The sequence below is a fragment of the Methylomonas sp. BW4-1 genome, assembly GCF_052474385.1.
Map to the genome: position 1 here is coordinate 2,465,902 of NZ_CP184125.1, position 57,671 is coordinate 2,523,572.

Below are 57,671 nucleotides of genomic sequence, written 5' to 3' on the forward strand. Positions count from 1 at the left end.
GCTATCAATGCCGCCTTACTGGCCGCCGCGATTATCAGCAACAAACATCCGCAATACCGCCCCGCCTTGGATGCTTATCGGCAGCAACAAACCGACAGCGTGATCGCCACCCCCGATCCAAGACAGGTGGCGGGATGAAGATAGGCATTTTAGGTGGCGGCCAGCTCGCCAGAATGATTGCCTTGGCCGGTTATCCGCTGGGATTGAAATTTATCGTCCTAGATCCCGATCTCAATGCCGGTGCTGCCGGTTTAAGCGAGCATCTGTTAGGCGCTTACGACGATCCGGATTTGTTGGCTCAATTAGCGGAAAAAGCCGACATCGTGACTTACGAATTCGAAAACGTGCCGGCGCATGTCGCCGAATTCCTGTCCAGTCACACCATAGTCTACCCGCCCGCCGGTGCATTGGCTGTCGCTCAGGACCGTCTGCTGGAAAAGAATTTCTTCAAGGATTTAGGTATTCGCACCGCACCGTTCGCTCCTATCGATAGCTTGGCAGACTTGCAACAAGCCATGCCTGAAATCGGCTACCCGGCTATTTTGAAAAGCCGGCGCATGGGTTATGACGGCAAAGGCCAAGTAGTCATAAAATCGACCGACGAACTGGAGTCCGCCTGGCAAAGCATGCAAGGCGCTGCCTCTATCGTCGAAGGTTTCGTGCCGTTTCAGCGCGAAGTATCCATCATCGCCGCTCGCAGTCCATCCGGCGAAATCGCTTACTATCCATTGTCTGAAAATCAGCATCGCGGAGGCATTCTGCGTATTGCCGAATGCTGTACTAACGACCCCGAACAAGCGATTGCCGAAAATTACGTCAGTCTGTTGCTGGAAAAACTGGATTACGTCGGCGTCATTGCCCTGGAGTTGTTCGACTTGAACGGCGAATTGCTGGCCAACGAATTCGCACCGCGCGTGCATAACTCCGGACATTGGACCATAGAAGGCGCGGAAACCAGCCAATTCGAAAACCACTTGCGGGCCATTCTGGATTTACCGCTGGGTTCAACCCAGCCACGCGGGTATGCGGGCATGGTGAACTTCATCGGTGGTCTGGCCGACGACGCGACACTGTTAAACATTCCCAACGCGCATTTGCATCTGTACGATAAAACGCCGCGCAAGGGTCGAAAAGTCGCGCATGCAACGGTCAGAGCCGACGCGGAATCCGCCTATCGCGAGGCCTTACAACATTTGGCTAATTTAGCGCTGGCTGTAGACGAATCATGATCTCTTAGCTTGAATCCGGGCGGTTTTGGCACCCAAGCCAAAATCGCTTCGCAGAACATAGAGAACACAACCATGAAAAAAATTTTATTCTTATTGTTGATAATGGTCGGCATCGCCGTCGCGGCATTTGTCATTTTTAATCCTGCCCCTGCCACCTACAAATCGCAAGGCGATATTCCTTATTCCAACTTCATCCAGGATGTGCGCGGCAAAATGGTAGCCGAAGTGGTGATCGACGGTAGAGCCATCAACGGTCTGAGGCATGACGGCACACGTTTTAATGCATATAGCCCTGGTGACATCACGGTGATAGACGATCTATTGCAGAACGGTGTGAAGATCATCGTGCAAAGACCGTTAACCCAATCGACATTCATGCAGGTGTTTTACTCCTGGGCACCGACCTTTTTGCTGATTGGCGTATTGATTTATTTCATGCGCAAACAACTGCTAGGCGCCGGCGCGCAAAACAATTTCGGTAAAAGCCGCGCCAAGTTGATGACAGAGAATCAGGTAAAAATCCGTTTCAGCGATGTTGCCGGCGTTGAGGAGGCCAAGCAGGACGTCGCGGAAATGGTCGATTTCCTGAAAGCACCCGGTAAATACGAGGCCCTGGGCGGTAAAATCCCCAGAGGCGTGCTAATGGTCGGCCCTCCCGGCACGGGTAAAACCTTGCTGGCCCGCGCGATTGCCGGCGAAACCGGTGTACCTTTCTTCTCGATTTCCGGCTCCGACTTCGTGGAAATGTTTGTCGGCGTTGGCGCATCCAGAGTACGCGATCTATTCGTGCAAGCCAAAAAGCAGGCCCCGTGCATCATTTTTATCGACGAAATCGACGCGGTCGGCCGGCAGCGCAGCCCTGGCAATATGGGCGGCACGGAAGAACGCGAACAAACGCTGAATCAATTATTAGTGGAAATGGACGGCTTTAGCGGCAACGAAGGCATTATCGTCATCGCCGCCACCAACCGCATTGATGTGCTGGATAAAGCCTTATTAAGGCCCGGACGATTCGACAGGCAAGTGCAGGTGAGCCTGCCGGACATCAAAGGCCGCGAACAAATCCTCAGAGTACATTCCAGCCGAGTACCCTTGGCCGATGACGTCAATTTGAATGATTTGGCGCGCGGCACACCGGGCTTTTCCGGCGCCGAATTGGCTAATCTGATCAACGAAGGCGCATTGTTCGCCGCCCGCAACAATCAGCGGGAAATTACGATGAACGACCTGGATAAGGCTCGCGACAAAACCATCATGGGCGCGGAAAAGCGGACGATGATCATGAGCCGCGAAGACCTGCTAATGACCGCCTACCACGAAGCCGGCCACGCCATCGTCGGCCGCTTGGTACCCGAGCACGATCCGGTTTACAAAGTCAGTATCATGCCGCGCGGCGGCGCGCTCGGCATTACCATGTTTTTGCCGGAGCGCGATGCATACAGTGCCAGCAAGGACAAATTGGAAGGCCAAATCTCCAGCCTGTTCGGCGGCCGAGCCGCGGAAGCGCTAGTTTACGGTAAGAATAAAGTCACCACCGGCGCGAGCAACGACATCCAACGCGCCACCCAATTGGCCCGTAATATGGTCACCAAATGGGGGCTATCCGACAACCTGGGGCCGCTGGACTACGGCGATAACGAAGGCAGCTACTTGGGACCGCAAGCCAAACCCATGTCGGAACACATGGCGCGCTTGATTGATCGGGAGATCAGGTTAATTGTGGACAACAATTATCAACGGGCCGAAAACCTGCTGAAGGAAAATATCGATATTCTGCATAATATGGCGCAAGCCTTATTAGACTGGGAAACATTGGACAAACATCAGATAGATGAATTGATGCAAGGTCGAACCATCGCTCCGCCGACACCTGATGTAAAACAATCATTGGACACAGACACTCCAGAGCAGTAGCGCGCTTTTCTCATCAAGCAGAATAGAGTCTGTCAGATATACAGCGGGGCCATTCTGCGCCAGTAGTGGCCTTGATGCGCACGCCCTTCCCATTCGTATAAGGCATGGGGAATACCCTTGGCCGCTAATATGTGACTTAACTCGTGATTGTTCTGCAAAAACGGATCTTCCTTACCGATCACCAAAGTAATTTCCATTTGCTGCAAATGCTTTAATTGCGCTTGGCAATTCAGGTTGGGTAAAAAATGCGTTGGCGTATGAAAATAAACATGATCGTCATAGTAGCCGTCGAACAAATTTTTGAAACACTCTACTTCCAGCGTCAAATCGAAACGACCGGAGAAGGCTACTAATTTTCTGAACAAATGCGGGTGGCGGAAAGCAATATTGGCCGCATGATAACCGCCTAAACTACAGCCGTGCGCGATGACGCAGGGGTGTGGATTTTTCAAGGCCATGAACGGCATGATTTCGTTCAGTATGTAGTCTTCGAAAAACATGTGCCGCTGAATACGGTCTTTCGGCTTGCGCCAAAAGCAGTAAAAAGTTTCATGATCAATGCTGTCAACACAGTACAGTTGTATGTGTCCCGCTTCAATTTTATTGCGTAACCGTTCGACAATGCCGAGGTTCTCGTACTCGTAAAACCGGCCGTCGCGAGTAGGAAAAATCAGTACTTTGGCTCCGGCATGCCCGAAAACCAGGAATTCCATGTCGCGACCCAAGCGCGGGCTGTACCAGTGATGATATTCGCGATTCATAATCTAAAGCGACGATTCCCCGAAAAAACTTTGCAGCTCCGCAATCAGCTGCCGCTCCTGATCATGTTGGCGCGGATAATCAAAATGCCCCGCATCCAATATAAATAACTGTTTATCGCCGGCCCAAGCGTTGTAGATTGCAAATTGTCCGGGTGGCGCTACGACCGGATCGAATAACGCGACGGCACCATGCAAGGGTTGCAATGCATAACGCGCAGAGACAGCGGCATCATAATAGGCTAATGTGTCAAACACATTATGGTGAGATTGACTGTAGGCTTTCAAAGCCGCGGCACTGCCACTGGTAGGCAAGCTTAAACGCAAGGGTTGGTTGCCGAAGGTGGGCACATTTAAGTGCACTCTCTTGATTCTGGCGTCCCAGGGCGCGGCCAATGCTCCGATTCCGCCACCAAAGCTAATACCCATGTAGCCGATCTTGTCCGCGATTGCTGGATAACGTTCGGCCAGAACGGTCACGGCCAGCCATAGATCTTCTACACATCCGCCGATTACATAATGATCAGGATCATCGATGCCTTGCACGACATGTTGATTGGGTTGTTCCGGCAAGCGCTCGCAGCGACTGCGAGATATGCCGCGAAAACAAGGAAAAAGCAAGGCGGCACCCGGTATGTTTAGATGAAAGTCGGGTTGCTCTCTGCCGCCGTATCCATGGCCGACCACTATGCTCCGAGTAATGGGTTGCGCATCCGGCTCAAGCAACCAACCGGCTATCTGAAAATCATCGGTAGACCGATAGCTAATGTCATAAACCCGATAGCCTGCTCGCTGGCATTGGTAATTCAGAGAAAATTGCGGGGAGACCGTTAAGGCTTTTTGATATTTATCCTGCCAAAACCGACAGAAATCGGCAGGCTCTTGCGGTGCGGGAACACTTAACAGATCGTCGAGACTGTAGCCATAGCCAGGATCATAGCTGTAATAATGATCAAATAAGCTCACGGGCTACCGGCCTGATTAAATTCTAGCTAGATCCTGTATTAAGGGTCTATTTAGCAATGGGGCAAAATTTTAAGCGGCGGACACTGCCGCCACTAGAAAATCATCTAAAGTACAACACCATCCCTAACATGGGAGGGCGTCGCTATTGTTGGTTTACAAGCTATCGTCAATCGACGATTTTGTATTTTTCCCTGGAAGCATCAACCATATCCCGTAACTCCTTTCCCGGTTTAAAATGCGGCACATGCTTTTCTGTTAAGGACACTGAATCACCGGTCTTGGGGTTACGTCCCAGTCGTGCAGAACGATGGTGTAATGAAAAACTGCCAAAACCTCTAATCTCTATCCTATCGCCACTTGCCAACGTATCGCTCAAGTGATCAACAACGCATCTAACTGCCAATTCAACATCTTTAAGCGCGAGATGAGGCTGTTTTCGTGCCAGCATCTCTATCAATTCTGATTTCGTCACATCCAGCCCTGAATAATCAAAAAAGGGTGACATGAGCTAGTCATGCCACCCTCGGAGATGGTTTTACTACTTGTCCATTTGTTTAAAGATATCGCCTAATGTGGCTGTGCCAGCATTTTGTGACGAGTAATCTTTAATAGCATTAGACTCTTCTTCGACATCTTTCGCTTTGATAGACAAAGAAATAGATTTAGTCTTTTTGTCAACACCTACAAATTTAGCTTCGATTTCTTCGCCTTCTTTCAACAAAGTACGCGCATCTTCGACGCGGTCACGTTGGATTTCGGAAGCGCGCAAGTAACCTTCGACGTTATCAGCCAAGGTCACCACTGCACCTTTAGCATCGATTTCCTTGATGACGCCTTTAACTAAGCTGCCTTTTTCATGCACAGCAATGTAGTTTTGGAAAGGATCTTGTTCGAGTTGTTTGATACCCAAGGAGATACGTTCGCGCTCGGAATCAACAGCCAAGATAACGGTTTCAACTTCGTCACCTTTTTTGTAATTGCGAATCGCTTCTTCGTCGTTCTCGTTCCAGGAAATATCGGACATGTGAACCAAACCGTCGATACCACCGTCCAGACCGATGAAGATACCGAAATCAGTGATGGATTTGATTTTGCCAGAGATTTTGTCGCCTTTGTTGTGCGTGGCGGCAAATTCATCCCATGGGTTGGAACGGCATTGTTTCATGCCCAGTGAAATACGACGGCGTTCCTCGTCGATTTCCAGAACCATAACTTCGACTTCGTCGCCCAGTTGTACGACTTTAGATGGGTTAACGTTTTTGTTGGTCCAGTCCATTTCGGAAACGTGTACCAAGCCTTCGACGCCTTCTTCGATTTCTACGAAGCAGCCGTAGTCGGTCAGGTTGTTGACCTTACCGAACACGCGAGTGCCGGTTGGGTAACGACGAGCGATGTTTTGCCATGGATCTTCATCCATTTGCTTCATGCCCAACGAGACGCGAGTTTTGTCTTTATCGAATTTCAGGACTTTAACTTTAACTTCCTGACCAATTTCTACACACTCGGATGGGTGACGTACACGGCGCCATGCCATATCGGTAATGTGCAGCAAGCCATCGACGCCGCCCAGATCGATAAACGCACCGTAGTCGGTGAGATTTTTAACGATACCGGTAACGATCGCGCCGTCTTGCAGCGTTTTAACCAATTCTTCGCGCTCTGCGCTGTATTCGCTTTCGACGACCGCACGACGCGACAACACGACGTTGTTACGTTTTTGGTCGATTTTGATGACTTTAAATTCCAGATCGCGATTTTCCAGGAAAGCAGTATCGCGAATAGGCCGAACGTCTACCAGAGAGCCTGGCAAGAAGGCGCGCAATGCACCGACTGCAACAGTGAAACCGCCACGTACTTTGCCATTGATACGACCGACGATGGTTTCTTGTGTTTCAAAGGCTTTTTCCAGTTCCGCCCAAGCTTTACTTTTCTTGGCTTTATCACGGGAAAGAAGAGTAGCGCCCAGGCCATCTTCAAATAAATCGAGAGCTACCTCAATTTCGTCGCCTACGTTGACCTCAAGGTCGCCGTCGGCATTCAGAAATTGCCATTTAGGAATGACCCCTTCTGATTTGGCTTGTGTGCTGACGATAACAAATTCGTTTTCGATATCAACAACGGTACCAATTAGCATTGCGCCAGGACGCATTTCGGTCTTGGCATAACTCTCTTCAAACAACTCTGCAAAGCTTTCGCCCATCTCTACTTTCCCAAACTTGCTAAGACTCAAGCAAGCTTTCTCTTCTCTGAAATTAAAATAAAGTCATCGACAACAATTCGATAACCACCAATAGCCTTAATCGACTAAATTTACTACCCGATCAATCACTTGTTGAATAGTCAAACTAGATGAATCGATAAAATGTGCACCTTCCGGTACGGTGAGCGGAGCCGCAGCTCGCTGCTGATCGCGATGATCGCGTTCTTCTATTTCCCGAGTGATTTGAAGAAGGTTAGCATCAATTCCCTTTTCAATCAACTGTTTATATCTTCTCAGCGCTCTTTCCTCCGCGCTGGCGGTTAAATAAACCTTGATTTTGGCGTCCTGAAATACAACGCTACCCATGTCTCGACCATCGGCGACCAAGCCCGGAAGTCTTTGAAAATCCTTTTGTTTTTGCAATAACACTGCCCTTACTTCCGGATAAGCTGCAATGACGGACGCAGTATTGCCGGTGGTTTCGGTGCCCAATTGACTGGTAATGTCGATGCCATCAAGCTTAACGATCAACTCGTCGCCGCAATCGAATTCTAACGACATGGCTTCAGCGACTCGGCAAATAGCGGTTACGTCCGATAACTCGAGACCCGATTTTAAAACCGCAACAGCTACCGAGCGATAAATCGAGCCGCTGTCCAGATAATTCCAGCCCAAAAGTTTCGCGACGGCGCGGCTGACCGTGCCTTTACCTGCGCCACTGGGACCATCTATCGTCAATACGGGTACTTGCATCTTAAAAACTCGTTAATGCCAAACCCAGTTTGGTGGCCAAATCGCGGAATTCCGGAAATGATGTATTCACGTTCGCACAATCCCTGATCGTGATCGGGCCGTTGGCGCGCAAACCGGCAATCGAAAACGACATCGCGATACGGTGATCGCCATGCGATTCCACTTCCCCAGTGCCAATGTGACCGCCGCCGTTAATCACCATACCGTCTTTGGTTGGCTGCGCATCGACACCGAGAATTTGCAAACCGTCAGCCATCACTTGAATCCGGTCGGATTCCTTGACTCGTAATTCTTCGGCGCCAGTCAATACGGTTTGGCCTTCCGCACAAGCAGCGGCCACGAACAAGACTGGAAACTCGTCAATGGCCAGCGGCACCAAATGCTCGGGGATGTTGATGCCTTTCAACTGTGCCGAACGCACACGCAAATCGGCTACGGGTTCACCGCCGACTTCTCTCTCGTTCAATACTTCGATATTCGCCCCCATCAGGCGCAAAATATCGATCACGCCGGTACGTGTCGGATTGATGCCGACGTGACGCAAGGTCACATCCGAATCAGGCGCAATACTGGCACCGACCAGAAAGAACGCCGCCGAGGAAATATCGCTGGGTACATCAATGCGCGCGGCAGTCAATTTGCCTTGGTTGGTAATACGAGCTGTGCTGCCTTCGCGTTGCACCGGATAACCAAAACCATTCAACATCCGCTCGGTATGATCGCGGGTCGGGGCCGGTTCGGTGACGCTGGTTTCACCTTCGGCATACATGCCCGCCAACAGCAAACAGGATTTAACCTGAGCACTGGCAATGGGCATGTCGTAATGAATGCCTTGCAATTTGCCGGCCTTGCCTTTGATATGCAGCGGTGCCGTGCCGTTTTCCTGGGTAATAATCTCGGCGCCCATCTGCGCCAGCGGCACAGTGACGCGCTTCATCGGCCGCGATTCCAGTGATTTATCGCCAGTCAACACACAATCAAACGGTTGGCCGGCCAGCAAACCCGACAGCAAACGCATCGAAGTACCGGAGTTACCCAGATATAAAGGTTTCTCAGGTGCTTTCAGGCCATGCTTGCCCACACCGTGTATCGTCACTTCACCATTGACCGGCCCCTCAATTTCGACGCCCATGGCTTGGAAAGCCTCCAGGGTCGAGATTGCATCTTCCGCATTCAAAAAACCGGTGACGTGCGTGACGCCTTCTGCCAACGAGCCCAGCATGATGGAGCGGTGCGACATGGACTTATCGCCCGGCACACGGATTTCGCCGCGCAAACTGCCGCCCGGCTGTACTTGAAAAGTAATAGTTTGTGACATGTTAATCTTCTTAGTCTTCTTGTTGATCGAGAAAACGCTGCCGGGCATTTCTGGCATACGTAAAGGTTTCAAACAATTGCGCGGATTGATCTTCAACCAGCAATTGTTCTATTTTGCTTAATTCCATTTGAAACTGGCGAATCAAGGGCACGATTTCCTGCTTGTTCGCTAGGCAGATGTCCTGCCACATGGTCGGGTCGCTGGAGGCAATGCGACTGAAATCCCGGAAACCGCCGGCGGCATATTTGAATATCTCGCGCTGTTCGTCCTTGCGCCCCAATAAACCGACCAAGGCGAAAGCCAAAATATGCGGCAAATGGCTGGTGGCGGCTAATACGGTGTCGTGATGCTCTACCGACATCACCGAAACGCTGGAGCCGATCTTTTCCCAAAATGCATGGATTTTCGCCAGCGCCAGCTTATCGGTGCTTTCTAGCGGCGTCAGGATCAGGCGGCGATTGACAAACAAATCGACGGTCGAAGCATCCACACCGCTGCGCTCGGCGCCGGCAATCGGGTGCGCAGGCACAAAATTGCTGGGTACGGTACCGAAAACTTCCGCCAATGCGGAAACCACGCTGCCCTTGGTGCTGCCGGCATCGCTGTAAATAGCATTCGAGTTCCAGTGCGGTTTAATTTGTTCGAAAATAGCCTTCATGCTACCGACCGGCGTGGCGACGATTACGCAATCGGTATTTTGCAATGCCGCAGCTATGTCGGTGTAAAACTGGTCGATGACACCGAGTTGCTTCGCCAATTGCATATTCGGCAGATTTTTCTCCCGGCCGTAGGCAACGACTTCACGACATAAGCCTTTGGCGCGCGCGGCCCTGGCAATAGAACCGCCGATCAAACCGATGCCGATGATGCACAGGCGGTTAAACACCGCTCAGCACCTCGCGCAACGCTTTTATGAATATGGCGTTTTCACGTTCCGTGCCGATACTGACACGCAGGTGGTTAGGCATTTCGTAATTGGCAACCAGCCTTACGATCACACCCTTGCGCAGCAAGGCCTCGTAAATCGGCAACGCCGGTTGTTTCACATCCACGGAAACGAAATTGCCGGACGAGGGAATCCAGGGTAAATCCAATTCCTTAAAAACATCAGTCAGTTGCGTCATACCGGCGTTGTTAAGAGCCACGGTCTGATTCAGGTAATCTGTGTCCCCCAGCGCGGCTTCCGCAGCGGCCAAAGCCAGCATGCTGCAATTGAAAGGCTGACGCACCCGGTTCAACAAATCGGCGATATCCGGCGAGGAAATTCCGTAACCGATGCGCAAGCCCGCCAAGCCGTAGGCCTTGGAGAACGTGCGGGCAATAATCAGATTCGGATAACGATTCGGCCAAGCCAACGATTCGGTTCGCACGGCAGGATCGACAAACTCGTAATAAGCCTCGTCTAAGACGCACAGCACATGGGCTGGCAAATCAGCGATAAAGCTCTCCAGTTCGTTTTTATTCAGCAAAGTACCGGTCGGATTGTTGGGATTGGCGATAAACACGACTCGGGTTTTTGGACCAACTTGCGCCCGCATTGCCGCCAAATCATGCCCGTAATTTTTAGCCGGCACCACTTTGGCTTTGGCGCCGACGGCTTGCGTCAGAATCGGATATAACGCGAATGCGTGCTGGGAAAACACTACTTCCAGTTCCGGCGTAACGAAAGTCCGCATCACCAATTCCAGAATCTCGCTGGAACCGTTACCCAGGGTAATTTGTGCGGGTGCCAAGTTTAATTTGGCCGACAATTCGGCTTTCAATGTAAAACCGCTGCCGTCGGGATAACGGGTTAATTCGGGCAAGGTTGCTTGAATAGCCGCCGCGACTTTGGCGCCGGTGCCCAATGGATTTTCGTTAGAAGCCAGCTTGATGACTTCTGCGATACCCAGCTCGCGCTGCAATTCATCCACCGGTTTACCGGGCACATAAGGCACCAGCTGTTGAACGCCGGCAGTAGCAAGTTCTAAAAATTTGTTCATCGAATTAAAGATTAAATGACGGCTTTTGGATAAGAGCCGAGGATTTTCAACATTTTGACGTTGTTTTGCAGGGTTTCCAGCGCCTTAGCGACATCGGGATCGTCGCGATGACCATCGATATCGATAAAAAACACGTATTCCCACAAGCCCTGCCGCGATGGTCTGGACTCGATATGCGCCATGCTGATGCCATACTCGGCAAACGGCCCCAAAATCTTATGCAAGGCGCCGGCTTGATTGCCGGTGGACACCAAAATGGAGGTTTTATCGAACCCGGTGGATGCCGGTTGCTGTTTGCCGATGACGATAAAGCGCGTGGTATTGTTGGATTCATCCTCAATGTGTTGCTCGATGATGTTCAACTCATACAATTCGGCGGCCATCAGACCGGCTATCGCGGCTTTATTGTGGTCCAAAGACGCTAGTCTGGCCGCTTCGGCATTACTGCTCACCGCCGTGCATGGCACGCCCGGCAAATAAGTATTCAACCATTGCCGACACTGCGCCAAGGATTGCTGATGCGAATAGACTTCGTTAATCGCCGCCAACGTATCCATTTTGCCGAGCAGATTTTGATGCACCCGGATTTCGACTTCGCCGCAAATTTGCAATGAGGTGGTCATAAAACGGTCCAGCGTATGCGCTATTACGCCTTCTGTGGAATTTTCCACAGGCACCACGCCGAATTGACAATGACCGGTTTCCACCGCCAAAAAAATCTCCGGTATTGTCGCCACCGGAATACCCTTCACGGCGTGACCGAAATGTTTGAAGGTTGCTTGCTGGGTAAAGGTGCCAACCGGCCCCAAAAACGCCACTTCCAAGGGTTTTTCCAAAGCCAAACAAGCCGACATCAATTCCCGGAACAAATGCACCGAAGCATCGTCACTCAATGGACCAGGGTTCAACTCCTTGATTTTGCGCAACACCTGAGCTTCGCGATCGGCACGGTAAAAACTACCGGTTTCGCCTTCGGCCATTTTGGTTCTGGCTACTTCAATAGCGCACTCCGCCCGCCGATTGATCAACTGCAATATTTGCTGATCAATCGCGTCGATACGTTCGCGCAGCTCCGATAAAGGAATAATCGCCGTCATTTTGGATTGCTTAGTGAGTACGTTCGAACTCGGCCATGAAATCGATCAAGGCATCGACCCCAGCTTCCGGCATAGCATTGTAAATACTGGCGCGCATGCCACCGACGGAACGGTGACCAGCCAGCGTACTGAGGCCGTTTTTCTCGGCCAACACCAAAAACTCTTTATCCAGAGCCGCATCAGCCAACACGAAAGGCACGTTCATTCGGGAGCGGTAGTCTTTCACCACCGGATTGCTGTAAAGGCTGGATTCATCGATAGCTTGGTAAAGCTTGCCGGCTTTACGAATATTATGCTGCTCAATGGCCGCGATACCGCCTTGCTGTTTCAGCCATTGCAACACTAGACCAAGCAAATACCAGTTATAGGTAGCCGGTGTGTTTAACATCGAATCAGCTTTTGCTTGCTGCTGATAATCAAAAACCGCCGGCACGGTTTTTGGTGCCAAGCCGACCAAATCGTCACGAACGATGACTACGGTCACGCCGGATGGCCCCATGTTTTTTTGTGTACCGGCGTAAATAATGCCGTAGCGGCTGACATCGACCGGACGCGACAAAATGTTCGAAGACATATCGCACACCAAGGGCAAATCCCCCGCGTCGGGAACTTCGGAAAATTCCACGCCGTGAATGGTTTCGTTGGAGGTGTAGTGCAGATAAGCGGCGTCTTTATCGATATTCCAGGTATCGAACGCTGGAATAGTAATAAATTTTTCGGCTTCCGAGGTGGCAGCGAGCTGTACTTCGCAATATTTACCGGCTTCTTTGATGGCACTGGTAGACCAGGCGCCGGTGTTCACGTAACTGGCCTTGGTTTTGCCGTTGAGAATATTCTGCGGAATCAGCGCGAACTGCGCGCTGGCACCGCTTTGCAGGAACAGCACTTTGTAATTAGCAGGAATACCGAGCAGTTCGATCAAATCATTTTTCATCGCTTCGGCGATGGCCATGAAATGTTTGCCGCGGTGGCTCATTTCCATCACCGACATGCCGCTATCTTGCCAATTCAACATCTCTTGTTGAGCTTGCAGCAGTACCGATTCCGGCAACATGGACGGACCGGCGCTAAAGTTATAAATCCTTGCCATCGTTACTCCTCTTCTCCGCCTTGTTCGGCGCTGTCGGTTTCCACCACATCAACATCGTTTTCGTCAATATCGCCGTCCACATCGTCTTCATCGCCCAGACCATCGATACGATCAACACCAACGACTCTTTCGCCCTTATCCAGACGAATGACGGTAACACCTTGAGTATTTCTGCCGACGATGGAAATTTCCTTAACCCGTGTCCGCACCAGCGTACCGCCGTCAGTGATCAACATGATCTCGTCAGTATCGTTAACCAATACCGCGCCGACTACCGCACCATTCCTCTCGGAGGTTTGAATCGCGATTAAGCCCTGGCCGCCGCGTCTATGCTGGGTAAACTCTTCCAGCTTAGTGCGTTTGCCGTAACCGTTTTCGGTGATATTCAACACCGTGCCTTCGCTGGCGATGATTAAGGATATGACTTTTTGGCCTTCCTGCAGACGGATACCGCGTACGCCGGTAGCGGTCCTGCCCATGGAGCGCACATCGGTTTCGTTGAAGCACACGGCCTTGCCATCACTGCTGAACAACAACACGTTTTGCTGCCCGTCGGTAATCGCCACGCCCACTAAAGTGTCGTTTTCGTTTAGATCGATAGCGATTTTGCCGTTACTGCGCTGGCGTTCGAACTCGGGCAACGGGGTTTTTTTCACGGTACCCGATGATGTGGCCATGAAAATGTATTTATCCGCACTGTACTCACGGACCGGCAACATCGCATTGATCTTCTCGCCTTCTTCCAGCGGCAACAGATTTACAAACGGCTTGCCGCGCGATGCCCGGCTGGCGACCGGCAGATTAAACACCCGCAACCAATAGACTTTACCCGCGGACGAGAAGCACAGAATCGTGTCGTGGGTATTGGCGATGATCAGTTTTTCGACGAAATCGTTTTCCTTCGTTGCAGTCGCCGACTTACCACGGCCACCGCGGCGCTGGGCTTTATAATCGCTGAGCGGCTGGGTTTTCACGTAACCCTCGTGCGACATCGTCACCACCATATCTTCTTCGGTGATCAGATCCTCGGCGGACAGATTGGAATAATCCTGGACGATTTCGGTGCGGCGGGCATCGCCGTATTGAGTTTTGATCTCTTCCAGCTCTTCGCGGATCACTTCCATCAAGCGCACATCGCTACCCAAAATATGCAAATATTCGTCGATCAGTTCCAGCAGCTGCTTGTATTCGTTGACGATTTTTTCTTGTTCCAAGCCTGTCAAACGATGCAGACGCAAATCCAAAATAGCCTGCGCCTGATTTTCGGATAAGCGGTAAGAGCCGTCTACCAAGCCAAATTCGATAGACAAATCGTCCGGCCGCGAACGATCCGCCTCGGCTCTATCCAGCAAGGCCGCAACCAAACCGGCATTCCAGGTCTGCGCTAGCAGGCCGACTTTGGCTTCTTGCGGGCTGGGCGAGGATTTGATCAGCTCAATCATCTCGTCGATATTAGCCAATGCAACCGCCAAACCTTCGAGGATATGCGCCCTTTCTCGCGCCTTGCGCAGGTTATAAATGGTTCTGCGGGTAACGATCTCGCGACGGTGATCGACAAATGCCGCCAGAATGTCTTTCAACCCCATCAAATGCGGCCGACCATCGTACAGCGCCACCATATTGATACCAAATACGGTCTGCATCTGGGTTTGTTTGTACAGATTATTTAGCACCACGTCCGGCACCTCGCCGCGGCGCAATTCGATGACCATGCGCATGCCATCCTTATCAGACTCATCGCGCAGACCCGAAATACCATCCAGTTTGCCCTCTTTAACTAATTCGGCGATTTTTTCCAGCAAACGGGCTTTGTTGACCTGATACGGTAATTCAGTGGTGATGATGGCTTGGCGACCACTATCGCCAATGTCTTCAAAATGGCTGCGGCCACGCAGGTAAATCCGGCCACGACCGGTGGCATACGCTTCAAAAATACCGGAAGCACCATTGATGATCCCTGCGGTCGGAAAATCCGGTCCCGGCACGATTTGCATTAATTCGGGAATCGTCAGATCGGGGTTTTCGATCAAGGCCAGGCAGGCGCTGATAATCTCACCCAGATTATGTGGAGGAATATTAGTGGCCATACCGACCGCGATGCCGGCAGAGCCATTGACTAACAGAGTAGGCACCCGAGTCGGCATCACCGTGGGTTCAGATTCCGATTCGTCGTAGTTGGCAACGAAGTCCACGGTTTCCTTATCCAGGTCCGCGAGTAATTCATGGGCGATTTTCGCCATTCGCACTTCGGTATACCGCATCGCCGCCGGCGAATCACCGTCCACCGAACCGAAGTTGCCTTGACCATCGATTAACATGTAGCGCAAGGAAAACGGCTGCGCCATCCGCACCATGGTGTCGTAAACCGCTGTATCACCATGCGGATGGTATTTACCGATCACGTCACCGACGATACGCGCCGACTTTTTATAAGGTTTGTTCCAGTCGTTTCCGAGCTCGTTCATCGCGTAAAGGACGCGACGGTGCACCGGCTTGAGGCCGTCTCTGACATCGGGAAGTGCCCTGCCGACGATGACGCTCATGGCGTAATCGAGGTAGGATTGTTTCATCTCGTCTTCGAGATTGACGGGGATAATTTCTTTAGCGAAGTCTGACATGGGTCCGTGGTTCCAGTGCAGTCGAAAGCTTATCGATCGACGGGTTAGCCTGAAGCATCAATTCCATTTAAGCATGGCTAACAGGTTTATAAAGCAGTCGATTATAGCAAACGCCACCCTCTGCCGTCAGGCAAAAATCTCGCTCAAAAAGTTTTGCATCGCCTGCCAAGACCGGCGATCAGCAAGCGGTCTGATAAACGGTACCAAAATCAGGATTATTAGCCACCGGGTTGGTAAAGGCGTGCATCGTATGCCCGTAACTATGCAACTGCCAGTCCGCACCAGCCTTGGTTAATTCGTCTTGCAAGGCAAGTACTTGCTCAACGGAGGCCATAGGGTCGTCATAGCCATGCAACACCAGTACCTTAGCCTTAATTTGGGGGTTCGGGATATTTTCAGGCGCACCGAGCAAGCCATGAAATGACACTACTCCACGCATATCCACACCGGTCCGGGCCAAATCCAGCGCGCATAAACCACCAAAACAAAAGCCTATCGCCGCAATCCTGGCGTTGTCGGCCCAAGGCATCAGCTTGACTGTGGATAGCGCTGCCTGTAAGCGCTGTTGCAATTTCGCCCTATCTTGTATGAAGGGTTGCATCAATTTGGCGTTTTGTTCCGGCGTCTTGCCTAGGACGCCTTTACCATACATATCGGTAGCGAACGCCAAGTAACCCAATTCCGCCAACTTTAAGGCCTTGTCAGCCACAAACTGGTCTCGCCCACCCCAAGCATGATGGATCAACACCACCGGTCTCTGACCGATAATCGCATCGTCGTAAGCAAAAAAACCTTCCAGCACCGTGTCGCGATCCAGGTAACTGACCGTATTCGAAATTATCGCCATTAGCTTTTTCCTACCCCGTTAATTACAGCTCGCCCGTTTGTTGCAATGCCTGCAAAAATCCCGCCGATGCCTCTTCGACCATATCCAGCACCCGCTCAAAACCATAACTACCACCGTAGTAAGGGTCTGGCACTTCGCGTTGATTCAAGTGCGGTGCATAATCGAGAAAATGGCGAATTTTATGACTCAAATCAATCGGACAGGCTTCTTTTAGTACGGCGTGATTTTCGTCGTCCATCACCAGAATGTGATCGAACGCTTCGAAATCTGCGGACACAACTTTGCGCGCCCGCAGATGTTTCAATTCAATCCCTCTGTCGCGAGCGGCTTTTTGCGCGCGCAGATCGGGCGCATCGCCAACATGGTAGGCATGGGTACCGGCTGAATCTATTTGAAAGCGCTCCGCCAGGTTTCTTGTAGACACTAAATGAGAGAAAACGCCTTCTGCGGTGGGCGATCGACAGATGTTACCCATACACACAAACAAAACCTTGATTTTCCGCATAGTTGTTAAGTTTTTAGAATAGTTGACGCTAAATTGTAAGCTATACTCGGTTGGCATGTCTTCAGGGCGGTACTGGAAAGACAGTTAATACAAGAAATTTAAAGCGTATTTTAGGGGAGTTTCGGATGTTGATGATGAACTGGCATTCTGTAGGGGTAAAGGTGGTTTCTATCACCATGTCGGTGCTAACACTTTTAGGCATAGCCATCTTGGTTGTTTACTCAAGCTTTGAGAAACAAAAGCTGATTGACCGGGAAATCAAAGCCTCGCGGCAACTACTCACTTTGTCCGAATCAATCCGCGACAATGTCGTAAAAAAATGGGAAGCCGGCATCTACACGCCTGAGCAACTCATGCAATTGGTCGAACAAAAAGGTAGCTCTAAAGCCAGAGAACTGGTGATCGCCACCGTACCGACGGCCAATGCCTGGGATGTCATCGAAGCAGAAGCCAAAGAGCACGGCTTTCGTTTTAAAGCACCGTCTCTTAACCCCCGAAACCCCCGGAACGCAGCGGATGACATCGAGCGTCAAGCGCTGGAGTTTTTCAGAAGCAACCCGTCCGCCCAAGACTTCAGCTACGTAGACGAAGAAAAACAGGAAGTCCGCTATTTACGCCCGGTCAAATTAGTCAAACAATGCGAATTGTGCCATGGCGACCCCAAGACATCGCAAAGTCTCTGGAATAACGAAAAGGGCCAAGATTTACTGGGGTATCCGATGGAAAATCGCCACGCCGGCGACTTGCATGGTGCATTTGAGATCGTCACCCCATTTAGCGTGGCGCTAGCCGAGCTGAAGAATAATACCTTCTACGCTATCGGCTTCTTATGCATAACACTGATCATCATTGGTTTTACCGGCTACTTCACGATGAGCAAAATCATCATCGGTCCGCTGACAGCATTGGCTTTGAAACTGCAGGACATCGGTAGTGGCGAAGGCGACCTGCGGGCTCGCCTGGATGCGAGCGGCAAGTCGGAATTTGCCTGGATCGCATCGAGTTTTAATACCTTCGTGCGTAAAATAGCCAAAACCATCGACCAGATCAGCTCTACCAGCGAAAAACTAGCCAGCTCTTCCCACAAGCTTGCGAATATCACCCAATCGACTCAAGCCGGTGTTGAGCGGCAATTGCACGAAACCACGTTGGTGGCTAATGCCATGAAGCAAATGACATCGACGGTGCAAGAAGTCGCCAAAAATGCCGTTAGAGCATCGGAAGCCGCCGAAATCGCCGACCGTGAAGCGTCGTCAGGCAAAAACATCGTGAAAGATGCGGTGCATGGCATCAACAGCTTAGCGTCTGAAGTGGAAAACGCCGCCAATGTGATACACGAACTGGAAAACGACAGTAACAGTATTGGCGAGGTATTAGGCGTGATTCAAGGTATTGCCGAGCAAACCAATTTGCTGGCACTGAACGCCGCCATAGAAGCCGCCAGGGCTGGTGAGCAAGGTCGAGGCTTTGCGGTAGTAGCGGATGAAGTCAGAACCTTGGCCAGCCGTACCCAAAATTCCACTTTGGAAATTCAAAAAACCATCGAACGCTTGCAGGACCGCGCGAAACAGGCCGTGGCCGTTATGGAAAACGGTAGAAGCCGCGCCAACTCCAGCGTAGAGCAAGCCGCATCCGCCGGAGGTTCGATAACCACCATTAGTGAACGTATCGATACCATTAACGATATGAATAATCAGATAGCCAGCGCGGCCGAGGAGCAAACCGCTGTAGCCGAGGAAATCAATCGCAACATCAGCAATATCAGCCGGGTATCCGAAGAGACTTCGATTGGCGCGAAAAATACGGCGGATGCCTGCCACGAATTACTTGACCTGGCGAATCAGTTACGCTCCATGGTTGGAAACTTTAAGACCTAGCTAAACCGCTATCCGCTTGGCTCGGCGTAACCCTTATCCAGGCTGCGCCGGGCCCAGATCCGATGTTAAATTTGTACGGTTTGTTCGCCGAGGCTGGCTATAATTCACTAAGAATAGGGGCTGTTGCCATTTTGAAACGATAGCCTTGAAATCGAACGGCTCTGCCTCATTGATTGATTTTTCAATCAGAAGACAAGTGAGCTATGCCGCGACAAATGTTTACGGATGCATACTGGAATAAATTCAAAGCCATCCTGTTAAGCCTGGGGATTTATGACAAGCCTTCGCTCAGGCAAACGGTAGAAGGGATTTTTTATCGCATGCGAGTCGGCTGCCCCTGGCGAGACCTGCCTGCCACGTTTGGTAAGTGGAATGCAGTCTACAAACGGTTTAATGCGTGGTCACTGCAAGAAAAACTGATGGGCATCTTTCGAGGCCTGGTTGTGGCACCGGATTTGGAATGGACCTTTATTGACGGCAGTATCGTGAAAGCGCATCAGCATAGTAGTGGTGCGGCTCATGAACAGGATGCCGCGATTGGGAAATCCGTTGCGGGTCACACCACGAAAATCCATATGGCCGTTGATGCCTGTGGGCTGCCTATTCATTTCTCGATCACCGGTGGTGAAGTCCATGACTGCAAAGAAGCGCCGGAATTAGTGGCTAAACTGCCTTTGGCTGACTACACGGTCGCTGACAAAGGCTATGACAGTGAACCTCTACGGATTCAAATTCGAGAGAAAGGGAGTGTCCCTATCATTCCTAGAAAACAAAATTCAATCGTCGGGAATGACGGAATGGATTGGTGCCTCTACCAATATCGCCACCTCGTTGAAAATGTCTTTGCGCGATTGAAACATTTCAGAGCCATCGCGACGCGATATGACAAATTGAAACGCAATTTTGAAGGCGTTGTCGCTTTGGCCTGCGCTTTTATTTGGTTACCCATGTAAAACGGCAACAGCCCCTAATTACAGTTTCGTAGCTTAAGGATGAAGACATGCCCACAAAAATGAACCAACTGTTCGATGAAATCCACAAAATTCCGCAAGTACCCGAAGTCGTAAGATCCCTCATCAATCAGCTAAACAATCCCAACGCGGATATGCTCGACATAGCCAAAAACGTGGAAAAAGAGCAGGTGATTGTTTTAAAAATCCTGCGTTTAGTCAACTCCGCGCATTTTGGTTTATCCCGTAAAATTGGCTCTATAGATGAAGCCATCACCTTGCTGGGCATGAACCAGCTGAAAACCTTGGTGATCGCATCCGGGATTGTCGGTGTGGTACCGCAATTGGATAATTTCGATGTCAAACAAAGCTGGCGGAATAGTTTCCGCACAGCAGGTTATGCAAGATGGTTCGCGGCCCAAGCGGGCCTGGCAGCAGACATCGCCTATACTGCCGGGCTAATTAGCAATCTGGGCAACCTGCTCATTCACATTGGCAGTCCCCGTGAAGCCAACGAAATTGATCAGCATGTGAAAAACGGCAACGTCAGATTGGAAATTGAAAAAAGGCGCTTGGGCTATACCAGCCCGGCGGTCTGCGCGGAGCTTTGCCGTCGCTGGAAATTTGCTGACGAATTGGTCGAAACCATCGAACAATCGGCGGAACCTTTAGCCGCGGACACGCCCAACAAATTAGCTTGCGCAGTTTTCCTCGCCCATACAATCAGCGACTGCCAGGATCAGGGTTTGGATGAAAATCAAATTTTGGCTTCGCTACCCAATCAAGTCACCGCACTTTTAGGCCTATCGGACCAACTTCTTAAGGAAAAATTGCCGGATGTTCTAGCGGCTAAATCTGAGCTCGACGGCCTTCTGGATTAAGAAACATAATTTTCAATAATCGTTCAGACGAAATTATTTTGCCTGAACGACGGCTAATTTATTCCTTCTCAGCCCTCGCCCTAAAACCAACTATCAGCGCGCCGTCATACCCAAATTGACCGCAATATGAGCAAGCTCTGTGGTAGTGTCAACCTGGAGCTTTTTCTTGATTTGCGTGGCGTAGTTCGCCACAGTTTTATGGCCTAGACACAGCTGATCGGCGATCTTATGCACCGTCAACCCTTGGGCAAGCAAACTAAATACATCGAACTCGCGTGCAGAAAAACCGCCGATTATCGCTTGATAACCGGTGTACTGCTGCTCTTCCCCGCCGCCCTTGACCAAACCGCGCTCGACATACTGTTGACCAGCCATAATTGCCGCTATCGCTTCGGCAAGAATACCGGGAGCGCTATTTTTGGTGATATAGCCCTGCGCGCCGGCTGCCAATGCCCGGCTGACATAAACTTGTTCATGATGCACACTAAAAACTAAAATTCTTGCCTCACTATCGCGCTGAATGATCCGCCGAATAGTTTCCAAACCGCCAATCCCCGGCATGGACAAATCCATCACCAACATATCGGGCTGTAATTCTTGATAAAGCTGAATAGCCTGTTCACCACGCTCGGCTTCGCCGATGACTTCGACACTATCCCCGGCAGCCAACAGCATTTTAAAACCAGCCCGCACTACCAGGTGGTCGTCCACCAACACGATTTTTATCTTGTTATTCATACGAGTGGGATTCGCGCATTAACCAACATACCTGAACCAGGGCGAGACAACACCTGCAATTCGCCGTCCAGCGACTTGATGCGTTCTTTTATGCCCAGCAAACCAAAGCCTTGACTGGTAGTCTGCAAATCGCAACCGCGTCCGTCATCCTGCACTTTAAGTTGCAAACATGCCTGGGGGATATCCAGCTTATCCAAGTCGATAGTCACGCTATGGGCTTGTGCATGGCGCACCACGTTGGTCAAACACTCCTGAATCACCCGAAACACCTGAATAGTTAGATTTTTATCCAAACCATCCACTGCGTCGCTACAACGAATCGTCAGCCGTAGATCAGTATTGCGTTCCGACCAATGATTAACCATCTCTTCCAAAGTGGCCTTCAATCCTAATTCGGTCAAGACCAGAGGATGCAATTGCTGCATCATCGAACGCACCACAGTCATTAAGTGATCGCAAATTTCCGCGATTGTTGCGGTTATTTTAGCCGCGTCGGCTTTACGATGCGCTGCCGTAACCGCCATCACTTTGATAGCTGTCAGGGATTGGCCAAATTCGTCATGCAACTCCTGCGACAGACGTTGGCGCTCTTCTTCCTGAATGGCTAGCGAATGCTGTGTCAATGCGCGATTTTCCTGGCGGGTTTTTTCCAATTCAACCGTCATATGATTGATTGCCTTAGCAATATCATCGAATTCCTGCGTGGAAAATGGCGGCAATTGTTGCCGATATTGGCCGGTTTCGATCAGGCGCAAGGCGTCCACGATGACCGCAATCGATTGCAAAGACTTATTAAATACCAGATTGACCGCCAGAAAAGTCAACATAGTCAACAAGGAAATCGACGCAAAAAACGCCACGCTTTCCTGCCAGACTTCGGTGATTTCATCGAGCGGCTGAGCCTGAATAATCAGCGTCAATAACTTGCCGTCCTGCATGTTCAGCTGATGCTCGACTTTGGGATAGTCGCCCTTCACCAAGCGGATAAACCAACTAGGCGGCATTTCTTCGGGATTGGTCGGTTGATTTTCGCCGGCGAAATGGATTAACTGTCCGTCCGGCTTTTGCAATTGAATGCTCAAATGCCGCGTTTGCCGCAAGGCGCTGAAGCGGGATAAATCGTCGCTTTGTTGAAATACCGGCGTATCGGTGATGCCCATGGTGATCAGCTGCAAGGCCAGATGAATCGAGGCATCCACCTCCTTCTCGACCGCTTGGCGGGCTTGCCAGACCGCAATCGCCCCGCCCAATACCAAAATACAAACCGAAGACAGCAGGATGCGACAGATAATCTGGTAGCGAAGGCTCATGACATGGAGTGCGTTGAAAACCCTCTATTATCCCGTCTAGCTTCCCACACAGCTATAGGAAAAATTCTTATTTATTTCCTGGCAATGAGAACTGCAAATTGGAGCCCCTGAATCATTGTGAGGCTCGGGATATGTGTTACTCAAACTCGATCCTATTTAACCAAACGAAAGCCTCGGCGCTGACTCAGCCTACCCAAACCCGGGCATTTCTGAACATTCGCAACCACGCCCCATCTTCCAACCAATCGGCCGGATGCCAGGAGTTCTGTATCGCCCTGAAACAACGTTCCGGATGCGGCATCATGATGGTAAAACGGCCGTCGACGGTGGTTAACCCGGTAATGCCCAGCGGTGATCCGTTCGGGTTGGCCGGAAAGGCTTCGGTTTCATTGCCGTAATTATCAACATAACTGATCGCAACCTCGGCTTCGGCAGGGTTTTCGGAATCGAACTCGGCGCGCCCTTCCCCATGAGCGACCACAACCGGCAATATAGAACCCGCCATGCCTTGGAAGAAAATCGACGGCGAAGCCTGCACCTTGACCATTGCTACCCGCGCCTCGAATTGTTCCGACAGATTGCGTTTGAACTGCGGCCAGTGTTCCGCACCTGGAATAATATCCTTCAGGCCGGACATCATCTGACATCCGTTGCAAACACCCAAACCAAACGTATCGGGGCGGGCAAAAAACGCAGCAAATTCGTCGCGTGCTTTCGGGTTGAATAAAATTGATTTGGCCCAGCCGCCGCCCGCACCAAGCACGTCACCGTAAGAAAAACCGCCGCAAGCCACCAGACCGGTAAAATCGGCCAGCGACACCCGGCCGCTGATGATGTCGGTCATGTGTACATCGATGGCCGCGAAACCGGCTCTATCGAAGGCTGCCGCCATTTCCACGTGGCCGTTGACACCTTGCTCCCGCAAAATCGCGACTTTGGGTCGGGCCGCATCCGCAAATTTCGCCGCGATGTTGTCGTTGATGTCGTAAGTCAACTGAGCGGACAAACCTGGATCGTTGTCGTCGGCGATTCGCTCGAATTGTTGCTGTGCGCAATCGGGATTGTCGCGCAAGGCTTGCATCCTGAAGCTGACTTCCGACCAGGTTTGTTGCAGTTCAGCGCGTTTCGCACTGTAAATTTCCTTGCCGTTACGGACGATTCGTAACTTTTGATCTGAACTTAATTTACCGACGATATGGGTAAATTCGTCCAGCCCGGCCTGATCCAACAGTCGCGCGACATGATCCAATTCAGCCGTTTTTACTTGCAGTACCGCGCCCAATTCCTCGTTGAACAAGGTCGCCAGCACGTCGTCGCCCAGTTCGGAAATATCTAGTTCAACGCCTTTACGGCTGGCAAACAGCATTTCGGTTACCGTAGCCAGCAAACCACCGTCGGCCCGATCATGGTAAGCCAGAATCAGCGCTTGGTCGTTCAAGGCTTGAATCGTGTCGAAGAAACGCTTGAACAAACTCGCGTCGTCCAGGTCCGGTGCCTGGTTGCCGAGCTGATTGTAAACTTGGGCTAGCACCGAACCGCCGAGACGGTTCTTGCCCCGGCCAAGATCAATCAACAGCAACACGCTATCGGCATTTTTCAACTCTGGAGTCAGTGTACACCGAACATCCTGCACCGGCGCGAAGGCGGTGATAATCAGAGACAGCGGCGAGGTCATGGTCTTTTCGACGCACATGGATGTGCTAGTGTCGCGGGAAGCAGGATGCTGGGAGCGACCGGCGCTATCATCTTTCCAGACGCTTTTCATAGACAGCGAATCCTTGCCTACCGGAATCGCAATACCCAATTCCGGGCACAATTCCATACCCACCGCCTTGACAGTATCGAACAGCGCGGCGTCTTCACCGGGACTGCCGCAGGCGGCCATCCAGTTGGCGGACAGTTTGACATCATTGAGCTTGCCGATACGAGCCGCTGCCAAGTTAGTCAAAGCTTCGCCTATCGCCATACGACCGGAAGCCGGGCCGTCAATCAAAGCCAACGGCGTGCGCTCACCCATAGCCATTGCTTCGCCAGTGTGAGCATAAAAGCCGGACGCGGTGACCGCGACATCGGCAACAGGCACTTGCCAGGGGCCGACCATCTGGTCGCGAGCGACCAAACCCGTCACCGAGCGGTCGCCGATGTGAATCAAGAAGCTCTTGTCCGCCACGACCCGGAAACGCTAAGACCCGTTTCACGGCTTCGGCCAATTCGACTTGGTCCAGTTGCAATTCGGGCAAATTCTTGGTCAAACGCTGGACGTTTCTATGCATTTTCGGTGGCTTGCCGAACAATACCGACATCGGCAGGTCAACGGGTTTACCACCCAGCCATTCGTCGCTCAGCGTCAGATGTTCCTCGTCGGTGGCATGACCGATCACCGCGTACAAACAATGCTCGCGTTTGCAGAAGGATTCGAATAATGCCAGCGACTCAGGTTTGATCGCCACCACATAGCGTTCCTGGGCCTCGTTGCACCAGATTTGCATCGGCGACATGCCTTTGTCGGCGTTCTGCACCTTGCGCAATTCGAAACTGCCACCACGATCACAGTCGTGAATGATTTCCGGCACCGCGTTGGACAAACCGCCGGCACCGATGTCGTGAATAGAGATGATGGGTGTGTTTTCGCCCAGCGAATTACAGTGATTGATGACTTCCTGGCAACGCCGTTCCATTTCCGGATTCTCGCGTTGCACCGAGGCAAAATCCAGTTCCGCAGCGCTTTCGCCGGAAGTTTGCGATGATGCCGCGCCGCCGCCCAAACCGATCAGCATCGCCGGACCGCCAAGGATGACGATCAACGAGCCAGCCGGAATAGGATGTTTATCCACCAGCATCGGCCGGATGTTGCCCATGCCACCGGCGATCATGATGGGTTTGTGATAGCCACGATATTGATTGGCTTCGCCGGTTTCCGATGGTTGTTCGAAGCTGCGGAAATAGCCGGCGATGTTGGGCCGGCCGAATTCGTTATTAAACGCTGCGCCGCCGATTGGCCCTTCCAGCATGATGTCCAACGCGGAAACGATGCGCTCTGGCTTGCCGTAATCGGCTTCCCAAGGCTGCGGGAAACCAGGAATTTTCAGATGCGAGACGCTGAAACCGGTCAGACCGGCCTTGGTTGCCGAGCCGCGGCCGGTGGCGCCTTCGTCGCGAATCTCCCCGCCGGAACCGGTTGCCGCGCCGGGATGCGGGGAAATTGCGGTCGGATGGTTGTGGGTTTCCACCTTCATCAGCAGGTGCGCCTGTTCTTCGACATAGCCATAGGCATAGTTATTCGCCGCATCGCGGATAAATACCTGGGCTGTCGGGCCTTCCAGCACCGACGAGTTGTCACTGTAGGCTGACAGCACGCCTTGCGGATTCAGCGTGTGAGTGTTGCGGATCATCGCAAACAAAGACTTGGCTTGCTCTTCGCCATCAATGGTCCAACTGGCGTTGAAGATTTTATGCCGGCAATGTTCGGAATTGGCCTGGGCGAACATCATCAGCTCCACATCGGTCGGGTTGCGACCTAAATTGATGAAGCTCTCAGTTAAATATTCGATCTCATCGGCCGACAAGGCCATGCCTAATTCAGCGTTGGCCTTAACCAAAGCGTCCCTGCCCTGCTCTACGATAGCTACGGTTTGTAAAGGCTGGGGATCGTGCTCGGCAAACAAATCAAGGCTAGCCTGATCGTAAACCACTTGCTGAATCATTCTATCGTGCAGTAAAGACGCCAGTTGGTGTTTAACAGCATCGCTCAAAGGCTCGGAAGAGGTAAAGCGGTATTCGATACCGCGCTCAATGCGTTTTACCGCGGCCAAGCCGCAACGCTCGGCTATTTCCGAGGCTTTACTCGACCAAGGCGAAATAGTGCCCAAACGCGGCACCACCCACAAGGAGACAAATTGTGATTCAGACGATTCGCCGCTCCCTTCCACCGCTACATTTTCGCTGCTTTCATCGCTTTGGCCGTAATCGAGCAAGCGTCCCAGCATCGCCGATTGCTCGGCGGATAGCTGACCATCGATTTGCACGAAATGCTGAAACCGGGCACTAACAGCAGTAATGCTGCCGGCCACTGCCTGCAGTTCGGTCAGCAGTTTTTCAATACGAAAACGGGAAAGAGCGGAGATTCCGGATAGGGTCAACATGGGCTGTGTTTGAGTGGTTTTTTATAGCTAAAAGAGTAAATACAGGACATTCCGCAGATAAAACACGGCAAGCCCCAAATCGCAAACAAGGCGGCGATTTTATGGCGACGGCGTATTGTCGGCTGCTTTGTCCGACTTGTCAGCGGTACCGCTGGGTATATCCTGATTAATGCCTTCGGTGATCAATCTGAGCAAGGAGGTCGCAGCGACATTTGACAGGGTCTTACCGTCACTATCTTGCACCGTCACTTCGGTAAGCAGTTCATCAAGTTGATGCAGGCTTACCCGATATTCCTGTTCCTGGCTGGGATCGTCGCCGAATAAAAAAGTGATTTCGTCCAGAATGGAACCGTCTTCCGGCTTAATCGCGTCAGGATCGTATTTGACGAAGAAATAGCCTTTGTCCATATTCCGCTCGACCACTTCCAATTTTTGGCGGCTCAAGGCTTTGCCGACTATCCACCAGGCTTGAGTGGCGGATTGATCGATTTGTAAACTGCTGACGCCACTGCTGCCGGCCGCTTGCACACTTTTCCCGGATCCGGCTGCCGCGACAGTCTCTTTAGCTTCGGTTTTTTCCGGCTTCCTGGGCGCCGGCTCTGCGGCTGCCGCGGATCGGACAGGCTCCTGCCGCACCGGCTCTGGTGCAGGTTCCGGCGTATTGTTTACCGGACGGGTCGCCAAGGTCTTGGTTTTTAGATCGTCCGGGACGACCAATTCGGGGATTTCGGTAGTAAATTGATAATCTCTTTCCTTATCCGGAAACCAGCTCTTGATGGTGCTGCACGAGGCATTCAACAGCAACGCCGAAACCAGCGCCAGACGACCGTATAGGCGAGTTTTCATGGTTATAAAACGCCGGCTTGATGCATCGCCGCGCGCACGGTAGCAAAACAGTCCTCTGTCAGCCAAGTCAAAGGCAATCGAATACCTTGGCCCATCAAACCCATTTCCGCCACTGCCCATTTGACGGGAATGGGATTGGATTGTATGAAGAGGCTGCTGTGCAAACCGGTCAATTTGGCATCTATCGCCTCGGCAGTCGCGCGATCACCCGCCATTGCCGCCGCCAACATTTCGTGGACCAGTTTCGGTGCCACGTTGCCGGTCACGGTGATGCTGCCGTTGCCGCCCAATAAACAAAATTCGCAGCTGGTGGCGTCGTCGCCGGTGTACAGCGCAAAATCGTCACCGGTTAAATCCCGGATTTGCTTGACCCGTTCCAGCTTACCGGTGGCTTCTTTCACACCGACGATGTTATCGATTTTCGCCAGTCTACCCACGGTTTCCGGCAACAAGTCGCAAGCGGTACGCCCCGGCACGTTGTACAGAATTTGCGGAATATCGACCGCTTCGGCGATGGCTTTGTAATGCAGGTACAAGCCTTCCTGGGTCGGTTTGTTGTAATAAGGCGTGACCAGCAAACAGGCGTCCGCACCGGCTTGCTTGGCTTTTTGAGTCAGGTGTATCGCTTCGCGGGTGCAATTGGCACCGGTGCCGGCGATAACCGGTATCCGTCCGGCCACGCAATCGACGATAAATTTAATGACTGCGCAATGCTCGTCTTCGTCGAGAGTTGCCGATTCGCCAGTGGTACCAACCGCTACCAATGCGTCAGTCCCTTGCTCTATATGAAATTCGACCAGCCGTTTCAGACTGGTTTCATCCACCGCACCGTCTTCCGTCATCGGGGTTACCAGCGCAACGATACTACCTTGAATCATGCAAATCTCTCGTGTTTAGGTATATAAAACCGGGGCATTATATCAAGCTAACCCTGAAAACTCAGCCTGTTATATTTGCCGGGCGGCCAGAAATCTATCCAGCGCGTTGGCGAAATTTTGGACATCTTTGGCCGTCATGGCCGCCGCACCACCGGATGCCAAACCGTTGTCGCGCAAGCCTTCCATGAAATCGCGCATGGCGAGTTTTTCACCGATATTCTCCACCGTATAAGCTTCGCCACGCGGATGAATCACAAACCCCTGCTTAGCTAGGATTTTTGCAGCCAACGGAATATCGCCGGTAATCGCCAGATCGCCGGCCCGCAGATGCTCGACGATATAATCATCAGCGACATCGAAACCGCCGCTGACGCGAATCGATTGGATATAACGGGACGGCGGCACGGCGATGCTTTGATTGGCAATCAGCAGCAATTCCAACTGCCTTTTTTGGGCGACGCGGAACAAAACCGTTTTAATCAAATTAGGACAGGCATCCGCATCCACCCAAATCTTGATTGCCCCCGTCATTGCGCGGTCTTCACGTCCGGCTTTATCCGAACATACCAACCGTAGTACAAGGCATAAGCCACCAAAAATACCAGGTAGCCGGACCATAAAATATCCGACGCAAAATGTCCGCCGGAAGTCATCCGGGTAAAGCCCAGAGTCCACGCCAACACTATCGTCAACAGAAAATAGATGGCTTTATGGTTTTGCGACAGAAAATACAACACAAAAAATGTGTAGCCCACCGAACAGTGACCACAGACGAAAGACTTATCAGGCGTGTGGCCGAATTTGGCAGGCGGCACATATTGGTACTCGCCGCCGAACTGGCTGACATGCACCGGCCGGGGTCTTCCCCAATGATCTTTAACAACAAGATTGACCACCAAGCCCGGACCTAAAGCAATGACCAGCAGTATATACAAGGCCTTACGGCGAAAGCGTTGCGTATGAGTATTGAAATGACTGAGGACATAAACCGCTAAAGCTATCAGACCGGCCCACAAGGTGAACGGAAAAGCATAGTCATACAGCAGTTTCCAGGGCCACCAATGCTGGGTCGGCCAGACATCGCCGGGATTTTCCGGATGATAAAACAAGGCCGCCAAGCGCAAATCCAGGTCTGTTAGCCCAAACAATAGAGTGGTCAGTGCCGCCAATAGCAAGACGAGCATGAGTTCGTTGCGCGCGCGTCTAATTTTCCGATGGGGCATAGCTTTCCTTATCCAATGTTAGCCGGACGGTTTCCGGCCAAAACTTCAGGTTTTCACCTAAATACAGGTAATACGGGGAACTCGGCTTGGCAGGATTGGGGATTTGCGCCAAGAAGCGAAAATTTTGAAACACCGCTTTCAATTCTGCGGGTAGGTTTTCCTCCGAGGTTTCACCCAGCACAAAGCCGTTTTTGCCGACAAACGCCTGCGGACCAGGCCAAACTTCGTACTGCGACGTCACCACACCACTGGGTTCGTAACGATAAACCTGGGGATGATCGGGCAAATAAAACGCCAACTCGCTCGCCAGATAACGATGGCCCAAGGCTACCACAAAGGTGTTATCCAGATTGGGCAAACTGATCAAGCGCTCGAAATGCACGTTAATCGCCAACTCCTGCCAGCTGTTAAAACGCTTGGTGGGATCGAACGCGGTGTTTTGTAATTTAAACACTTGCAAGACGATGGGCAGCGAATAGGTCAACAGCACCATCGCCAGACCCAGTGCGACACCGTATTTCAAGGCTTTTTTCCAGGCACCGGCCAGCCAGTTGCCGACCAACAAAATCAAGCCGGTAAAATAAAACGGCATAGGCCAATTGCCTTGGGCTTTTTGCAGCACACTGAGCAGCAAAACACCGAGTAACAAGGCTGGCCCCATCAATAACAAAAATCGTTGCTCCGCAGCCAGACGTCTAAAATTGAGCGCCGCTTGCGCGCTGCTAATCAGCACCAGCACAAACAGCACCGGCGAAACCAATAACAGCTGGTAAAGCAGAAAATCTCGGGCCCATTGTAAGTGCTTAAGCAGGCTGACCGGTTCATGGTTACCGAAATGGCCTTTGCTATGCCCGAACATCACCCAATCGTGTTGCTGGTTCCACCATAAAATCGGCACTGCCGCGATCACGATAGGACTTAAATAAACCAGAAACTCTTTTTTCAACTGCCCTCGGCGATGCTTATCCAAGGCTAAAAAGATCAGCAACATTAACGGCAAAATCAATGCTGATTGCTTGCTGAGTAAGGCGGCGGCGCTGGCCAAACCGGCCCATAACCAGGCACGCGCTTGATTGTCGAACAATGCCCGTCTCAAGTAATACACGGTCATTATCCAGAAACAATACAGCGGCGCATCGATAGTCATCAGGAAGTTGGCCAGCACATTGATCGGCGTCGCCAACACCAGCAACAGTGCCAAAGCGCCGCCGCGCGCACCGTAAAATGCCTTCGCGGTCGCATGAAAAAACCACAGAAATGTCGTACCCAACAACAGCGCCGGCAAGCGCACCGTAAACGTATAGTCGCCCAACAGCCAAGTGAATGCGCCAATCAGCCAAGCGATCATGGGCGGCTTACTGTAATAACACCAGTCCGGTCGGCGCGACCAATCCCAGTAGTAGCTTTCATCGCCGATCAAATCAAAGCCGTTGATCAACAAGAACCCACCGCGCAACAGCATAATCGCCAACAGCAAAGCCAGTGTATGCGCGTCTATCCAGCGTAACAATCTCTCAGACATAGGCTGTTACTCCCATTTCTCCAGATAATGCAACAACAGTTGCAGGCTACGTTGCCCGCGAAATTCATTGATATCCAACTTATAGGCTGCGTTGATTTTTCGGCAACCCAGCCATTTCTCGGGGTGATCGGCAAAAAACGCAATCGCATCCAGCAACTGGCCGCTAAATGGCAAGCGCAATACAAACTTTAAATGCTGCTGACCAACGATCCGGCATTGGATCACATCGAATACGCCATTAAATACCGGTTCGGGAAAGGTTTGCCCCCACACCGCCGCCTGCTGCAGCACTTCCGCGAAGGCTAAGGTCATATGTTGCTCGTCCAACTCACCGTCGGAATAGACTTTCTGTTCCAGATCCACCAACTCCAGTTTCGCCGCCACGGTTTCGGCAAAAGCCAGCGCAAAATGCGGATAGTCATGCAATTTTATCGTCAAACCCGCGGCCATGGCGTGGCCGCCGAACTTGCTTAATATCTGCGGATGCCTGGCAGCAATCTCACTGAGCACATCGCGAATATGCACCCCATTGATGGAGCGTGCCGAACCCTTAATATCGCCATTATCGGCAGGGGCAAACGCGATTACCGGCCTGTGTAAGCGGTCTTTGATCCGCGACGCCAGGATGCCGATCACCCCTTGATGCCAATTGCCGTCATACAAACACACGCCGGCCGGCACGTGCTTTTCATCGAGCGCCTTCATTTCCGAGAGCAATGCCATCGCTTCGGTCTTCATCTGCCCTTCGACTTCTTTTCGATCCTGGTTCAAGGCATGCAATTGCTCGGCTATGTCACGTGCCAAGCCGGCATCGTCGGTCAGCAAGCACTGAATGCCTAAGGACATATCGTCCATCCGGCCGGCCGCGTTCAAACGTGGCGCGATGGAAAAGCCCAGATCGCTGGCATGAATCCCGGCCAATTGCTTGCCGGCGACTTCGGCCAAAGCTTTAATTCCAGGCTGACATTGCCCGGAACGGATGCGCAATAAGCCCTGATGCACCAAGATCCGGTTGACCTGATCCAAAGCCACCACGTCGGCAACGGTGCCCAAGGCCACATGATCCAGCAAACGCGCCAGATTCGGTTCAGGGATTCCGGCCTTTTCAAACCAATGCAATTCGCGCAAGCGAATCCGCAAGGCCATCAGGATATAAAACATCACCCCTACGCCGGCGATATTTCGGCTTGGAAACTTATCATCAGGCAAATTGGGATTGACGATAGCATCGGCGTCCGGCAGTTCCAGCCCCGGTAAATGGTGATCGGTAATCAACACCTTGATACCAGCAGCCTTGGCGGCTTTGACACCGTCAATGCTGGATATGCCATTATCCACAGTAACAATAATGTCTGGACTCTGCCGCTTCACCAACTCCACAATTTCCGGCGTCAAGCCGTAACCGTATTCAAAACGGTTGGGCACCACAAAATCCACGGCTTTCGCCCCGAGCAGCAGCAGGCCTTTTAAAGCCAAGGCACAACTGGTGGCACCGTCGGCGTCAAAATCGGCGACCACGGTAATTTTTTGCTGCTGTTTGATTGCCGACACCAGATGCTCGACCATCTCCTTCATGCCGGTCAGTAACCAAGGCGATGGCAAACTCGCCAAGCTCCGATCCAGTTCATCAGCACTCTGCACGCCGCGGCTGCTAAAAATCCGTTGCAGCACCGGGTCCATCTCGCCAAAGTGCGGATTTTTAATCTGCACCGGCCTGGGCAGAATGACTTTTTTAACGCTTTGCAAATACATATCAGGCAATAAAAAAGCCGGCAATTGCCGGCTTGTCGATGCTCATCGCTAGACTCACATCGAATCCAGAATGGCTTTTTTCACCGCATCCAGTGAGGCGTCTATCGTGTTCGGTTGATCGTCCTTGCACTGAGCAATGGCGGTGTCAGGATCTTTAATACCGTTGCCGGTCAAGGTGCAGACGATGGTACTGCCTTCCGGAATATTGCCATTCGCAATGTCGTGCAAGGCGCCCGCCAGTGAGGTGGCGGAAGCAGGCTCGCAGAAGATACCTTCATAGGCGGAGAGCATTTTTTGCGCGGCCAAGATTTGCGGATCGGTGAACGATGCGAACCAACCGCCGGATTGTTTCTGCGCGGTCCAAGCACCGTCCCAAGATTGCGGATTACCGATGCGGATTGCCGTCGCCACTGTTTCCGGATTTTCCACTGGGTGACCCGCCAAGAAAGGCGCAGCACCGGCCGCTTGGTAGCCACACATTACCGGACGCTTTTTGGTAACGGCTTTATGGGTGGCGCTATCGGTTGAATATTCCTTATAACCCTTCCAGTACGCGGTGATATTGCCGGCATTACCGACAGGCAAGCAGTGGAAATCGGGCGCGTCGCCCAAGGCATCAACGATCTCGAAAGCAGCGGTTTTTTGACCTTCCAGACGGAAAGGGTTGATAGAGTTCACGATCGTGACCGGAGCATGGTCCGTGATTTCCTTGACAATCGACATGCCGGCGTCGAAATTGCCTTTGATCTGAATAATTTTGGCTCCGTACATCATGGTTTGCGCCAATTTGCCCAACGCAATCTTGCCTTCGGGGATCAAAACGAAGGCACGAATGCCGGCCCGCACCGCATACGCTGCGGCGGCGGCCGAGGTATTGCCGGTGGACGCACAAATAATGGCTTGACTGCCCTCTTCCACGGCTTTGGTCACGGCCATGGTCATACCGCGATCTTTAAACGAACCGGTCGGATTTAGGCCTTCAAATTTCACATAAATATCCACATCCTTGCCGATCAAGCGCGGAATATTTTGTAACTGGATCAGCGGGGTGTTGCCTTCGCAAAGGCTGATTAGCCGAGTGTCGGCTGAGACCGGCAAGCGGTCGCGGTAGCGTTCGATGATGCCTGTGTAGCGTGTTTGCGTTGTCATTATTATCCTAGAGTTTCCAAGCGAATCCGCGCCACTTTGCCGCTAACCGTCGCCAGCGCTTCGATGGCCGCAATCGCGGCGTTCATTTCTTTTTCCAGCGTCAATTGCGTCAGCATAATGATCGGCACGGAAGTCTCGCCTTGCGGCGGTTCTTTTTGAATCAAAGCTTCAATACTGATGTTATGCGCCGCCAAAATCCGGGTGACGTCCGCCAGCACGCCGGGCTTATCTTCAGCGGTCAGGCGCAAGTAATAGGCGGTCTTGATTTGCTCGGCAGGCAATACCGGAATGTCGGCAATGGCATCGGCCTGGAACGCCAGATGCGGCACGCGGTTTTCCGGATCGCTGGTCATCGCTCGGACTACATCGACCAAATCCGCTACCACGGCTGACGCCGTAGGCTCGGCGCCCGCGCCGGCACCGTAGTATAAGGTGGGGCCGACCGCGTCGCCGCAGACCAACACCGCATTCATCACGCCGTCGACATTGGCGATCAAGCGGCGTTTGGGAATCAGAGTTGGATGCACGCGCAACTCGATGCCGTCCTCGGTCTTGCGGGCGATACCCAGATTCTTGATTCGGTAACCCAGTGCTTCAGCATATTCGACGTCGAGGCGGGTAATCTTGGTGATACCTTCGGTGAAGACTTTCTCGAACTGCAATGGGATGCCGAAAGCGATTGAGGCCAAGATAGTCAATTTATGCCCGGCATCGATACCTTCCACGTCAAAGGTGGGATCGGCTTCTGCGTAACCCAAGGCCTGGGCTTCGGCCAAGACGTCGGCAAAATCGCGACCCTTGTCGCGCATTTCGGTGAGGATGAAATTACCGGTGCCGTTGATGATACCGGCCAACCATTTGATGCGGTTACCGGCCAGGCCTTCGCGGATGGCCTTGATGATGGGTATGCCGCCGGCCACCGCCGCTTCGAACAACACCATCACGCCTTTTTTGCTGGCTTCGGCGAAGATCTCATTGCCGTGCAAGGCAATCAGGGCTTTATTGGCGGTAACCACGTGTTTGCCATTGGCAATTGCGGTTAACACCAATTGTTTCGCCAGATCGTAGCCGCCGATCAATTCGACAACCACATCAATGTCCGGGTCGTTAACGATTTCGAACGGATCGGCCGTTAAGATAATGCCATCGGTAGCGCAAATCCGCGTCCGGTTCAGGTCGCGCGCAGATGCGCGGGTGACCAAGATTTCACGGCCGGCCCGGCGAGCGATTTCCCCGGCATTCCTTTTCAGTACGTTGACGGTACCGCCACCAACGGTACCCAATCCCAAAACCCCAACTGTTACCGGCTTCAAACCTGACTCCTAGCGTTATACCCAAAAATGGCGGCGATTATACTACGTTGTCTTTTTTCAGCATATTGCGGATGCTGCGCAAGGCCTGCCGGGTTCTGTGCTCGTTTTCGATCAAACTAAAGCGAATATGGTCGTCGCCGTGCTGCCCAAAACCAATGCCGGGCGATACCGCGACTTTAGCATCAATGATCAATTTCTTGGCAAACTCGATGGAGCCCATTTCCCGATAGGCTTCCGGAATTTTGGCCCAGACAAACATGGTCGCCCTCGGCTTTTCGACGTGCCAACCCATCGCATTCAAGCCGTCGCACAGCACATCGCGGCGCGCCTTGTACATGTCGCAGATTTCTTTCACGCAATCTTGCGGACCTTCCAATGCAGTAATCGCCGCGACCTGAATCGGTGTAAAGGTACCGTAATCCATATAGGATTTGATCCGGGTCAACGCCGCTACCAGGGTTGGATTGCCGCACATGAAGCCAACCCGCCAGCCGGGCATGTTGTAGCTTTTTGACAGGGAGAAAAATTCGACGGCGATGTCTTTCGCCCCTTCCACTTGCAAAATCGACGGCGCCACGTAACCGTCGAAGACGATGTCGGCGTAAGCGATGTCGTGGACGATCCAGATATTGTGTTCCTTACAAATCGCCACCACTTTTTCGAAGAAATCCAGCTCCACGCATTGGCAGGTCGGATTGCCTGGAAAATTCAGAATCAACATCTTCGGCTTTGGCCAAGACTCGGCAATCCCTTTTCGCAATTCCTCGAAGAAATCCACTCCCGGGGTCAACGGCACATGGCGAATATCCGCGCCGGCAATCACCACGCCATAGGGATGAATCGGGTAAGCCGGATTCGGCACCAATACCACGTCGCCAGGGCCCAAGGTTGCCAGAGCCAAATGCGACAAACCTTCTTTAGAGCCTATCGTGACGATGGCCTCGGTGTTGAAATCCAAGTCAACGTCGAAACGTTTTTTGTACCAACCGCAAATGGCTTTGCGCAACCTGGGGATACCCTTGGAAACCGAATAGCGATGGGTATCATCGCGCTGCGCCACTTCCAACATTTTATCGAGGATGTGTTTGGGGGTAGGCTGGTCCGGATTGCCCATCCCAAAATCGATGACGTCTTCGCCCTCCGCTCGGGCTTTGGCTTTCAGCTCGTTAACGATGTTAAAAACGTAAGGCGGCAGACGACTAATGCGATGAAATTCTTCCATTAATGACTCTTGTGGTTCTGAATTTTAAAGACGGCTTCTAAAAGAAAGCCGGCTAAGGTACTGTTGTTGCATGGCGATGTCAATTTCGGTACAGCGGTACGCTTCCGAAAATGCTGATCGGGCGAAATTTAAGGTTGCGCGGCAGTCGTTGCCGGGACTTGAGCACTATCCGTGCTCTGCTGATGCAGATAAGAACCGCCGACCAGAAAAGTCAGCACCAATAGGTACAAAACCGCAGCGATATTTTTAACTTTCTTGCTGCCGTCGTCGTGATTACGGTCGTTCATGAATTAAGGTCTCGTGAATATTCGATGTTGCTGCCGCAATTGTAACGTCTGCCGCATCATCTGAGAACGAAAAGCTCGCACTATGCGCCCGGCCAAACAATAACCGCCGTCCGCAACCGCGATTTGCCGAAACAGGACATTCGGTCAAAATCCTCGCGGGCAATGGGGATAAACTGGCAATCCAACTCATTCTGCCGGCCTTCGTCCGGGTCGGAATCATGCATGTACAAACAATCTTTATCAAAGCCGCTCATCACTACCCAGTGCGGAGCTTTTTTGCGGTCCATCGAAAACGTACTGATCAAAATTAAAGGTATTGCCCCGGCTTCGAACGCGGCTATCAAGTCGTTTTGCGTGACGTTGGCATAATGTATTGCCACGCCCTGCTCGGCTGCGTCACGCTTGAAACAGGTATCGACCAACTCGACGATCTGCTTTTTATCGTCACTGCGCACGCTATCGATAAATAATGAGCCGGTTTGGTTGATCCACACTTCCACCGCGAATTGCCGGCGTTTGGCAGCCAAGGCCAAACCGATGGGATGGCAACCGCCATGGCCGGAGGTCATGAAAATGGTAGTGGCTTCGCGCCATAACTCGATTTCTTGCTCGCGCGACGGCAAATAGCTTTTGTTCAAAGCGTGCATCGCCATCATCAACGCCGCCGGCCCGCAGGTAAACGGCGTGGTTTGCCGCAGCCAGTGCACCGAACGATGTTGCGGCGTATCACGGTAACGGCGGATGCGCTTTTGATAGCGCAACGCATCTCTATGGTCTTGGTAATAATCGCGATACAAACCAAACTTTTGAAAACCCAGCGCCTCGTATAAACGGATGGCCGGCGTGTTATCCACACTCACTTCCAGACGCAGATACAAACGGCCATCATCGCGCGCGGCTTGCTCGCCGGCCAGCATTAAGGTCTTGGCAATGCCCTTGCCGCGCAATTGCGGTGCCACGGCCAGCGAATAAATCCGCGCCAAACGGGTACCGGGATGATAAATAATCAAAATATAGCCGGCGACCAGCCCCGCCCATTCCGCTAATAGTAGGGCGCGGTGGTCGGAACTCAACCAATGCCGGAAACTGCGCCGGCTTAATTTATCGGTAGCGAAGCTGGCATTCTCCAACGCCACCAAGCCCTCCAGATCGGTGCTTTGCGCCGGACGCACCGCCAACTCGTCAGCTAAAGTTGTCACGACGACACTCCGCGTAACGCCTGGCCCAGCACTTGCCGCGCGCGGAACAACACCATTTCCTGCCAAGCGTTCTCATTGGGACAGAAATGCTGGCGCATTTCCATGCTGTGCGCAAAACGCTGATCGTTAATATCCTCGGCAGCCCACAGTTGATGATCGCGCAGCAACACTTCAAACAAATGGTCGGTGCTGTACGTGCCAAACTCCAGCGTGACGTAACAACTTTGCGGGCTCATGTTGGCGTGCCAGAGATAATCCAACAAGCCCAGTTTCGGCACCGAGCTGGACGTGCCCGCGAGCGGCAAGGTCACCGAATCGCCGTACCAGTGCTGCGCGACCGCCGCCCCGGCACTGTCGGGCTGATGATCGCAGATAATTTCCCCGTAACCGTAAGGACCGAGACCGGTATGCAAATCCACCACGGCGACACGACGTTGCGCCAAATTGTGACGTTGAATCAAATCCTCGCAGACCAGACCGGCCATGCGCCGGCGCACTGCCGCCGTAAAACGGTCCGGACGGGTCGCGGTATTGGCCACCACTGATGGCTTTCTCCAGCGCGACTCGGCCGAATTGCCGGCCAAAATCGGCAAAAGCCTGCTGTCTTTGCCCAGCGTCCGCCACGAATAACCATTCCCGCAACAAGTCGTAATCCGGGTTCTCCGGCAAGGACTGCGAAAAATCCACCGCATTGCGATTCAAATCCACACCATCGCCGTCACACCGCCGCGACCAGGCATAGCCCCAGGGCGTTAATGCGTGGACCAGCAATAGCGCCGTACCATTGGGAATATCCAGCTGGCATTTGTTTAAGCCTTGCAGCACATCAAGCTGAATTGCGCTGCCCGCAAAGCCTTCCACGCCGTGCGTCGCGGCAAGGCACACCACCACGTTGTCCGCTTGCTCATCGCCTATCCAGGCGGTATCGGTCAGCAAAGATTCGCCGTCCGGCCCCAGTCCGACGCATTGATAAATCTCGTGTCTTAGCGGGTGTGTCACCGCAGAGATTAGCGACAACCAAGCCAGGCGCGCCTTGGCATAACTGGCTGGGAAGACGCGGGTATCGATTTCGGTGCCGTAGGGGGACAAACTCATCTGCATACTCAACTGTTCGGAGACGGTAATTGTACAGTGTGGCAAACCCCCAGGCCGCAAGCAATAGGCAGCAGCGGAGGGAATTGCAGAATTCGGCTTGTCTTAAAACCCGACTGGTTTCAAAATCCCCGCCCAACACAAACCTTTTGGGCATTTTTTACCATGGCAAGCACGCTGTTGGTCGTTGACGACCTTTCGGATTGGAATCCTTATTACCCTAGCGATCAGGTCGTCAGCTTTGAAGATTATCTGGCCAGCGAGCAAAGCGATCCGGACCAGCGGGTGCGGGTAATCAACCTGTGCAGCAGTTACACCTATCTATCCGATGGTTACTACTGTTCGCTGCTGGCCGAAGCCCGCAATCACCATGTGATTCCGTCGGTTAAAGTCATCAACGACTTGGGCAAAAATGCCTTGTACCGCCTGCAACTGGAAGACTTAAACCAGCCGCTGGCACGTGCTTTCAAACATCAAAACAAAAACGGCGAATTTACTCTGTACAGCTATTTCGGCACCACGCCGGAACCGGCTTTTCAAGAATTGGCGCGGTTATTGTTCGAGCGTTTCGCCTGCCCGATTTTGGAAATCAGCTTGCGCTTTGAGCAGCAATGGCAAATCACCGATCTAAAAGCCGTCTCCCCCAGGCAGTTGGACGACGCGATGCAGACCTTATTCGCCGATGCGCTGGATCGCTTCAGCAAAAAGGTCTGGCGGAAAAGCCGGACCCGAAAAACCGCCCGCTATGATCTGGCGATTCTGATCAACCCCTCCGAGCAACTGCCGCCCAGCAATCGCGGGGCACTGAAAAAATTTATCGATGCCGGCCGGCAGCTGGGTATCGATGTGGAACTGATTACCTTGAATCATTACGGCCGCCTGCCGGAATTTGATGGTTTATTCATCCGCGAAACCACCGCCATCGACCATCACACCTACCGTTTCGCCAAAAAAGCCGAAGCGGAAGGCTTGGTGGTGATCGACGATCCCACCTCCATCTTGCGTTGCGCCAATAAAGTCTATCTGGCCGACCTGTTTCGCACTCATAAAGTGCCCTCTCCCAAAACCTGGATTTTGCACAAGGGGAATACCCAACACTTGGATAATCTGGAAGCCATCGCGGGTTATCCGGTGGTGATCAAAATTCCCGATGGCTCATTTTCGCGCGGCATCGTCAAAGTGCATAACCGCCAGGAACTGGAGAGCAAAGTCGCCGAGTTATTCGAGCAATCCGCGCTATTGCTGGCCCAGGAGTTTTTGTACACCGATTTTGACTGGCGCATCGGCATCTTCAACCAAAAAGCCCTGTATGCCTGCCGCTATTTCATGGTGAAAAACCATTGGCAGATATACCGGCACGGCGCCAAACGCACCGACAGTGGTAACTTCGACACCCTGCCCACCTTCGAAGTCCCCAAAGGCGTGCTGGACGCGGCATTACGGGCCACGCAACCTATCGGCAATGGTTTATACGGCGTCGATGTCAAGGAAATCAAGGGCAAAGGCTATGTCATCGAAGTCAACGACAACCCCAGCATCGACAGCGGTGTGGAAGACAAATATTTGGGCGACGAATTGTATAAAGCCATCATGAGCGAATTTCTGCGGCGCATGGATAATCGCAGCAAAGGTGTTGCGCAATGACCGCCGCACCGCTCGACGTACTTTGTATCGGCCATGCCAGTTATGACTTAGTGTTTTCGGTGCCGCATCATCCCGGCGCCGATGAAAAAATCGTCGCCGACAACTTGCTAGGCTGCGGTGGCGGCCCCGCCGCCAACGCCGCCGTCACCGTCGCCAAATTAGGCGGCAGGGCCGGCTTTTGCGGTTATTTGGGTAATGACGTGTATGGCGATAGTCATTTACGGGAGTTGCAAGAGCATGGCGTCGATACTCGCTGGCTGGTGCGCGGCGGGTCGCCCACCCCGTTGTCCACGGTGCTGGTGAAACCGAACGGTCAGCGCGCCTTAATCAATTACAAAGGCCAAACCAGCGCCTTGCCCGCCACCACTATCGGCTTTGACGACTTACCAGCCAAAGTGCTGTTGTTCGACGGTCATGAGCCGCATATTTCCCTTCACTTATTAAATCAGTTAACCCACCCAGTACCGACGGTGTTAGACGCCGGCTCGCTGCACGACGGCACGCTGGCTCTGATGGACAAAGTCGAACATCTGGTTTGTTCGGAAAAGTTTGCCGTGCAATATGCCGGCGACGAAAACCTGGCCTTAGCCAAACTGGCGCAAATTGCCCCGGTGGTAGTCATTACCCTGGGCGAACGCGGCTTAATCTGGCAACGCGGCCAGGAGCGCGGTAGTTTAAACGCCCCGCCTATCGTCGCCATAGACACCACCGGTGCCGGCGACGCCTTTCATGGCGCCTTTGCCGCGGGCCTTGCCAAGGGTTTGAGCTGGATGGAATTATTGCGCTACGCCAGTGTGGCCGGGGCGTTCTGCTGCTCGCGGATGGGTGCTAGGCCGGGTTTGCCTAGCTTGAGTGAACATCAAAAACTGCTGGGAAGCTGGATAGATGGCGATTGATTTGAACAGACAAGAAAAGGCAGATAAGCCAACGTTCAATCGTAGATTAGCTTGCGTAATCGCACATTTCCAACTCAACAATCCTCCGATTACACTATCGCTGATCAGAGCTTGTATTATCCACCCGTGTTTTTCAGGAGATAATAAAATCTCGAAAAACATGCCTGAGGGGCACCTCAGGTTTGGGTCACTGGATGCCGTATCGGACCTTGGACTATTGAAGCCCGAGACGTAGACCCCTGCAGCAGTGACCCACCCTCGATCAACGATCGGACAGTCTCTTCGGCCCGGATTCCGGCAGCCTGCATTCACAAGGTAGATCATTTGAGGTTTTCAATGTCCCATTTTTATCTCGGTATCGATGTTGCTAAAGCCAAGCTGGACTGCGCGTTGCGCTTGCCCAGCGGTAAGTTTCGCGCCAAAGTCATTCCCAATTCTCTCGACGGCTTCGCGACGTTGTTGACGTGGTTGGCCGCTCAAAAGGCCGAATCGCCTCATGTCTGCATGGAAGCGACCGGCATTTATTGGGAAGACGTTGCTCAGCATCTGGCAACCAACGGCTTAACTGTCAGCGTCGTCAATCCGGCACAAATCAAAGCTTATGGCGCTTCACGGCTCACCCGCAGCAAGACCGACATGGTCGATGCTAAACTCATTGCCGATTTCTGCGCCGAACGCAAACCATCCGCTTGGCAACCCCGTTGCGAGGCGGAAGTCACGTTACGCGCACTAGTGCTACGCCTGGACGCCCTGCAAACCATGCGCACCCAAGAAAGCAACCGTTTGCAGGTGGCTCGCGAAGCGGTACGCGAGGACATTCAGCAGCATCTGAATTGGCTGGATACCGCTATCCAACAATTGATCGACGCCATCAATGATCACATTGATCGTCATCCCGATCTGAAGCAACAGCGCGAATTACTCGACAGCATCCCCGGCATTGGCGAGCGCACCAGCGCCATCATCCTGGCGTTTTATGCCGATACCTCCCGCTTCGCCAACAGTCGGCAGGCCGCCGCCTTCGCTGGACTCGATCCCCGGCAATACGAATCGGGTAGTAGTATCAAGGGCAAACCCAGACTCTCCAAAATAGGCCACTCGTTCTTGCGAAAAGCCATGTATATGCCTGCCATGGTGACACTTTATAAAACGGCCTGGGGAAAACAATTCAGAAACCGATTAGCCTGCGCCGGTAAGCCCAATAAACTCATTATCGGCGCCATGATGCGAAAATTGATTCATGTGGCGTTCGGCGTCTTAAAATCCGCCAAACCCTTCGATTCGGCTATTCATTTGGCTTGACTTGGATAACAGTATCTACGCGGGCTGCTTTCTTATTAGCCAGGAAGCAATAGCTTCCAAGATTTAGGTTCCAAGCGAGAGCTTGGAAACCAGAAAAAAGGCATTCCGAACCTATTAAGTAGGATCAGAGTGCTCTAAGCTGATATACAGCAACCTAATCTCGAATCAAAGCCTCATGTTCAAAAATCTCTTGCAACTTGTAACTCGGTTCTTAAAGCATGGGACGCAAAAAATGGATCACGCCAATCACGAAGATAATACCGATGTTGTCTCCATTCTCGAGTCGCAAGCCAGCGTAGCCTCGATAGTAAAACAGCTCAGCAATGAGAAAGCGGTGATCGAGCCGGCCATCCGTTACCTCTCCGAAAGAAGACCAGGCATTTGGCTGGAGAGAAGGCTCCCACGCGATTTCGAACACCCATCCCACTCCTACCTGGGCGGAATTCCGGGTCTTAGCTCGCATTCCGATTGGCCTTACGACAATAAGGGCCTGCGCGCCTTTTTTGTCGGCCAACTCGATTGCCGGGAAATCAACGATTTGGTTCCTGGCTATCTGCCGGACACCGGCATGCTTTGCTTCTTCATCGATCAGGATATGGAAAACTTCTGCGAAGCCGACGACATACGGAAATGTTATGTCATCCACATGGCGGACGATGGCAAACCCATAATCAACTCTGTTCCCGACGACTATCCCAAAACCGGCAATTGGATTAGCGCTTTGGACGGGTTAAGCTTTCGACGCCATTCGCTTGAAGACAGGGAGTTACAACCCAGGATTTGGCCGAAAGCCGATTTGAAACCGCATAAGATAGCGGCCTTTGTCAGCTCGTACGAATATTGTCTATCCTTATTTCCTTCCGCCGAGCGGAGTCCCGAACAGCCAGCGTTGTGGGAGCCCATTTACTCGGTCGTCCACAAAATCGTGGACGATTATTTGAGCGTCAAACGGGATGCCATCCTGGGGCCGAAAGTTTGCGACGATTCCCACTTCTACACGTTGTTCCCCAAAACCGTTCCGGCGTATTTTCATGAATACAAGAGAAATCTTATTCGAGCTACGGCCTGGGGTTTCCGTGGACTCGCCTCCACATCTCCCGTACCGTGCAGAGCGCGCTGCGTGCGGCTTGCTACGAATTCAACAAGCTAAAAATGTGGAATGTTTCCGAACTCTTAGGAATTTTGAAGCCGGACGGGCATTACGGCAACAAATACACATGGGGGTTCGCCGGATCAAAAAATAATCCCGGTTTCATTAGCGACGCGGAAGAGCTTCAGGCATTATCGGCCTCTATCAAAGACGGCCACCCTGAATTATAGGACAGATTTCGTTACGCTCTGGAATTGGAGCGGTTTTATCAGGAGGCGAGTTCTTTATTTGAAGCGTATGTGGAGAATCCCTTCGCCGAACCCTCCGCTGATGAAAAAGAACGGTTTGTCGACTGGCTGGCGGGATGGATCAACCACGGCTGCGCGAGAAGCGATAAGCGATTGGCCGAAGCGCTTGAGGAGAAATCTTTCCCGGTTTTCGATACCGGTTTTGATCTTCCCAGAGAGGATGCAGGGAACAAAGACCTTTGCTTTACTTACTTTTTCGCCAGTAGTTTACAGAGCGCCTGTCATTCGGCATTTTGCGACGCCACCATCATGTGCCTAAGCCATTCCGCCGCCGTATCAGCACTTATCCCGAAGGAGACTTTCGAGTCCCTATTGCGATTACCCGCTTACGACAAACGCTACGGTTTTCATCGCTGCCTTGGATACGGTTATTGCGTTCAACACGCGGCATACCAACATAGAGACAAGGTGTTGCTGCTCGAAGTGCAATCCGACAAGGCCCTGTTTACCAACTTCGGCGACGGGGCGCTGCAGTTCTGGATAAGGCCGGAAGATTTAGCCGCAAGGCGGTTCGATCAAGCTTTCGTAACTGCAGAATGTACCTAGCTAAAGTTTTGGAGTGGATTCCCCCCTGGTTACCAAGCTTAAGCAAGCCTTGATGGAATCGAGATTTCGAAGGCCAACGCTTTTCAATTGTCGATGTGGGTTTGGTTGCCGGCAGCCTAAGCTCTCGATTCCGCTGACGCTTAATCAAGGCTAACCGTTTTGATACTCACGAAACACATAGTCGGCCTGGATACCGCTTCACAAATCGCTTCTGCGTCATTTGCATCGTTTTTATTGGCTTTAACATAAGGTTTAACGAATTTCGGCGCAATCAGCTTGACCATATGACCGAGCTTTTGCAATTCACGCACCCAGTAATGCGCACCACTGCAAGCCTCTATCCCAATCAAACAGGAGCGAAGCGCGGCTTTTCGCCAGTCAGCTTCACCGCCATGTTAGGCATTACCTTTTCTCCTAATGTGCTTTAGACCCTTGAGGAAGCTCCAGCAAAGAATCGGACAAAGAACCGCGGCAGTCACCAAAAACCATACAAGCATGCCCGTGGACAACTCATCGTAACTCTTGACCTTTTCAACATAGAAGAAATGCGCTGCCGCTGAAGCCCACCAAGCCCCGTAGAGACCAAGGGCTATGGCGAAGATGCAAACTAGAATTTTTGAAATCATGGCTAGACGGTTTCCCAAAACCAAAAAGCGCCTTTGTCATACCGACTACCCCAAGGAGTGTAAACGCTAATAACAGTGTAGTGGTCAACTTTTTTCGGACACTAAAAAAGGTTGTTGTTCTGCCATTTTCATCTCATAGCGATTTGGGGGCTGGTAACCCAATGACGAATGCAAGCGCCGACTTTTGTAGAAATTGACCATGTAGTCGGTTACATCGCGGATGGCCTCGGTCTGGTTGGCATACTGGCGACGCCAGACGCGCTCCATTTTCAAGGCCATAAGGTGCGCAGAATATAGGGGGCTGCCGCTAGGCGCACCGTTCGTGATCGTTGCACCTCGCATGGCTAGACACAGCCTGTATGATGGTCGCATGTTATTCCTCTTAAGAAGCCAGCTACCGCTCGAAATACGCCAACAAAAAATCGATAAACGTAGTCAACTTAGCCGGATAAAAGCGCCGTTGCAGATAGGTCGCATAAATGGCAATCGCCGGCCGGCGATATTGCCTGAGGATTTCCACCAGTTCGCCACTTTGTAAATACGGAGCTACCGATAGTCTGGGCGCTTGCACGATGCCCATACCCAAGGCTGCTGCCTGACATAGCGCGCGCCCGTTATTAGACGCCAGCACCCAATCCGATTTGATTTTCTTTAATTCGCCGTCGACGTTGAACAACCAAAACTCGCCATGAGGCGTATCCACGTAGTGCAGGCATTGATGATGGCTCAGTTCGTCTGTGGTTTGCGGATAACCTTTTTCGGCTAGATAAGTCGGCGCGGCGTAGGTACACAGTTCAGTCTCGGCAATTTTCCGCGCCACCACGCCGGGGTCCAGGGTATCGGTCACTAACAGGGAAATATCGAAACTGCCGACCCGCAAATTCGGCGGTTTGTTATCCAACGACATTAAAATCTTCACTTCCGGGTAGCGCCGCAAATACGCTTCGATGGCCGGCACCATATACATCCCGCCGAAATCAATCGGCGCGCTGATCTTGATGGTACCTTTTACCCTCTCGCCCAACTGCGCGGTGGAGGCTTCCAAATCCGCCAAATCTTCCAACAATTGCTTGCTGCGGTTGTAGTAGGCTTCGCCGGCACTGGTCAGGCTGAGGCTTCGGGTAGTCCGATGCAGTAACACCACGCCCAGGGAGGCTTCCAATTGGGCGATATACTTACTAATCATCATCGTCGACAGCTTTAACTCTTTCGCTACTGCGGAAAAAGTCCCCAATTCAACGATTCGGCAAAACACCCGCATGTTGTTAAACTTGTCCATGACGCCATCACTATAAACTTAAGGTTTATATTTTATAAACCAATTAGCGTCTTTAAACCAGAATTCCGCTTGGCTACAATGCCGCCCGGAGATAGTCGTTACCTCGTCTGGTTTGCAATTCAGGCCAGACGTTTTTTTACCCACCGAGGTTTTTATGAGCAAAGTTCACAACGAAGTACTGTTAGCCAACCGCGATTATGTATCCAGTTTCAGTAAAGGCGATTTGGCTATGCCACCGGCTCGTCAGTTTGCCATACTGACCTGCATGGACGCCCGCCTGGACCCGGCCAAGTATGCCGGCTTATCCGAAGGCGACGCCCACGTGATCCGCAACGCCGGTGGCCGCGCCAGCGACGACGCGATCCGCTCTCTGGTTATTTCCTATAAATTACTCGGCACCAAGGAATGGTTTGTGATTCATCACACCGACTGCGGCATGGAAACCTTTACCAACGACATCATGAGCGACCTATTAGCCAGCAGCTTGAAAACCGCCAGCGTCGATGCGACCGGCTGGCACGACGGCGGCGAAGGCCCTGGCTCAACAGACGGCAAATATATCAACTGGCTGACCATCAAAAACCAAGCAGAAAGTGTCCTGGAAGATGTAAAACGCATCAAAGCCCATTCACTGGTACCTAGCGAAATTCCGGTTTACGGTTATGTTTACGACGTCAAAACCGGCCGCTTGATCGAAGTCCCTGAAGCGACTGCCGCCGGCCAAGCCAGCTAAAATTTGCTGTCAGCCTTCGGAATCCGTCTGTTCTATTGCCAAATAGACAGAGGCATTACCGTAGAAAGTGAAGTGATAGGACTCAAAATTACGCTACTTTGAGCAATGCGCTCCCGCAAATGCGGGAGCGATTTAATCGCCAATCCTAAAATTGTCAGCTTTTGCTTCCGACTATTGCTTAGCTGAAAATCAAAAGTCTATTGGACTTACCGCCCGAAAACTCAATCGCAAAACGCCGCAGAAATCTCAGCGGTTTTGTCGTAGAAGCTTTGCAATATCCAACTACCTGAACTGGCAACGGAAAACAAGTCCTTACCGGCGTTCAGAGTCTTTGCTGGTACCGCGGAGACAGCGGAAAGATTGCATCCAGTTGTTATACCTAACATCAATAACCTCGACGGCGCGGCATATTTCGAAATATATAAAACAGAAAAAAGCTGAAAATCCACCCAACCGTCGGGATAGGAACAACTGCATTCATGGCGCTAACATTAACTTGGTAGCCACTTGTGCTCTCCAGGGAAATGGCGATACCCAGAATATTTATCGTGTGAGAACCGGTAGCCAATATACCGTCAAAGGACCAAGCTTCATCGGCAGGTCCGGCACTTTAGCCAATGGACTTCCATCCAAGTTGACGGCGTATAACAGACTCCCAGTGTTAGTTTCTAGGGAACTCACTGAAACCCTAACTTGACTGCTGTTGTGTAAATTAAAAGTCCAATCGTCAAGCACATTGGTTTCAATACGTAGGCCGGTTACTATGCCGAATAGATCCTGCGGCGAATTTTGACCTGATTGCAAACTTCCGAGAATAGGGCCGTAACCGGTAATTGTGCTCCAACTTAAAGTTGACGCATTAACTTGAAATGAAAATGACGCGATGACCAGGCATATTATCGTTAAGTATTTTTTCATAAAAAGCCCCAAAGCAGATGGTAAAGATACGGTTATACATATCTTTCCCCATCAGCGAAACGGTAATATCTTTCCCGCAATGATTATTTTCGGCTTGCCGGTGCTTGTTCGGTAATATGCTTTGGCGACCCTTCAAATAAAATCAGGGTCAACGTATTCTCACCATGCAAAAGTTGGCAAACCGTCCAATGACTTTGCCCTGGAAACGACTTAAAGCACCCAACACGCTTAATCTACATTGCGTATTGTGCCCCGTGAGGGAAGTATTTTGACAAAAAAAGGGGCCTTGCGGCCCCCTTAATCTTTAACTACCTGATAAAACTCAGTTAAAGCTGGAACCCGGTGTACCTGGCAATTGCGGCATGCTTTGCGCAGGGAATTCGCCAGTCAGCGCATTCAAAAACGCGACGATGTCAGCCACGTCAGCATCGGACAACTCTTGATTTAATTGCAATTTACCCATTAACCAAACGGCTTTATCCAAGGTTTTTACCGAACCGTTGTGCATATAAGGTGCGGTCAAAGCCACGTTACGCAGAGTCGGCACTTTAAACAGGTGCTCGTCGCTTTCTTTTTTGGTGACTTCAGCCAAGCCTTTGTCTTTTTGGAAGTGGTATTGCGCTTCGAAGTAGCCGCTAGGGTTAACAGGGAATTTTTGGAATACCCCTGGGCCGTTAAAGGCCGGACCACTGTGACAGCTGGTGCAACCCAGTTCCACGGCTTTTTTCAGACCGCGTTCTTGCTGTTCGGTCAAGGCATCTTTATCGCCTTTGACATATTTGTCGTAAGCGCTATTCGGTGTAATCAACGTTCTTTCGTAGGCGGCAATCGCTTTGGTGGCGTTGTCTTTGGTAATAGCTTCGGCATCGCTACCAAAGGCCACTTCGAAAGCATGGCGATAGCCTTTGATGGTTTTCAAGCGAGCAACCACGTCATCCCAGCTTTTCATACCCATTTCAATTGGGTTGGTGACTGGACCTGCTGCTTGCGCTTCCAGACTGTCGGCGCGGCCGTCCCAGAATTGCACTTTGTTGAATGCGGCATTCCAGACCGTTGGTGCACTGCGGCCGCCGGTTTGGCCGTTGACGCCCATGGAGTTGGGCCGGTTATCTTCGCCGCCCAGCATGGTGTTGTGGCAAGACGCGCAAGAAACGGTGCCCGTGGAAGACAGACGCGGATCGTGATACAGCATTTTACCCAGTTCAACTTTTTCGGGGGTTGTGGGGTTGTTGGCAGGCGCTGGCGCCGTGGTGGGCAGCGCATCTGCCGCCATAACAGACATCGAACTAGCCAGCGCTATCGCAGAAACCAGCATACGAAATTTAAACATGAGATCCTCCTAAGTAATTATTTTAGCCGTGGGCTACCGAATTGTAAGATATTGACGCTGGGCAGGTAAATTAAATTGCATCGTTATCGACCGCACGCTGCAAAGCCGGGGTTAGGCTGGCGTTAAAGTTTTTGCAGCAACTCGCTCAGTTGCGCCAGTGCCTCGTCAATGGCAAATCGGTCGATTTTTTTGGCGATGTCCTCCAGCAAGGGCAAATACTGATGACCGGCCATACTACGCTGTAATTGCTCCAACATGGCTTCGGCCGCGCCTAGATCGCTTTCCAGCAATCGCGACAATGTCTGTAAATCCGCCGCTATCTCGGCGTCGGTAACCCCTGTCAAAAGCGGATCCGTGTCGGGCGCTTGGCTGCTCGCCAGTGCTTGCAAGGCCTCAATTTGCCCGATGACTTGGCGCAAAAATCCTTCCATGTACTGCAAGTGTTCAGCGGGCGGTATTTGATTTTGCTTAAGGACAATATCCACACCGGCGGCGGCTTCGAATAAATCAGTCGCCCCCAGATTGCCGCTAACCCCTTTCAAGGCATGGCAACGCTCTTCAGCCTGTTTGAGTTCCCCGGCATTGATCAAGCCGCGAATCTCGGCGACCGCATCCGGGTAGTGTTCTTTAAAACGGTATAACTGTTTGCGATAGGCCTCCGGATTACCCCCGATCCGGCGTATACCTTGCACAATATCCAGGCTGGTCAAGGTTTGTAAATCTTCGGGATAATCGGCAGCTTGATAAATCCGCGCCGCCTCCTGGCTCTGTTCGTCGTCGGCCGTGAGCGGAATCCAGGTTGCCAATGCTTTGAACAACCGGTCGGGATCAATCGGTTTCGTAACGTGATCGTTCATACCTGCCTCCAGGCTTTTCTCGACATCGCGGGCCATGGCATGGGCGGTCATCGCGATGATGGGCATAGTTGCAAAACGTTGATCGTTCTCGGATTCCGCTAAGGCCCGAATTTTGACGGTGGCTTGCAAGCCGTCCAGCACCGGCATCTGGATGTCCATCAAGACCGCATCGTAATGATGCTGCCTAACCATGCTGACCGCTTCTTCGCCGTTCACCGCTTCGTCAACCTCAATCTCGTGGCTGCGCAGCAATTCGCAGGCAAATTCGCGGTTGATTTCGTTATCTTCCACCAGTAACAACCGAATCCCTTGCAGTTGTTTGATACCGGCAATATCCGCCCCGCCCAATTGCTTAAATTTATCCACCACCCCAAGCACCCGGCCGCGTCCAAGTGCCGACAAAATCGCATCCAGTAAGGAGGACGGCGATACCGGTTTGATCAAAAAGCCATCGATACCGGCCCGGCCCGCCAACACCATCACATCTTCGCTGCCGTAAGCGGTAACCATGATAATCTTGGGCTGCGGCATCAGGCTGGTGTCGGCGCGAATCTGCCTGATCGCCTCATCGCCGTTCATACCCGGCATTTTCCAGTCCATCAACACCACATCGAAAGGCTGGTCGGCCGGCGCCTCCCGCAACGCTCTCAGCGCCCCGGCCGCACTGGCCGAACAGCTCACCCGTAGCTGAAACGGCCGCAACATATCGCTGATGATTTCCCGGGAGGCCTCGTTGTCATCCACCACCAATACCCGCACCTCGGCCAACAACACGCCTATGCTTTGCTCCAGCGCGTCTTGATGCAGCAAAGTATCCTTAGCAACGCCCAAGCGCACGGTAAAACAAAAGGTTGTGCCCTGGCCCAGTTGCGACTGCTCGATCCAGATCCGGCCCTGCATCATTTCCACCAGGGTTTTACAGATGGCCAAGCCTAAACCTGTGCCGCCAAAGCGCCGGCTGGTGCCCTGATCGGCTTGGGTAAACTCTTGAAACAGTTTTTTCTGATCGTCTTCCGCCATGCCGATGCCGGTATCTCTGACCGATACCCGCAAATCGATAGTGCTATCGGTTTTGGCCAGGCAATAGAATGCCAGTTCCAATTCACCGGCTTCGGTGAATTTCAGCGCGTTGCCGCATAAATTGGTCAACACCTGGCCGAAACGCAAGGGATCGCCTAACAACACCGGCGGAATTTGCGGATCGTGACGGATCAGAAACTCGATACCTTTCAAGCCGGCTTGGTAACCGATCATGTCAGCCAATTGCTCCACCACGCTATCGAAGCGAAATTCGGTTTCTTCCAGCGCCAATTTACCGGCCTCGATTTTGGAAAAATCCAGAATATCGTTAAGAATCCCCAATAAGGTACGTGCGGAACTGTGGGCTTTTGCCAAATAGTTGCGTTGCGACGCGGTCAATTCGGTCTGCAAAGCCAGATGCAACATACCCAGCACGCCGTTCATCGGCGTGCGAATCTCGTGCGACATATTCGCCAGAAACTGGCTTTTAGTCTGGGTGGCTGACTGGGCGGCGTCCCGAGCCTCTTTCAACGCCAGCTCGGCCTGTTTGCGTAAGGTCACATCCTCGTAAGTACTGACGAAACCGCCATCGGCTATCGGCCCGCCGCTGATCTCGATGACCCGGTTGTCCAATCTTTGCCGAGTAAAATTGTGCGGCCGAAAATGTCTTATTTCTTCCAGCAATTGCCGCAGTTCGGTATCGGGATCACGGAAACGCAACTGCGGATCGGTTAAATCAAACTGCACGAAATCGGCATGGTCCCTGCCCACTGCCAGCATACTTTCCGGATAACCGCGCACCTCGCTGAGTTTTTTATTCCAAACCAATAACTTTAAATTGCTGTCAAAGGCTATCAAGCCCTGCGACATGCTATCCAGCACGGTGGCCAGCATGACGCTGTTATGCGCCAATTTGGCGTTAATTTCCGCCAACTCCGTGGTGCGGGCAGCCACGCGCTCTTCCAGACCTTCGTTGATGCTGGCCAATAGTTTTTCGTTTTCGGCAAGCTGCCGGTTCAAAGCCAACAGTTCGCTATCGCGAGCTTCGATGGTGGCTATCATCGTGTTGAAGGCTTGAATCAGCGCACCCAATTCATCGTTACTCTCTTGTGCGGCGCGCAAGGTGTAGTTCTTTTCACTGTTGATCGTTTCGACGGTTTTCTTCAACCTGACCAGCGGACCGGACACCACTTGCTGCAAACTGGAAGCCAATAGCAAGGCGAACAGACCGGATAACATCACAATGCCCATCGCCGCAGCCAAAAAATCCCGCCATAAGGAATCCAGCTCCGCCAGGCTGGAGGCTATCCAAACCCTTCCCAAAATACGACCGTCCAAGGCTATCGTTTCGCTTATGGTGCAATAGGCATCGTCGAATCGCGGCCGCTCGCTAGCCGAAGGCTCGGGATGTTGCAGCGGACAGGCCAAGCCGGGTTCGTAAAGCGCAAACAGCTGATTAGCGCTATCGTAAATACAGGCCGAAACCACGCTCTGCTTGACGCTTAAAGCGGCCAAGGTGGCGTTGGCGACGCTACTGTCATTAAACGACAAGGCCACGGTACTGCGATTGGCAATGATACGAGCCAGAGAACTCAAATCCCGGCCCATATCTTCTTTTACCCGCATGTGTTCCTGGGCAATAAAACCGGCCCCCGCCAGCAGCAGGGACAAAATACTGGTTGCCAACATGATCAGCACCAGCTTGGTTTTTATGGTCAGATCGCGTTTAATTTCAGCCTGGTTTGTCATGGGATTCCGGAGTGAATTAACGGACGATACGGGCGATTTCCATCAACAAGGCGTTGACTTTTAATTGCGCTCGGCGCACGGCGTCCGGATTGATTTCCAGTTTGATCTGGCCGTTTTCGCTATAAAAACCGATACAGCCGCCGCGGCCGGCAAACCCCTCGGCATCGCTGACAGTTAATATCTGATTGCCGCGCACCTGCTGTATCAAGGCTGGCAATTCCGGCGCGTCATGGTCGATATACAAAATCTGGCAAATCTGCGGGTCGTCTATGCCCGACCAGATTTGCAATAAATGCCCCTTGGTATCACGGCTGGCCAACTCGCTCAGCAAGTTGACGATAGGTTCGGCGCCGACAATGCAGACATGCAGCGTATCGTTCATCAGCGCCGGCCACTCCACGAACTTGGTGAAGTTGAACACATAATTGGCCTTGGTTTTGGCGTTGACCATGTCGTCGGCAGCGGCGCCGAAACTGCTGAGCAACACCCACAACAATAAACCCGCGCTCACTAACTTGCCCGGCATCAAAACTCCAGGCGGGCGGTCAATTTCACCGTCAAACTCGGTCCGGCCAGCACAGTCAGCGGCGCCCCCAAATTCGGCGAGGCAAAGTCGCTGTTAAATGCCGCATAATTTTTAAAATCGAATAAATTCAATACATCCAGGCGCAGTTTCATCCGGGTGTCGTGCGGCGTATCGAAACTTTTTATCAGCGCAATGTCGACTTGTTTGTATCCCCACCACTGCCCCGGAAAAATAAAATCGCTACCTTGCGGCGTAAAGGTATCAAAACGGCAAGCACCGCTTGCACAGTTGACGCCGGAGCGGGTGTCCGGGGTCGCCAGCGTCAGCTTGGTGGAAAAAATCAAATCCCACGGCAAATCGACACTGGCGGTTGTCACCAGCTTATGTTTTCTGACCCCGGCGGTATCCAGCCAGCCATTGGTGTGGGTATTGGGATGTTCAAACAAATAACTGCTGTTATCGAAGAAAGACTGCGGTTTGTTTTCCTCGGAATCGGTAAAGGTGTAGGCAAACGTCATACCCCAGCCGCTGTCTTTGCTGTACGGTTTCTCGGCTTTGACAAATACCGAATTGGTTTTGGTCTGTACACCGTTATCGAACAAAATTAATTGCCCAAAGCCAGGCACGGCCTGAAATGTACCCCCGAACCCGGACCCGGCTGCGTAAAAGCTGCCGTCGGCATTGCGGCCGCCCAGCAAACCGACCAAACCGTTGTAACTGTGCACGTGCGACACGCTGACTTCGGTATGCCAGTCGCCGAAACGATTGCGCATACCGATATTGAATTGGTCGGCATAGGGCGTGCGCAGATTGTTGCGCATCAAATTGATTTCCCGGCTGGTGCCCGTACCGGCACCAGTCAGTGCGGACAATTGCGCCGGCGTATAGTTTAAATATTCGGGATTCCAGGCGATGCAATCGACGCCGGCCACGCAATCATAATTGGGGTCGCCCTGAAAATTGACGCTAAAACTGGGATAACTGCCCTTGGTACGTTCCAGTTGCAACACGTCGTAAATATGGCGGTCGTAGGCTTTAGCGTAACCGCCGAACAACACATGCCGCTGGTCTTCGAATAAGTCGTATGCCAAACCTAGTCTGGGCGCAATATTATTGCTGTCGGCCGCCCGGTTAGCGCCGTTACTGAGGTAGTTCTCGATGTCGTACCCCGTATTCGCGTTGTGAATGTTACGCCAGTTGCGGAGCGCGCTGCTGACATCGCCGGGCGTGACATGGTTTAGATAGCCGGGGTTGTATTCGTAATCCCAGCGGACGCCCAGGTTCACGCTCAAGTGTCGATTAGGGTTCCAATCGTCTTGCAGATACGCGCCGAATTGCGTCACATCGGATTGGGCGGAACCGTCACCGCCGCCGGCTAAAGGCGTTGCCCAACGCACTTGATACGGGTTGCCGGCAGGATTGTTTAAATTCAAGCCGAACTGCGGGTGGTAAGGATCGCGCTCTACCGCGCCCAGTTCTATCTGTTTAACTTTAGCACCCAGCTTGACGACATGGCTGCCATGCCAATCCAAACCGCTGAAGGTCAGATCGTCTTGAAAACCCGGCCCGCTTTGGCCTTTATCCTGATAATTGGTCGCGCCGCCGCTATTCAACACACTCCGGCTATTCAGATTCCCCGCGCTCAAACTGCCGTCCAGGCGACGCAGTTGTAAACCCGCGCTTTGCGTGGCCGGCAGTTGCCGCCAATTGGCATCCTCATAAGTAAACCGGGCTTCGTTTACCCAATGTTCCGCGCTGTATTGATATTTAAAATCCAGGCGTTTTTCGCTGTTACCCTTGGTCAGCGCGTAAGACTCTGAGTTTTCACCGCCAATCCCTAAGGTTTCGGTTTCGTCGCGCAGCTTAAAAAACACTTCGATCAAATTACTATCGTTAAGCGCCCAATCCAGTTTCCCGAAGAACAAATCCGCCCTGAACGGCCTGTTCACCCGACCCAGTTGCGCTTGATACGGCTCGGGTAAGCGGGAGCCGTCACCCGCGCTAATATTGGCGTAATCGTCGTTGAGTTTACGTTCGTATGCCATGAAAAAATGCGCGACATCCTTGGCGATGGGACCGCTTAAGGTCACACCGAATTGCGCTTGCTCGGTGTCGCGCTTGCCGCCCGCCAGTTGTTCGCTGGGGGTAACGCTGCGCAGATCCTGATTGGTATGATCGTAAAATGTTTCGCCGTGAAAGGTATTGCCGCCGGATTTAGTCTGCACCGAAATTGCCGCGCCGCCGACTTGATCGTACTCGGCCTTATAGTTCTGGCTAATGACCTTATATTCGGCAACGGCCGATTCCGGAAACACATTGCCGCGACTGGAATCCTGGCCGGCTACGCCCCCCCTGACCACATAGTTTTTCTGGCTAACGCCGTCGATAAACAAATTGACGCTATCCGGCCGCTGCCCGCCGCTTTGCAAGCGGGTACTGCCATTTTCATCGTTTACCACGTTCACACCGGGCGCCAGATCGGCATAATTCAGAAAATTGCGGTTTACCTGCGGCAAGCGCTGCATTTGCTCGGGCGTTAAATAGGTAGCCAACTCCGCGGAATTGCCCTCACTCGTCTGTTCGGCAACGCTATTATCATCGCCTAACGCAACGTCTACCAAAGCCACCTGCCCCACTTGCAGCGTCAGCTCTTGACTGTTTTGCTGGCCTTCCAAGCCTAACACCTTGAGCTGGTAACGGCCGGGTTTCAATGCCATCAGCACATAAGAGCCATCAGCTCGGGAAAAGGTCCGCGTGGAAAAACCCCGCTCCAGGCTGGTGACGATGATTTGCGCGCCTGCCTGAGTGTCAGCCCCTCGCAGCGTGACTTGACCACGAATTGTCGCCGCACTGATGTCCGCCTGCACCGGATGGCTCCAACAGCTTATCGTCACTAGAACGCTGGCGGCGCTTGATAACCGGCAGACCGCAAAACCGACGAGCCTCTGCCAGGTTATCGTCTTGCGCAGAGGATGTTCATTAAAAACCGGCCGCATCTTAAAACTCCATTCCGGCTTTAGTAGCAGAGTTGCCTGGATCAGACTGATTCATGTCCTCCCCCGGATGCACGTTGGATTCAATCATGGCGGGGCGTCCCCAGCGTTTGCGGTGCCGGTTTGCCCAGATAAAAACCTTGCGAAAAATCGATACCCAGCTCTACGACCTTGGCTTGGATCTCCGCACTACCCA

Annotated in this window: 45 protein-coding genes and 5 pseudogenes (2 of these 50 only partly in view); 12 read left to right on the forward strand and 38 right to left on the reverse strand. The window is 52.2% G+C overall.

The window, feature by feature from the left end:
• The 3 genes from purE to ftsH form a co-directional block, all read left to right on the forward strand.
• Positions 1-138 carry the 3' end of a 5-(carboxyamino)imidazole ribonucleotide mutase gene (gene purE, locus ACH5Y9_RS11410; RefSeq protein ID WP_445369701.1) on the forward strand. Its footprint begins 360 nt before the window's first position, so 138 of the gene's 498 nt are visible here — the last part of the coding sequence; the start codon falls outside the window, past its left edge; its stop codon occupies positions 136-138.
• Positions 135-1,229 (forward strand): 5-(carboxyamino)imidazole ribonucleotide synthase, encoded by a 1,095-nt coding sequence (locus ACH5Y9_RS11415; protein WP_445369702.1) that lies wholly within the window; start codon positions 135-137, stop codon positions 1,227-1,229. The genes purE and ACH5Y9_RS11415 overlap by 4 nt, the downstream gene beginning before the upstream one ends.
• Before the next feature lie 72 nt (positions 1,230-1,301).
• Positions 1,302-3,143 carry an ATP-dependent zinc metalloprotease FtsH gene (gene ftsH / locus ACH5Y9_RS11420; RefSeq protein ID WP_445369703.1) on the forward strand — a complete coding sequence of 614 codons (1,842 nt, stop codon included), beginning with the start codon at positions 1,302-1,304 and terminating at the stop codon, positions 3,141-3,143.
• 32 nt (positions 3,144-3,175) lie between these two features.
• Here ftsH and ACH5Y9_RS11425 read toward each other — a convergent pair whose 3' ends face one another.
• The 13 genes and pseudogenes from ACH5Y9_RS11425 to ACH5Y9_RS11485 form a co-directional block, all read right to left on the reverse strand.
• Positions 3,176-3,904 (reverse strand): esterase family protein, encoded by a 729-nt coding sequence (locus tag ACH5Y9_RS11425; RefSeq protein WP_033158075.1) that lies wholly within the window; start codon positions 3,902-3,904, stop codon positions 3,176-3,178.
• Positions 3,905-3,907: 3 nt separating this feature from the next.
• A complete protein-coding gene (locus ACH5Y9_RS11430; RefSeq protein WP_445369704.1) occupies positions 3,908-4,867 on the reverse strand; it encodes an acetylxylan esterase in 960 nt (319 codons plus the stop codon).
• Between the two features lie 166 nt (positions 4,868-5,033).
• Positions 5,034-5,339 (reverse strand): integration host factor subunit beta, encoded by a 306-nt coding sequence (locus tag ACH5Y9_RS11435; protein WP_084153381.1) that lies wholly within the window; start codon positions 5,337-5,339, stop codon positions 5,034-5,036.
• A gap of 66 nt (positions 5,340-5,405) precedes the next feature.
• Positions 5,406-7,067 carry a 30S ribosomal protein S1 gene (rpsA, locus tag ACH5Y9_RS11440; protein ID WP_445369705.1) on the reverse strand — a complete coding sequence of 554 codons (1,662 nt, stop codon included), beginning with the start codon at positions 7,065-7,067 and terminating at the stop codon, positions 5,406-5,408.
• A gap of 96 nt (positions 7,068-7,163) precedes the next feature.
• On the reverse strand, positions 7,164-7,820 hold the full coding sequence (gene cmk / locus ACH5Y9_RS11445) for a (d)CMP kinase (protein WP_445369706.1): 657 nt from the start codon (positions 7,818-7,820) through the stop codon (positions 7,164-7,166).
• A gap of 1 nt (position 7,821) precedes the next feature.
• Positions 7,822-9,138 (reverse strand): 3-phosphoshikimate 1-carboxyvinyltransferase, encoded by a 1,317-nt coding sequence (aroA, locus tag ACH5Y9_RS11450; protein ID WP_445369707.1) that lies wholly within the window; start codon positions 9,136-9,138, stop codon positions 7,822-7,824.
• 10 nt (positions 9,139-9,148) lie between these two features.
• On the reverse strand, positions 9,149-10,024 hold the full coding sequence (locus ACH5Y9_RS11455; RefSeq protein WP_445369708.1) for a prephenate dehydrogenase: 876 nt from the start codon (positions 10,022-10,024) through the stop codon (positions 9,149-9,151).
• The gene (gene hisC, locus ACH5Y9_RS11460; RefSeq protein ID WP_445369709.1) at positions 10,017-11,120 is read right to left on the reverse strand and encodes a histidinol-phosphate transaminase; all 1,104 of its coding nucleotides are present in this window, start codon (positions 11,118-11,120) and stop codon (positions 10,017-10,019) included. Before hisC ends, ACH5Y9_RS11455 begins: the two co-directional genes overlap by 8 nt.
• Before the next feature lie 11 nt (positions 11,121-11,131).
• Positions 11,132-12,217 carry a prephenate dehydratase gene (gene pheA / locus ACH5Y9_RS11465; protein ID WP_445369710.1) on the reverse strand — a complete coding sequence of 362 codons (1,086 nt, stop codon included), beginning with the start codon at positions 12,215-12,217 and terminating at the stop codon, positions 11,132-11,134.
• Between the two features lie 10 nt (positions 12,218-12,227).
• Positions 12,228-13,307 (reverse strand): 3-phosphoserine/phosphohydroxythreonine transaminase, encoded by a 1,080-nt coding sequence (gene serC / locus ACH5Y9_RS11470; protein WP_445369711.1) that lies wholly within the window; start codon positions 13,305-13,307, stop codon positions 12,228-12,230.
• A 2-nt stretch (positions 13,308-13,309) separates the two neighbouring features.
• Entirely contained in the window at positions 13,310-15,925 is a 2,616-nt protein-coding gene (gene gyrA / locus ACH5Y9_RS11475; RefSeq protein ID WP_445369712.1) for a DNA gyrase subunit A, read from the reverse strand.
• 126 nt (positions 15,926-16,051) lie between these two features.
• Positions 16,052-16,772: pseudogene (locus ACH5Y9_RS11480) on the reverse strand (dienelactone hydrolase family protein).
• A 22-nt stretch (positions 16,773-16,794) separates the two neighbouring features.
• The gene (locus tag ACH5Y9_RS11485) at positions 16,795-17,277 is read right to left on the reverse strand and encodes a low molecular weight protein-tyrosine-phosphatase (protein ID WP_165786444.1); all 483 of its coding nucleotides are present in this window, start codon (positions 17,275-17,277) and stop codon (positions 16,795-16,797) included.
• A 125-nt stretch (positions 17,278-17,402) separates the two neighbouring features.
• Here ACH5Y9_RS11485 and ACH5Y9_RS11490 point away from each other — a divergent pair, with 125 nt between their 5' ends.
• From ACH5Y9_RS11490 to ACH5Y9_RS11500, 3 genes are all read left to right on the forward strand, one after another.
• Positions 17,403-19,154, forward strand: coding sequence for a methyl-accepting chemotaxis protein (locus ACH5Y9_RS11490; RefSeq protein WP_033158087.1), 1,752 nt, complete (start codon positions 17,403-17,405; stop codon positions 19,152-19,154).
• 203 nt (positions 19,155-19,357) lie between these two features.
• On the forward strand, positions 19,358-20,107 hold the full coding sequence (locus ACH5Y9_RS11495) for an IS5 family transposase (RefSeq protein ID WP_445366335.1): 750 nt from the start codon (positions 19,358-19,360) through the stop codon (positions 20,105-20,107).
• Positions 20,108-20,154: 47 nt separating this feature from the next.
• Entirely contained in the window at positions 20,155-20,985 is an 831-nt protein-coding gene (locus ACH5Y9_RS11500; protein ID WP_033158088.1) for an HDOD domain-containing protein, read from the forward strand.
• 93 nt (positions 20,986-21,078) lie between these two features.
• Here ACH5Y9_RS11500 and ACH5Y9_RS11505 read toward each other — a convergent pair whose 3' ends face one another.
• From ACH5Y9_RS11505 to ACH5Y9_RS11580, 16 genes and pseudogenes are all read right to left on the reverse strand, one after another.
• Positions 21,079-21,723, reverse strand: coding sequence for a response regulator transcription factor (locus ACH5Y9_RS11505; RefSeq protein ID WP_445369713.1), 645 nt, complete (start codon positions 21,721-21,723; stop codon positions 21,079-21,081).
• The gene (locus tag ACH5Y9_RS11510) at positions 21,720-23,033 is read right to left on the reverse strand and encodes a histidine kinase (protein WP_445369714.1); all 1,314 of its coding nucleotides are present in this window, start codon (positions 23,031-23,033) and stop codon (positions 21,720-21,722) included. The genes ACH5Y9_RS11505 and ACH5Y9_RS11510 overlap by 4 nt, the downstream gene beginning before the upstream one ends.
• A 184-nt stretch (positions 23,034-23,217) precedes the next feature.
• A pseudogene (gene purL / locus ACH5Y9_RS11515) lies at positions 23,218-27,175 on the reverse strand (phosphoribosylformylglycinamidine synthase).
• Positions 27,176-27,274: 99 nt separating this feature from the next.
• Complete coding sequence (gene bamC, locus ACH5Y9_RS11520; protein ID WP_445369715.1) at positions 27,275-28,021, reverse strand: outer membrane protein assembly factor BamC; 747 nt, start codon at positions 28,019-28,021, stop codon at positions 27,275-27,277.
• Positions 28,022-28,023: 2 nt separating this feature from the next.
• The gene (gene dapA / locus ACH5Y9_RS11525) at positions 28,024-28,899 is read right to left on the reverse strand and encodes a 4-hydroxy-tetrahydrodipicolinate synthase (RefSeq protein WP_445369716.1); all 876 of its coding nucleotides are present in this window, start codon (positions 28,897-28,899) and stop codon (positions 28,024-28,026) included.
• A 69-nt stretch (positions 28,900-28,968) separates the two neighbouring features.
• Positions 28,969-29,430, reverse strand: a complete 462-nt coding sequence (locus tag ACH5Y9_RS11530; RefSeq protein WP_240348286.1) for a YaiI/YqxD family protein — start codon at positions 29,428-29,430, stop codon at positions 28,969-28,971.
• Positions 29,427-30,083 carry a phosphatase PAP2 family protein gene (locus tag ACH5Y9_RS11535; RefSeq protein WP_240348285.1) on the reverse strand — a complete coding sequence of 219 codons (657 nt, stop codon included), beginning with the start codon at positions 30,081-30,083 and terminating at the stop codon, positions 29,427-29,429. Before ACH5Y9_RS11535 ends, ACH5Y9_RS11530 begins: the two co-directional genes overlap by 4 nt.
• 19 nt (positions 30,084-30,102) lie before the next feature.
• Complete coding sequence (locus ACH5Y9_RS11540) at positions 30,103-31,644, reverse strand: ArnT family glycosyltransferase (protein ID WP_445369717.1); 1,542 nt, start codon at positions 31,642-31,644, stop codon at positions 30,103-30,105.
• 6 nt (positions 31,645-31,650) lie between these two features.
• Positions 31,651-33,396 (reverse strand): single-stranded-DNA-specific exonuclease RecJ, encoded by a 1,746-nt coding sequence (gene recJ, locus ACH5Y9_RS11545; protein WP_445369885.1) that lies wholly within the window; start codon positions 33,394-33,396, stop codon positions 31,651-31,653.
• 54 nt (positions 33,397-33,450) lie between these two features.
• The gene (thrC, locus tag ACH5Y9_RS11550) at positions 33,451-34,545 is read right to left on the reverse strand and encodes a threonine synthase (protein WP_445369718.1); all 1,095 of its coding nucleotides are present in this window, start codon (positions 34,543-34,545) and stop codon (positions 33,451-33,453) included.
• A 2-nt stretch (positions 34,546-34,547) separates the two neighbouring features.
• On the reverse strand, positions 34,548-35,858 hold the full coding sequence (locus ACH5Y9_RS11555; protein WP_101055498.1) for a homoserine dehydrogenase: 1,311 nt from the start codon (positions 35,856-35,858) through the stop codon (positions 34,548-34,550).
• 37 nt (positions 35,859-35,895) lie between these two features.
• Positions 35,896-37,080: an alanine transaminase gene (gene alaC / locus ACH5Y9_RS11560; protein WP_445369719.1), complete on the reverse strand. Its 1,185-nt coding sequence runs from the start codon at positions 37,078-37,080 to the stop codon at positions 35,896-35,898.
• 128 nt (positions 37,081-37,208) lie between these two features.
• Positions 37,209-37,367: a hypothetical protein gene (locus ACH5Y9_RS11565; protein ID WP_445369720.1), complete on the reverse strand. Its 159-nt coding sequence runs from the start codon at positions 37,365-37,367 to the stop codon at positions 37,209-37,211.
• An 80-nt stretch (positions 37,368-37,447) separates the two neighbouring features.
• Complete coding sequence (locus tag ACH5Y9_RS11570; protein WP_445369721.1) at positions 37,448-38,566, reverse strand: GNAT family N-acetyltransferase/peptidase C39 family protein; 1,119 nt, start codon at positions 38,564-38,566, stop codon at positions 37,448-37,450.
• The gene (locus ACH5Y9_RS11575) at positions 38,563-39,051 is read right to left on the reverse strand and encodes a DUF2817 domain-containing protein (RefSeq protein WP_445369722.1); all 489 of its coding nucleotides are present in this window, start codon (positions 39,049-39,051) and stop codon (positions 38,563-38,565) included. Before ACH5Y9_RS11575 ends, ACH5Y9_RS11570 begins: the two co-directional genes overlap by 4 nt.
• Positions 39,052-39,091: 40 nt before the next feature.
• Positions 39,092-39,667, reverse strand: a pseudogene (locus tag ACH5Y9_RS11580) (DUF2817 domain-containing protein); the annotation flags it as partial.
• 156 nt (positions 39,668-39,823) lie between these two features.
• Here ACH5Y9_RS11580 and ACH5Y9_RS11585 point away from each other — a divergent pair.
• The 5 genes from ACH5Y9_RS11585 to ACH5Y9_RS11605 all read left to right on the forward strand — a co-directional run bounded on the left by ACH5Y9_RS11585 (position 39,824) and on the right by ACH5Y9_RS11605 (position 45,444).
• Positions 39,824-41,302, forward strand: coding sequence for a RimK family protein (locus ACH5Y9_RS11585; RefSeq protein ID WP_445369723.1), 1,479 nt, complete (start codon positions 39,824-39,826; stop codon positions 41,300-41,302).
• Positions 41,299-42,198, forward strand: a complete 900-nt coding sequence (locus tag ACH5Y9_RS11590) for a carbohydrate kinase family protein (RefSeq protein WP_445369724.1) — start codon at positions 41,299-41,301, stop codon at positions 42,196-42,198. Before ACH5Y9_RS11585 ends, ACH5Y9_RS11590 begins: the two co-directional genes overlap by 4 nt.
• 336 nt (positions 42,199-42,534) lie before the next feature.
• Positions 42,535-43,500 (forward strand): IS110 family transposase, encoded by a 966-nt coding sequence (locus ACH5Y9_RS11595; RefSeq protein WP_445366537.1) that lies wholly within the window; start codon positions 42,535-42,537, stop codon positions 43,498-43,500.
• Positions 43,501-43,675: 175 nt separating this feature from the next.
• Positions 43,676-44,650: a DUF1963 domain-containing protein gene (locus tag ACH5Y9_RS11600; protein WP_445369725.1), complete on the forward strand. Its 975-nt coding sequence runs from the start codon at positions 43,676-43,678 to the stop codon at positions 44,648-44,650.
• Between the two features lie 194 nt (positions 44,651-44,844).
• A complete protein-coding gene (locus tag ACH5Y9_RS11605) occupies positions 44,845-45,444 on the forward strand; it encodes a DUF1963 domain-containing protein (protein WP_445369726.1) in 600 nt (199 codons plus the stop codon).
• A gap of 155 nt (positions 45,445-45,599) precedes the next feature.
• Here the strand turns inward: ACH5Y9_RS11605 and ACH5Y9_RS11610 are convergent.
• The 3 genes and pseudogenes from ACH5Y9_RS11610 to ACH5Y9_RS11620 all read right to left on the reverse strand — a co-directional run.
• Positions 45,600-45,806, reverse strand: a pseudogene (locus ACH5Y9_RS11610) (IS110 family transposase); the annotation flags it as partial.
• A gap of 348 nt (positions 45,807-46,154) precedes the next feature.
• Positions 46,155-46,343 (reverse strand): annotated as a pseudogene (locus tag ACH5Y9_RS11615) (IS3 family transposase); the annotation flags it as partial.
• Between the two features lie 121 nt (positions 46,344-46,464).
• Positions 46,465-47,349 carry a LysR family transcriptional regulator gene (locus ACH5Y9_RS11620; RefSeq protein WP_445369727.1) on the reverse strand — a complete coding sequence of 295 codons (885 nt, stop codon included), beginning with the start codon at positions 47,347-47,349 and terminating at the stop codon, positions 46,465-46,467.
• A gap of 154 nt (positions 47,350-47,503) precedes the next feature.
• Between ACH5Y9_RS11620 and ACH5Y9_RS11625 the strand changes: the two genes are divergently transcribed.
• On the forward strand, positions 47,504-48,082 hold the full coding sequence (locus ACH5Y9_RS11625) for a beta-class carbonic anhydrase (protein WP_445369728.1): 579 nt from the start codon (positions 47,504-47,506) through the stop codon (positions 48,080-48,082).
• Positions 48,083-48,625: 543 nt separating this feature from the next.
• Here ACH5Y9_RS11625 and ACH5Y9_RS11630 read toward each other — a convergent pair.
• From ACH5Y9_RS11630 to ACH5Y9_RS11655, 6 genes are all read right to left on the reverse strand, one after another.
• Positions 48,626-49,000 carry a hypothetical protein gene (locus ACH5Y9_RS11630; RefSeq protein WP_445369729.1) on the reverse strand — a complete coding sequence of 125 codons (375 nt, stop codon included), beginning with the start codon at positions 48,998-49,000 and terminating at the stop codon, positions 48,626-48,628.
• A gap of 322 nt (positions 49,001-49,322) precedes the next feature.
• Positions 49,323-50,330, reverse strand: coding sequence for a cytochrome-c peroxidase (locus tag ACH5Y9_RS11635; RefSeq protein ID WP_445369730.1), 1,008 nt, complete (start codon positions 50,328-50,330; stop codon positions 49,323-49,325).
• A gap of 122 nt (positions 50,331-50,452) precedes the next feature.
• Positions 50,453-53,956 carry a response regulator gene (locus ACH5Y9_RS11640; protein WP_445369731.1) on the reverse strand — a complete coding sequence of 1,168 codons (3,504 nt, stop codon included), beginning with the start codon at positions 53,954-53,956 and terminating at the stop codon, positions 50,453-50,455.
• 16 nt (positions 53,957-53,972) lie between these two features.
• The gene (locus tag ACH5Y9_RS11645; protein ID WP_445369732.1) at positions 53,973-54,482 is read right to left on the reverse strand and encodes a YfiR family protein; all 510 of its coding nucleotides are present in this window, start codon (positions 54,480-54,482) and stop codon (positions 53,973-53,975) included.
• Positions 54,482-57,478 carry a carboxypeptidase regulatory-like domain-containing protein gene (locus tag ACH5Y9_RS11650; RefSeq protein ID WP_445369733.1) on the reverse strand — a complete coding sequence of 999 codons (2,997 nt, stop codon included), beginning with the start codon at positions 57,476-57,478 and terminating at the stop codon, positions 54,482-54,484. The genes ACH5Y9_RS11645 and ACH5Y9_RS11650 overlap by 1 nt, the downstream gene beginning before the upstream one ends.
• 80 nt (positions 57,479-57,558) lie before the next feature.
• Positions 57,559-57,671: the 3' portion of a GGDEF/EAL domain-containing response regulator gene (locus ACH5Y9_RS11655; RefSeq protein WP_445369734.1), read on the reverse strand. The gene runs 1,909 nt beyond the window's last position; 113 of the gene's 2,022 nt are visible here — the last part of the coding sequence; the start codon falls outside the window, past its right edge; it ends in the stop codon at positions 57,559-57,561.

What these genes read in the sequence shown, in the direction of transcription:
- ACH5Y9_RS11650 (WP_445369733.1), bottom strand. Translation starts at nt 57,478, where the DNA reads ATGCGGCCGGTTTTTAATGAACATCCTCTGCGCAAGACGATAACCTGG.
- rpsA (WP_445369705.1), bottom strand. Translation starts at nt 7,067, where the DNA reads ATGGGCGAAAGCTTTGCAGAGTTGTTTGAAGAGAGTTATGCCAAGACC.
- ACH5Y9_RS11600 (WP_445369725.1), top strand. Translation starts at nt 43,676, where the DNA reads ATGTTCAAAAATCTCTTGCAACTTGTAACTCGGTTCTTAAAGCATGGG.
- ACH5Y9_RS11425 (WP_033158075.1), bottom strand. Translation starts at nt 3,904, where the DNA reads ATGAATCGCGAATATCATCACTGGTACAGCCCGCGCTTGGGTCGCGAC.
- ACH5Y9_RS11530 (WP_240348286.1), bottom strand. Translation starts at nt 29,430, where the DNA reads ATGACGGGGGCAATCAAGATTTGGGTGGATGCGGATGCCTGTCCTAAT.
- ACH5Y9_RS11640 (WP_445369731.1), bottom strand. Translation starts at nt 53,956, where the DNA reads ATGACAAACCAGGCTGAAATTAAACGCGATCTGACCATAAAAACCAAG.
- ACH5Y9_RS11590 (WP_445369724.1), top strand. Translation starts at nt 41,299, where the DNA reads ATGACCGCCGCACCGCTCGACGTACTTTGTATCGGCCATGCCAGTTAT.
- ACH5Y9_RS11540 (WP_445369717.1), bottom strand. Translation starts at nt 31,644, where the DNA reads ATGTCTGAGAGATTGTTACGCTGGATAGACGCGCATACACTGGCTTTG.
- ACH5Y9_RS11625 (WP_445369728.1), top strand. Translation starts at nt 47,504, where the DNA reads ATGAGCAAAGTTCACAACGAAGTACTGTTAGCCAACCGCGATTATGTA.
- bamC (WP_445369715.1), bottom strand. Translation starts at nt 28,021, where the DNA reads ATGAAAACTCGCCTATACGGTCGTCTGGCGCTGGTTTCGGCGTTGCTG.
- dapA (WP_445369716.1), bottom strand. Translation starts at nt 28,899, where the DNA reads ATGATTCAAGGTAGTATCGTTGCGCTGGTAACCCCGATGACGGAAGAC.
- ACH5Y9_RS11505 (WP_445369713.1), bottom strand. Translation starts at nt 21,723, where the DNA reads ATGAATAACAAGATAAAAATCGTGTTGGTGGACGACCACCTGGTAGTG.
- ACH5Y9_RS11620 (WP_445369727.1), bottom strand. Translation starts at nt 47,349, where the DNA reads ATGGACAAGTTTAACAACATGCGGGTGTTTTGCCGAATCGTTGAATTG.
- ACH5Y9_RS11585 (WP_445369723.1), top strand. Translation starts at nt 39,824, where the DNA reads ATGGCAAGCACGCTGTTGGTCGTTGACGACCTTTCGGATTGGAATCCT.
- ACH5Y9_RS11495 (WP_445366335.1), top strand. Translation starts at nt 19,358, where the DNA reads ATGCCGCGACAAATGTTTACGGATGCATACTGGAATAAATTCAAAGCC.
- ACH5Y9_RS11645 (WP_445369732.1), bottom strand. Translation starts at nt 54,482, where the DNA reads ATGCCGGGCAAGTTAGTGAGCGCGGGTTTATTGTTGTGGGTGTTGCTC.
- ACH5Y9_RS11635 (WP_445369730.1), bottom strand. Translation starts at nt 50,330, where the DNA reads ATGTTTAAATTTCGTATGCTGGTTTCTGCGATAGCGCTGGCTAGTTCG.
- aroA (WP_445369707.1), bottom strand. Translation starts at nt 9,138, where the DNA reads ATGTCACAAACTATTACTTTTCAAGTACAGCCGGGCGGCAGTTTGCGC.
- pheA (WP_445369710.1), bottom strand. Translation starts at nt 12,217, where the DNA reads ATGACGGCGATTATTCCTTTATCGGAGCTGCGCGAACGTATCGACGCG.
- ACH5Y9_RS11415 (WP_445369702.1), top strand. Translation starts at nt 135, where the DNA reads ATGAAGATAGGCATTTTAGGTGGCGGCCAGCTCGCCAGAATGATTGCC.
- ACH5Y9_RS11575 (WP_445369722.1), bottom strand. Translation starts at nt 39,051, where the DNA reads ATGGCCGGTCTGGTCTGCGAGGATTTGATTCAACGTCACAATTTGGCG.
- thrC (WP_445369718.1), bottom strand. Translation starts at nt 34,545, where the DNA reads ATGACAACGCAAACACGCTACACAGGCATCATCGAACGCTACCGCGAC.
- alaC (WP_445369719.1), bottom strand. Translation starts at nt 37,080, where the DNA reads ATGGAAGAATTTCATCGCATTAGTCGTCTGCCGCCTTACGTTTTTAAC.
- ACH5Y9_RS11535 (WP_240348285.1), bottom strand. Translation starts at nt 30,083, where the DNA reads ATGCTCGTCTTGCTATTGGCGGCACTGACCACTCTATTGTTTGGGCTA.
- ACH5Y9_RS11500 (WP_033158088.1), top strand. Translation starts at nt 20,155, where the DNA reads ATGCCCACAAAAATGAACCAACTGTTCGATGAAATCCACAAAATTCCG.
- cmk (WP_445369706.1), bottom strand. Translation starts at nt 7,820, where the DNA reads ATGCAAGTACCCGTATTGACGATAGATGGTCCCAGTGGCGCAGGTAAA.
- ACH5Y9_RS11565 (WP_445369720.1), bottom strand. Translation starts at nt 37,367, where the DNA reads ATGAACGACCGTAATCACGACGACGGCAGCAAGAAAGTTAAAAATATC.
- ACH5Y9_RS11510 (WP_445369714.1), bottom strand. Translation starts at nt 23,033, where the DNA reads ATGAGCCTTCGCTACCAGATTATCTGTCGCATCCTGCTGTCTTCGGTT.
- ACH5Y9_RS11595 (WP_445366537.1), top strand. Translation starts at nt 42,535, where the DNA reads ATGTCCCATTTTTATCTCGGTATCGATGTTGCTAAAGCCAAGCTGGAC.
- ACH5Y9_RS11630 (WP_445369729.1), bottom strand. Translation starts at nt 49,000, where the DNA reads ATGAAAAAATACTTAACGATAATATGCCTGGTCATCGCGTCATTTTCA.
- ACH5Y9_RS11490 (WP_033158087.1), top strand. Translation starts at nt 17,403, where the DNA reads ATGTTGATGATGAACTGGCATTCTGTAGGGGTAAAGGTGGTTTCTATC.
- ftsH (WP_445369703.1), top strand. Translation starts at nt 1,302, where the DNA reads ATGAAAAAAATTTTATTCTTATTGTTGATAATGGTCGGCATCGCCGTC.
- hisC (WP_445369709.1), bottom strand. Translation starts at nt 11,120, where the DNA reads ATGAACAAATTTTTAGAACTTGCTACTGCCGGCGTTCAACAGCTGGTG.
- ACH5Y9_RS11485 (WP_165786444.1), bottom strand. Translation starts at nt 17,277, where the DNA reads ATGCGGAAAATCAAGGTTTTGTTTGTGTGTATGGGTAACATCTGTCGA.
- serC (WP_445369711.1), bottom strand. Translation starts at nt 13,307, where the DNA reads ATGGCAAGGATTTATAACTTTAGCGCCGGTCCGTCCATGTTGCCGGAA.
- gyrA (WP_445369712.1), bottom strand. Translation starts at nt 15,925, where the DNA reads ATGTCAGACTTCGCTAAAGAAATTATCCCCGTCAATCTCGAAGACGAG.
- recJ (WP_445369885.1), bottom strand. Translation starts at nt 33,396, where the DNA reads ATGTATTTGCAAAGCGTTAAAAAAGTCATTCTGCCCAGGCCGGTGCAG.